This window comes from Paracoccus halophilus, from assembly GCF_000763905.1.
In the GTDB taxonomy this organism is placed as follows: Bacteria; Pseudomonadota; Alphaproteobacteria; order Rhodobacterales; family Rhodobacteraceae; genus Paracoccus; species Paracoccus halophilus.
In genome coordinates, this window is sequence record NZ_JRKN01000007.1 from 1 (window position 1) to 56510 (window position 56510).

Sequence of the window (56510 nt, forward strand, 5' to 3'; positions counted from 1 at the left end):
GGTCTGTCTTTGCCGGGGGGGGGGGGGGGTGGGGCGGATCACGTTGGCCGATGACGACCGGGTCAGCCTGTCGAACCTGCAGCGGCAGGTGATCTTTCGCAGCCGCGATGCCGGCCGGTCCAAGGCCGATGCCGCCGCCGATGCCATGGCGGCCCTGAATCCGCATATCCGCGTCACCGCGCTGAACCGCTTTATCGGGCAAGACGATGCGGCGCTGATCGCCGAACATGATCTGGTGATCGACAGCACGGACAGTTTCGCCGCCCGCGCCTCGGTGAATATGGCCTGCGTGGCGGCGGGCGTGCCGCTGGTCGCCGGTTCCATCGCGCAATGGGAAGGGCAGCTGACGGTCTGGGACCCGGCGCGCGGCGCGCCCTGCATGGCCTGCATCTTTCCGCAGGCGCCGGCGTCCGGTCTTGCCCCGGCCTGCGCCGAGGCCGGCGTGGTCGGGCCGCTGCCGGGTGTGATCGGCTCGATGATGGCGCTCGAGGCGATCAAGCTCATCGCCGGCGCGGGCGAGCCGTTGCGCGGGCGGATGCTGATCTTTGACGGGCTCTACGGCGAAAACCGGCTGATGAAAATCGCGCGACGGGCGGATTGCCCCGTCTGCGGCTCTGGACATTTCCGCGCAGGCTGAAACACTCCGGGCAACCGAAAGGATGCCCCGATGAACCCTGAACTGACCCAATGGACCGGCCCGCTGGGCCTGCCGCGTTTCGATCTGATCCGGGACGAGGATTTCGCCCCGGGTTTCGACGCCTGCCTGAAGCTGGCGGCCGACGCGGTCGAGGCCATCGCCGCCAATCCCGAGCCGCCGGATTTCGACAACACCGTCGCCGCGCTGGAAACCGCCGAGGAGCCGCTGAACCGGCTCTGCGCGATCTTTTTCACCCTGGCGGGGGTCGATTCGAACCCGGCGCGGCAGGATCTGCAGCGCCGGATCGCGCCGCGTCTGGCGGCGCATGGCAGCCGGGTCAGCATGGACCCGCGCCTGTTCGACCGGGTCGAGGCGGTTCGGCAGGACATGGACGATCTGTCGCCCGAGGATCGCCGCCTGACCGAACTGACCCTGCGCGGCCTGCGCCGCGCGGGCGCGGGGCTGACCGGCGCCGCGCGCGACCGGATGGCCGCGATCCGCGAAAGGCTGGCGGTGCTTTCGACCGATTTCACGCAGAACCTGCTGACCGATGAGCGGGACTTTACCATGGCGGTGGCGGATGACGCGCTTGCGGGCCTGCCCGACTGGCTGATCCGCGCCATGCGGGCGGCGGCGCGCGAACGCGGCCTGCCCGGCCAGATCGTGACGCTGAACCGCTCGCTCATCGTGCCGTTCCTGGAATATGCCGAGGATCGCGCCCTGCGCGAGGCCGCCTGGCGGGCATGGGCGGCACGCGGCGACGGCTCGGGCGCGGGAGGGGCGGCGACCGACAACCGCCCCATCGCGGCCGAGATATTGCAACTGCGCCATGAGCGCGCCCGGCTTCTGGGTTACCCCGACTTTGCCAGCTACAAGCTGGAGCCCGAAATGGCCGGCAATGCCGAAAATGTCGAGGCGCTGCTGATGCAGGTCTGGGCCCCCGCCAGGGCCCGCGCCGAACAGGATGCCGCGCGCTTCACCGAGATGCTGCGCGGCGACGGCGTGAATGGCGCGCTGGCGCCCTGGGACTGGCGCTTCTATGCCGAGCGCCGCCGCAAGGCCGAGCACGATCTGGATGAGACCGAGATCAAGCCCTATCTGACGCTGGATGCGATGATCGGCGCGGTGTTCGACACCGCCAACCGCCTGTTCGGGCTGGAGATGCGCGCGCTCGACGCGGAACTGTGGGCGCCCGATGTCAGGGCCTGGCGGGTCACGCGCGGCGACCGGCTGCTGGCGGTGTTTCTGGGCGATTTCCACGCCCGGCCGGGCAAACGCTCGGGGGCGTGGTGCTCGACCCTGCAATCGCAGCACAGGATCGGCGCGGGCCAGCACCCGATCGTGGTCAATGTCTGCAACTTCACCCCGCCCGAGGACAAGGGCGCGCCGGTCTATCTGTCCTGGGACGATGCGCATACGCTGTTTCACGAATTCGGCCATGCGCTGCACAATATCCTGTCGGATGTGACCTGGCCCTCGATCTCGGGGACCTCGGTCGCGCGCGATTTCGTGGAACTACCCAGCCAGTTGTTCGAGCACTGGCTGGAACAGCCCGAGGTGCTGGACCGCCATGCCCGCCACGCCGAAACCGGGGCGCCGCTGCCCGCCGCCCTGCGCGACCGCATCATCGCGGCTGGCAATGCCGATCAGGGCTTTGCCACGGTCGAATATCTGGAAAGCGCGCTGGTCGATCTGGCCTTTCACCGGGGCGAACCGCCCGCCGATCCGATGGCGCGGCAGGCCGAGGTTCTGGCCGGTCTGGGCGCGCCTGCCGCGATCCCGATGCGCCACGCCACGCCGCATTTCGCGCATGTGTTTTCGGGCGACGGCTATTCCTCGGGCTATTACAGCTACATGTGGTCCGAGGTCATGGATGCCGACGCGTTCGAGGCATTCATGGAGAAGGGCGACGCCTTTGACCCGGAAACTGCTGAAAAACTGGAACGCTGGATCCTGTCGAAAGGCGATTCTTTGCCGGCCGATGAGCTGTGGCTGAAATTTCGGGAACGGCGCCCGGGGGTTGACGCGTTGTTGCGGGGCAGAGGCCTTGTGGCCGGACCCTGAACAAACGGGAGGACGACATGACCCTATCCAAACCTCTTCTGGCGCTTGCCGCGACGGCGGTGCTGGGCCTTGCCGCATGCGAGCAGGGCAGTGCCCCGGCGGTCCCCGAGGACACCCCCGGCCCGGTCGCGCCGGAAAGCGCGTTGAACGGCACCTATAATCTGCTCGAGTCGAATTGCGGCGACGAGACCAGCGACAAGCGTCTTGTGATCGACGGCAACAAGTTCCTGTTCGCCGGCGCCAGCTGCACGGCGGTCAGTTCCGAACAGCGCGCCAACCAGACGCGGGTGACTCTAGCATGCGAAGGCGAGGCGGCCGATGGCAACCGCATCGTCGATCTGCAGACCCGGCCGGACGGCACCCTGCGCATGACCGACGATTCGCTGACGCTGACCTATTTCCAGTGCATGAGGGCGGCGGCCAGTTCAAATGTGATGGTCGATCAGACCATGTGACCGCGACGCGGCAGCAAGACCGGGGCAGGCCCTCATATGCGGGATTTGCCCCGGCGGCGGCGCGTTCCGTCCCGCCGGATACGCGGGCTTCGGGCCATGAACTGTCCAAACGGACCGGTCCAGCCCCGATCAAACCGCTTGATCGCATCGGGCCGCATGACTTACCCTGACGCGGCGGACAGTCGTTTTCCATTGCGCGTTTCAAGAGTTGGGGGAAAGATGCTTGCTGAAGTGGCGGTGCCAAAAACCGTCGGGGACATTCCGATCGACAAGATGGGCCTTGCCCATTATTTCGTGAATTATGACAAATATTTGGGCCCCATGCGTCAGCAGCCGCTGAAGTTCATGGAACTTGGAATCGCCAAAGGGGATTCGCTGAAGCATTGGGAATCCTGGCTGCCCAATGCGGAAATCACCGGGCTCGACATCAACCCCTGCGATGCGGTCTTCGCCAGCGAGCGGGTCAGGTGCTATGTCGGCGAACAGCAGGACAAGGCGCTGCTGGACCGGATCGCGGCCGAGCGCGCGCCCGAGGGCTTCGATGTCATTATCGACGATGCCGCCCATGTCGGCCAGCTGGCCCGGATCTCGTTCTGGCATCTGTTCGACAACCACCTGAAACCCGGCGGCTACTATTTTATCGAGGATTGGGGCACCGGCTACTGGAAGGACTATCCCGACGGCAGGCATTACCGGCCCGAACAGGTCGGGCTGTCATGGCATGAACGGGTGCTGGACCGGCTGCACAAATCCGACGCGGTCAAGGCCGTGACGCCGATGCGCAAGGCGGTGGGCTGGATGCGCTGGAATCTCGTGCGCAGCCGCTTTCACGGCCATGATCGCGGCATGGTCGGTTTCGTCAAGGAACTGATCGATGAATGCGGCGCCGAGGACATGACCCATAGCAGTTTCGGAACCGGCTCGCCGCGACGCTCGCGCTTTGAATGGATGCGCGTGTCGCTGGGGCATGTCGTGATCCGCAAGGCCGGCTGACCGGCCCGGCCTTGGCCTTTGGCGGCGTGACGGTTCCGCGCGGCTCAGTCGCGGATCTCGTCCGCGTCCACGCCCCAGATTGCGGTCTTGAGCACCCAGCCCTTTTCGCCGCCGCCGGAAACGCGGCACCAGTCATTGGTGCATTCATGCAGCCGCACGATGGCGCCGGCCTCGGCGCGGGCCACCACGTTCGAGCGCGGATCGGGCTTGGCCAGCAGATCCAGCATATCCTTTTGCACGATGGCGGTGCGCACGCCCGACAGCAGCGCGTAATGCACCCAGCCACCGGCACCGTCCTGATCCTCGACCCGGCGCCAATGGCCGAACTCGGCGGTGACCCGCAGCGGCATGCCGGAATGGCGAAACACCCAGTCGATGCGGTGCGACAGGCTGGGGCCACGCCGGGCATTGCCCTCGTCGCCTTTCAGGCTGACATAGCGCGGGACCGGCAGGTTGGTGACCGATCCGCGGCCCGGCTCCTGCTGGCCGTTCTGGTTGCGGCTGATCTGCGCATCGGCCGATACCGGCGGCATGTTCGCCGCATCCGGCGCCACGCCCGGGCCGGTGCCCTGCGCAAGGCCCACGCCCGCGCCGAACGCCATCGCGAACACCGTTACGGCCGCGCCCGGCCAAGCCTTTGCTGTCTTCATCTGCCCGTCCTGATCTGCCGGGGTCTTGTGCCCGCCCCTCATCGCGGGCACTTTGCCAAAACCCGCCTGTTTATGGAAGAGAGGAGCGACGATGCCTGCTGGTAACGTGACCGATCCGAACCGCTCGCGCCTTAAAGTTATCGTGACCAGACGCTTGCCCGAGGTGATCGAGGCGCGCATGGCCGAGCTGTTCGACGTCACGCTGAACCGCGAGGACATCAGGATGGAGCGCGATGAGCTGGTCGCGGCGATGCGTGGGGCCGATGTGCTGGTGCCGACCGTGACCGACCGGATCGACGCCTCGATGCTGGACGAGGCGGGCGGCCGCCTGAAGCTGATCGCGAATTACGGCGCCGGGGTCGACAATCTGGACGTCACCGCCGCCCGCCAGCGCGGCGTCCTTATCAGCAACACGCCGGGCACCGTGACCGAGGACACGGCCGACATGGTGCTGGCGCTGATCCTGGCGGTCACGCGCCGCATCCCCGAGGGCATGGCCGAAATGCAGGCCGGGCATTGGGGCGGCTGGTCGCCGACCTCGCATCTGGGCGGGCGTCTGGGCGGCAGGCTTCTGGGCATCCTTGGCATGGGGCGGATCGGGCAGGCGGTCGCGCGCCGCGCCAATGCCTTTGGCATGAAGGTGCATTACCACAACCGCCACCGCCTGCGCCCCGAGATCGAGGCCGAGCTGAAGGCGACCTGGTGGGACAGCCTGGACCAGATGATGGCGCGCGCCGATATCGTGTCCGTCAACGCGCCGCATACGCCGGCGACCTTTCACCTGCTGAACGCGCGGCGGCTGAAGCTCTTGAAACCCAGTGCCGTGGTGATCAACACCTCGCGCGGCGAGGTGATCGACGAAAACGCCCTGACCCGGATGCTGCGCGCGGGCGAGATCGCGGGCGCCGGGCTTGACGTGTTCGAGCACGGGCACGAGATCAACCCCCGTCTGCGCGCGCTGCCCAATGTCGTTCTGCTGCCGCATATGGGCTCGGCCACGATCGAGGGGCGGGTCGAGATGGGCGAAAAGGTGATCGTCAATATCCGCACATTCGCCGACGGGCTGCCGCCACCGGATCTGGTGCTGCCCTCGATGCTCTAGCAGGGTCGCGATAGGGCGAAGATCTGCGGCCGTTTCGTCGGAGATTTGCGTCATGTCGTTTTTCGACAAGAAAATGTCGCGGCCAACATGCGGGTCGTGGCATGCTCTGTCACTAATCCGACCAGAAGCCATGCGCGAAAGGAGTCGCTTGCCATGAAGACCCATGTGAAGGCCTTGATTGTGGGCGGCGGCGCCGTCGGTTGCGGTATCGCCTATCATCTGGCCAGGGCGGGCTGGGACACGATGCTGGTCGAACGCGATGAGCTGACGGCCGGCTCGACCTGGCATGCGGCCGGGCTTCTGCCGCTGTTCAACATGGGTTACGCGACCAGCCATATCCACGATTATTCGGTGAAACTCTATGCCGGGCTCGAGGCCGAGACCGGGCTGAACGCGGGCTTTACCCGCTGCGGCAACCTGCGCATGGCCCAGACCGATGCGCGCATGGACGAATACATGCTCTATTCCGCCACCGCCGAGACGGTCGGGATCGAACATGAATTCCTGACGCCCGCCCAGATCAGGGAACGCTGGCCGCTGGTCCGGACCGAGGATCTGAAGGGCGCGCTGTTCCATCCCACCGACGGCTATATCAACCCCGCCGACGTGACCCAGGCGATGGCCAAGGGCGCGCGCATGGCCGGCTGCACGATTGAGCGCAAGATCCAGGTCAATGCCTATCGCTGGACCGGCTCGGAATGGGTCGTCACCGTCGAGCGCATGGTGGAAAAGGGCGGCAACCTGATCCCCTCGGGCGAGGTGTTCGAGATCACCGCCGAACATGTCGTGACCGCCACCGGCAACCACGCGCAGCGCACCGCGCGGCTCCTGGGCATCAAGATCCCCGCGATCCCGGTCGAGCATCAGTATATCGTGACCGAACCCGACCCGGCGCTGGTCAAATGGCGCGCCGAGGGCAATCCCGAACATCCCGTGCTGCGCGACGCCGATGCCAAATGGTATGTGCGCGAGGAACGCGGCGGCTGGATCCTGGGCCCCTATGAGCGCAACGCCCCGGCGCGGTTCCATTACGACGTGCCCGAATCCTTCCGCGCCGATCTGTTCCCGCTGGATCTGGAGCGCATCGAAGAGGAATACATGTCCATGATCCACCGGATTCCGACCTCGGAAACCGTGGGGCTCAAGGACGATTTCAACGGCCCGATCTGCTACACGCCCGATGGCAACCCGCTGGTCGGTCCCGCGCCCGGCCTGCGCAACATGTGGCTGGCCGAGGGCTTCAGCTTCGGCATCACCGCCGCCGGCGGCGTCGGCCATTACCTCAGCCAGATCATGACCGCGGGCGAGGCCGAGATCGACATGGCCAGCCTTGACCCGCGCCGCTTCGGCGGCTGGATGACCACCGAATATGCGGCGAAAAAGAACGAGGAAAGCTACGAGCACGTCTTTATCCTGCATCACCCCGACGAGGAGCGCGAGGCGGCCCGGCCGCTGCGCACCGCGCCCGCCTATGACCGCCAGATCGCGGCCGGCGCGCAGATGGGGCAGGTGAATGGCTGGGAACGTCCGAACTATTACGCGCCCGCCGGTTTCGACGATCACGCAAGCCGCAGCTTCCGGCATGGCGGCTGGTGGCAATACGCCGCCGACGAGGCCCGCGCGATCCGCGAAACCGCCGGCCTGATCGATGCCAGCGCCTTTGCCAAGCATCGCGTCTCGGGTCCCGGCGCGACGGCCTTCCTGGACTGGCTGACCACCAACAAGCTGCCCAAGGTCGGCCGCATCAACCTGACCTATGCCCTGACCGCGACCGGCACCACGCATACCGAATATACCATCGTGCGGCTGGCCGAAGACGATTACTACCTGATCTCGGCCGGGGCCTGGACGGATTACGACGGCGACAACCTGCGCAAGCTGGCCGAGGACAGGACGGGTGATTTCGGCGCGATCACCGTCCAGGACATCTCGACCCAATGGGGCGTCTTTGCCATTGCCGGGCCGAACAGCCGCGCCATCCTGAACGAGATCCTGCGCGATGCCGATCCGGCAACGGTCCTGGGCAACAAGCGTTTCCCCTGGCTCTCGATGCGCAATATCGAACTGGGCATGTGCCCGGTGCGCGCCATCCGCGTCGCCTATACCGGCGAATTGGGATGGGAATTGCATCACCCGGTCGAATTCGGCCGCTACCTGTGGGACCAACTGGTCGCGGCGGGCGAAAAGCACGGCATGAAACTGGTCGGCGCGCGTGCCCAGAACTGGCTGCGTCAGGAAAAATCCTATCGCGCCTTTGGCACCGAACTGGGCCGCGACGCCACGCCGCTCGAGGCCGGGCTGGATCGTTTCGTCGATTCGGACAAGGATTTTCGCGGCAAGCAGGCGATGCTGGACAAGGGCATCCGCAGCAAATGCGTGACCCTGCTGATCGACGGCCCCGAGGGCGCCGATCCCTGGGGGCGCGAGGGGCTGTTCCTGCCCGACGGCACCCGCATCGGCCGTCTGACCTCGGGCGGCCGGTCGGTGGCCTTTGGCAAGTCGATCGGCATGGGCTATGTCCGTCCCGATCTGGCCGCGCCGGGCACGAAGCTGAAAATCCGCATGTTCCGCGAACTGTTCGATGCCGAGGTGGCCGAGGACAGCCCCTATGATCCGACCAATGCGCGCATCCGCGTGGATGGCTGATCGCGCGCCTCCCGAAAGCTGGAAATGGCCCGCGCAATGCGGGCCATTTGCTTTGGTCAGACCCGTTTCGCGGGTGCGGGCACCGTGCGCGAAATCATTCGGCGGCGACGGGATCGCGTCTTGAGCCTGTCACCGCCCGGGAAGGCAGGTCTATCCCGACATACCAGCCGGCCGCATCCCGTCCCGTGCGCGTCGGCAATTGCAGCCCCGAGCAAAGCAGATCGCGCGCGCCGGCCAGTTCCTCCTCGGTCACCGGCCGGTTCTGAAATCTGGTGCGGTCGTTATCGGTGATGATCGGATAGACCCGCAGCGAGGGACCGTGACGCATGTCCGGCTGGATGCTCAGGCTCACCGCCAGCCCCAGGGGCAGGACATCGCGCCGGTTGAACCGCCCCGGCGTGTTCCAGACGAAATTCCCGATATTGAACAGGACCGGGCAGCCGTCGATCACCTCGGCCGCCTGCGCGATATGGGCGCCGTGGCCGACGATCAGATCGACCCCCGCCGCCACCAGCGCGGCCGCGGTGTCGCGCTGCTTGGTGGTGACCTCTTCGTAATCAGTGCCCCAATGCGGGAAGGCGACGAAGATCGGGTTGGGCAGAATATCGCGCAGCGTCCGGATATGGCCGGCGACCAGTTCCGGTGAAATCATGCCGATGCCGCCGCGACAGCCATGCGCATACCAGTTGAAGCGGCGATCATAGCTGCGCCGGTACTCGAAGCCGGCAAAGACGACCAGCGCGCGCTCGGCGCCGCCGATCCGGAAGCGATGGATGAAGGGATGCCCGGCGGTTTCGGCATCCGACCCCGCGCCGAAAGCCGCGATGCCCGCCTTTTGCAGCCGCGCGAAAGTTTCGGAAATGCCTTCCTTGCCGCAATCGAGGCTGTGATTATTGGCCAATGTGACCGCGCCGATGCCGGCCTGTTTCAGCGCCGCGACGGTCTGTTCCGGGTCCGACCAGCCCAAATATTTCTTGTGCCCCTGCAGACCCGGATCGGGTCGCGCGCAGAGCGGCACCTCGAGATTGGCGATGGTCAGGCCGGAGGCGCCAAGGATGCCGTGGAGATTGGCCAGCGAATAGCCGTGGCCATGCTTGCCCAGCGTTTCCTGCAGCCCGGCCATGCGCGGGTGGTGCATGTAGCTTTCGCCGAAGCCGACATCGCCCAGGAACAGCACATTGAACGCGCCGTCCTGGGGCATTGCATGCGGCGCGGCGGGGGGGGCGTCGGTGCGCCCGGCGTCGGTGGCCAGTTGCGGGCCGCCGGTCACGCCGATCGCGGATGTCGCGGCCGCCAATGCGGCCGGGTCGCCGATCGCGATCCTGCGATCACCGGCAATCCGGTCGAGCGCGGCGAGCATCTGCCGCTCTGCGCCGGCATCGTCAGGCGCGGCGATCACGGCAAGGTCAAGCCGTTCAAGGCCAAGCCCATCGCCGATCAGCTGCGCCGGCGTGGTCTCGATCAGCGCCGCGTCGATCTCGGTTTCCCATTCCAGCGCGCTCACGCTGTGCAGAAGGTGAACCCCGGGCTCTTCGATGGGGGCTTCGGTTTCATAAGGGATCACAAGGCCCAGCCGGACCTGCGCCGCCGTCGCGGCGGCCAGGATCTGGTCGCGCAGCCCCCGCGTCTGATCGGCTTCGCCCAGCAAGGCGATGACCGGCATGCGACCGGAGCGTCCCTCGGGGAACAGCATGTCGATGATGGCGGCGGGAATCCGGTCGCCCTTGTCGCCCATGGCGTGAACATGCATGGCCATGCCGGGACGGCTGTTCACCTCGCAGATCGCGGCGCCGTTTTCCTGCCATGGCACGGATGGATCCCTGGAAATGAAGTCGATCCCGCAGACATCCAGACCGACGACGCGGGCCACGCGTTCGGCCAGCTCGCGATTGGCGGGATGCAGGCGATCCGAGGCGTCGAACCCCTCGCCACCGCGCGAGACATTGGATTCGCGGCGCAGATAGACCTTGTCGCCCTTTTCGGGCACGCTCTGCGGATCCAGCCCCTGCTCGGACAGCAGCGCCAGGGCATCATCGTCGATCTGCATCTGCTTCAAGACCGACATGCTGCCGCGCAGCCAGGCTTCGCGTTCCGGGCGCAGGTTCTCTTTGGCGACCAGTTCAGTGACCGTCGAAACCCCGTCGCCGGTGATCTGCGCGGGCTGGCGATGGACGGCGCCGGCGAATGTGCCGTTGACGACCATCAGCCGATACTCCTCGCCCTCGATCAGGCTTTCGATCACCACATGGGGCGAGATCTTCTGTGCGCGCTCAAAGGCGGCCAGCAGTTGCGTCCTGTCCTGCACGCCGACGGTGACGCCCTTGCCCATATTGCCGTCGCGCGGCTTGACGACCACGGGAAAGCCGATATCTCTTGCGAATTTCGCGGCTTTCTTGTCGCTGGTCGTCGCGAGTTGCCGGGCGACGGGCAATCCGGCCTTGCTCAGAATGCTGTGGGTCATGCTCTTGTCGCGCACCATCGCGCGGTTGATCGAGGCGGTATTGCTCGATTCCGTGCCCTTGACCACATGCGAGTTCCTGCCCAGCCCCAGCCGGACATAATGCGAGCGGTGCATCACCGACCAGGGAATGCCGCGCCTGACCGCGACCGCGGCCAGGATCAGCGCGTCGGAGGCCGGGGTTTCGGCCCCGGTGCGCTTCTGCAGCAGCGTGATCTGCTGGCCGAACAGTTCGAACAGCTCATCGGCCTGCTTGCCGTCCAGCATGGCCTGCACCAGGGAAATCGCCGCCTCGCCGGCGGCAAGACCGACCGCCTCGGCCGCGGTTTCATAAAGCGCGATGCCCAGACGCTCCAGCTCGCCCGGCGCCGTGTCCCGGGCCTTGGACGGCATCTCGCGCCAGGCGCAGAACCTGATCGGCCAGTAGCAATAGCGTTGCAGCACCAGCGCCACAACCTCGACCACGCCGGCGGCGGGGACCGGCGCCGTCGCATTGACCAGCCGTCGCCATGCCGGGCAGTCCAGCGCCCCGGGGCGGACGCGGCGGAAGCCGCGCCGCAACTGCCGGATCGCGGCATTGGACACGGTCAGGCCGGCCGCGCCTTCGATCTGCAGCCGGATGGCCCTGCGGCGGGTGTGAATATTGCCGGGCTGGAAGAGTTTGTGTTCAACGATCATCATGAAATTGGTCCTCCTTCGCGAAAGCTCGCGCCTTCAACCTTCGCGCATGGCGCGCGACATGAAACGGGTGATGGGTGACAACAGGTAATCCAGCGTGGTCCGGGCGCCGGTATGGATCATCACCTCGGCGCTCATCCCGGGCTGCATCGGAACGGTGCCCTTTTCGACCTCGGCGCGATCCAGTTCGATGCGCGCGGAATAATAGGCCGCGCCGGTCTGCGCATCGATCAGCCGGTCCGCCGAGACGGTCTGCACGATGGCCCCGATCGGGATCTGGCTGCGCCGGTTCAGCGCCGACAGCCAGACCTGCGCGTCCTGACCCTGCGACACCTGGTCGATATCCAGCGGATCGATCGTGGCCTGCACCACCAGCTTGTCGCTGACCGGGACGATATCCATCAGGGGCTGGCCGGCGGCGATGACGCCCTGCACGGTATGCACTTGCAGCCCGGTCACCACACCCGTCACCGGCGAGCGGATCTCGGTCCGGCCCATGACGTCGCTTGCCGCCGCAAGCCGCTGGTCAAGCTCATAGGCGCGGGCGCGGCTGGTGCGCAGCTGTTCGACGATCTCGGTCGCGCGGGCATTGCGCAATTCCGAGCGGCGCAGCGCGTTTTCCTCGATCTTCTGGCGGGCGGTGCCGATGGCGGCGCGATAGCTGGCGATCTCGCCCTGGAGTTCGGCCTGTTCGCGCTGCAATTGCAGCAGGCGCGGCTTGTCGGTCAGCTTGCGTTCATAAAGGCTGCGCACATCCGATATTTCCTCGTCCAGCAGCGCCAGCCGGCTTTCCGACGAGGCGATCCGTCCCTGAAGCCCCTCGATCTCGGTTTCCAGACCGGCGGTGCTGCGGCCAAAGATCGCCAGCCGGTCCGCGAGCAGGGTGCGGCGGCTTTCAAAGATGCTTTGCTGGCCGGCCATGGCGTCCTGCGCGGCCTGATCGCCGATCTTCCGGGTCAACTCCTCGGGAAAGTCGATCTCTGGCGCCTCGCGTTGTTCGGCGAGCAGCCGCGCCTCGGTCGCGCGGGCCTCGAAATACTGCGCCCGCGCCTCGTTCAGGTTCGAGGCGGGAACCGTATTGCGCAGGCGGATCAGGATCTGGCCGGTCTCGACCTTGTCGCCTTCGCGAACCAGGATCTGGTCGATGATGCCGCCCTCCAGATGCTGGACCGTGCGGACATTCGTATCGACGCTGACGATTCCGGGCGCGACCACCGCGCCCTGCAGCGGTGCGGTCGCGGCCCAGGCGTAAAAGGTGCCCAGGAAAACCGCGACAATGCCGAAACCGGCCAGCGTCAGCCCGCGCCCGAAAGGATAGCCGTCGCCGTCAGCGCCAGCGTCGTTCGTGCGGTCGGGGTCTTGATTGTTCGGGATCTCGGTCATGGTCAGGTCACGCTTCTCAGATGGTCGCGCGCGCGGATCAGCGTTTCGCGCCCGGTGTTTTCGGTGACTTCATGCGACCGCTTGCCGCCCAGAACCAGAAAGCGGTCGGCCATTCGGGCGATCTGCGCCGAATGGATGGATTGGGTGACGACGATCGAGGCGCCGCCGCGTTTCAGTTCGGCCAGGGCGTTCTCCATCAGCCGGCGCGAGGCGCTGTCCAGATTGGCCGAGGGCTCGTCCAGCACCAGGATGCGCGGCCTGCCATAAAAGGCGCGGGCCAGCGCGATGCGCTTGCGCTCGCTGCCCGACATGCCGAAACTGGTGCCGTCGATCAGCGTGTCGTAACCGTCGGACATCTGGATGATCCGGTCGTGAAAACCGACCATCCGGGCGGCATCCACCACATGGTCGAAATCGCCCTCGCCCATGCGGGCGATGTTCTCGCGCAGGGTGCCGGTGAACAGTTCGGTATGCTGCGGCAGATAGCCGACCAGCCCCGAGCGGATCTGCGCCGGCAGGCGCGCGATCTCGACATCGCCCAGCCTGATCTGGCCCTCGCGTGGCTCGAGCACGCCGACCAGCAGCCGCGACAGCGTGGTCTTGCCGGTGCCCGCCGTGCCGTTCACCACCAGTAATTCGCCGGGCGCGATCTGCAGGCTGAGGCGGTTGAAAAGATAGGATCTTTCCCCCGGATAGCGATAGCTCATCTGATCGATGATCAGGGGCGCGGCCGTGACGCCGACCTGGGCCGAGGCTTCGGCAGCGGGCTCATCCGCCAGGCGCTTCTTGACCGCGGCATAGGCGTTGCGCGTTTCGCGCAGGTTGCGATAGTTGCTGATCGCGTCATTCGCCAGCGAATAGCCGAAGCCGGCCATGATCCGGGCGGCGAAGATGCCGCCGAAGGTCAGCGATCCGATGACCACCAGCCAGACGCCCACGGCGATCATCGCGATCCGCAGGAACTGGCCGATACCGCGGCGCAGCGTCTTGAACAGGATATGGCGGTCCTCGACCTGCTGCTTTTCGTCAAGCCGCGCCGAGGCGGTCCGTCGCCAGCGTTCTGTCAGCGTGCGGGCCATTGAGAATGCGCCGACGCTTTCCTTGTTCTGGCCCGCCGCCTGCACCAGTTCGGATTGTTCGCGATAGGCATCGCCCGAGGCGCGCCGGGCATCGCGGGTCAGCGTATCGCTGAGCACCCCGACGACGGCAAGCAGGACCAGCGAGGCAAGGCCGATCACGCCCAGAAGTGGATGGATCAGGAAGATGCCCAGAAAGAACAGCGGTGCGAAGAACAGGTCCAGCCATGACACCATCGGCCCCGAGACGAAGCCGCGCAGCTTTTCGACATAGCCCAGCGAACTGCTGATCTCGGCCGTCTGATCGGCAAGGCGGCTATCCGCCAGCCCCCGGTCCACCATCGGCGGGCCAAAGCGCCGCTCGATCCAGACGCCCCATCTGACCAGCATGCGCCGCCGCAGCACATCCAGCACCATGCCGCATGCCGTGGCGATCACCACCATGATCGTCAGCATGACCAGCGTCTCGATGCTGCGGCTTGCCGGGACCCGGTCCAGCGCCTGGATCAGATAAAGCGGCATGGCGAATTTGAGCAGATTGAAACATGCGGTAAAGATCATCACTGCCGCGAGCCCGGGACGGGAAATCCGCCAGGCCGCTGCAAGCGAGGTCTCGGTTCCGGCTTTTCTTCGCTTTGCCATCAGAATGGATCACTCAAGAACATGTCGTCGTTAATCCCGCGGCTGTCAGCGGGGGCGGATCGGGCCGGGCCGGCGCGCAGAAGGCTGCCGGTCCGGCCACGGGGCACCTCATTCGGCCGCCGCGATCCGCCGACCGGCGGGATCGGCCACTGCGCCGTTCAGCCCGAACTCGAATTCGAGGGCGTCATCAAGCGCCTCATCCTCGTCCGCGAGGGCCTCGTCGCCGCTCCAGGGGGTGCGCGACCAGGACGGCGCTGGCGCTGCGTCATGGGCCGGAACGCCGTGCAGCCGCGCCGCGTTCAGCAGGTCGCGAATGTTCAGGGCCAGATCGGACAGATCCTCCTGACCGCGCCGGCCGGGCGCGAGGCTGGACAGCAATCTGGCGATGGCGGTCTCGAATTCGGCGGGGCAGGCATCGATCACGGCCTTCACTGCACCGGCGGGTGCCGAGGCCATCCCCAGGAATGGGGGCTCGTAGCCGGCATTCTTGAGCCGCGGGACACGCAATTCGATCACGCCGAAATCGGTCACCCATTGCCGCGGGCGCACGCCGTTGCGCCAGTCCCGGCGCTTCTTGTCGCGCTGACCGTAGCCGACCCCGCAGATCCGGTCGGCATCGATGTCCATCTGGTGATGCGCCGCGCAGGCCAGGATATCGCGCGCGAGCGAGGTGCCGGACAAGCCGATCCGGCGCGATTCGGTGGCGCTCATCCCGACCGGCACCATATTGCCAAGCAGGATACTGTCGGGCACGACCGATTGCGCCAGCGCCTTGAGCGTCGGCCATCGGTCGCCCTTGATCGCGCTGGCTTTGGCCGCGCGGTCCCGGATCGCGCCCATCAGCGCCCCGTCCTGCAATTCCCAGGGCGAAAAGACGCGCAGCCCGGTCGCGGCCTCCGCCTCGCGCACGCCCAGAGGCGAGCGGCCAAGCCGGCCGCTGAGCGCCAGCACGTCATGGCCGGCCTCGGTCAGGATATCAAAGCCGTATTTCGCGCCCATCGCATCATAGGCGGCGAAGACCGTGCCGATGGTGAAATCCATGATGCTGGGGCTGCGGATCAGCTGCGCGGTCTCGAGCTGCTGCAGGCCGTCGGCGATCTCGATCACCGCGACCTCGCAGCCCTGCGCGGCGGCATGGTTCATCAGGCGGTTGGTCGCGGCCTCGATCTCCGGGATGCTGACCAGATAGGTGCTGGCATGGCCTGCGTCGGTGAAATCCAGCGAAATATCAGCGCCCGCGTCACGCACGATCCACATGTCGCCGCCGGCGCCGGTGCCGGTGATCTTCAGCGCCGCCACCTTGTAGCCCATGCGCTTGAAGCCGCGCACCAGCGAGGTCGCGGTCAGGGTCTTGCCGGCATTCATCGAGGTGCCCAGCGACAGGATCGCCGGGATGGTCGGGGCGAATTCCGGCGCCTGGACACCGAATTGCATCACATTCAGGCGGTTGCCCTCGGCATCGCCCAGAATGCCCAGCGGCGTGATCCTGGTGGGCGGCTTCATCCGCTGGTGACGCGACAGTTCGATCGCCGCAAGGCCGCCCGCGGCGACCAGATCGCAGGGCAGCAGATCGGTTCCGATCTGGGCCTCGTACTGGTCGGGGGCGTACCGGTTTCCAAAGCAGACGATGATCTCGTCGCCCGGAAAAAGATGCGCGCGGCGGCCGTCGAACAATTCAAGCTTGGTTTGTTTTCCAATCTCGTCAATTCGCGCAAGAGTCAGATCTCCGGGATTGGGGGAAATATCGCCGGAGATAAGCGTCCTGTATGCTTTTTGCGGAACGCGGCGAGTGCTGAACGCTCTTTTCGCCCTAGAGATTCGGTTTCTGCCAATCGTGATGCGTTTCATGCCCTAAACCTCCTGGTACAAACCTAATTGGGAAACCCTGGCGCGACGGCCCGCCACGGCTCACACGGCCATGCTTTTATCGATTAAAATAATCTATTTGCGACAGAAGGTTTTTTCTCAGGGCTGATTCGCATCAGCTCTTGCATCCGGGAAGGCGCAAAATCGTCCTGATTGAGTTTTATTCCATTGCTGGCGGACGGCCCAGGAAAGGCGGGCGAAAATCTGCTTGTCCTGGGGTGCCGGGCTTGTCTTTTGAGTCTGGGCTTGTCCCTGCCCGGTCCGGGTTTCCGTGCCGATTCGTTCGTGAAAAAACGCGGCCTTCCAATGATTTCATATATTAATCAGACTTCTGCGGTTCAATTCCATGCCGTTTTCGGAGCTTGTTGGCAGATTGGCGGCTTCACAAGCGTCCGCGTGGCATCCGCTTTCGCTGCGCGAGGCGGCAGGTGCTTCCTTTCTTTGATAGGCTGAAAACAGCCGGCGCAAGATCCGTTACCGGCGGCTATTCGCTTATCGAAACCCCCGCGGAAGTTTCAACCTGCGGAGTTGCGATAATCGGAATTGTAAAGCGATAATAGGAACCGTTCTGCGGGTTATTTCAAACCATCAAGTTCGTTATTAAGTCGAATCGGTTCAGTTATCGCCTGGGTTGACTGGGATCGATTCTCTTCTCTTAAAATCCCAAAGCTTCGGTCATTTCTTCGGCCTGAAGCATTCCCCGGGCGCTATGGCCGACATCCCGCGCCTCGACCAGTGTCCAATTGAAACTCCATCCGCGTTCTTTTGCGATGTCCCTGGCTTTGGCAAAGGTCAGCTCGCCCCGTTCCAGCCTGTTTCTTCCCTGCCGGATGGCGGCATCGGTCATGGTCAGGTCTTCGTCTCCGGTATCGCGCTCGCCCAGATAGATGGTGATCGGCGCGGCAAGATAGTCGCGCATCCATCCGGTCGTTTCCTCGTCCTCGGCAAGCCCGCCATAGCCATAGGGCGCGTCCTCGTTCCGGGTCGGCAGGACATAGGTCGAGGGATTTGCCAGAATGACCCGGCGCACGCCGGCCGGCATGCCATAGGCCGCGACGCGCGACAGGAACTGCCCGCCCGCCGAATGGCCGAACAGGTAGCCCGGGGCATCGGGGCGGCCTTCCTGCTGCCTGGCCCATGTCAGCAGATCATCCACCATATCGACGGTCCAGTCCTCTTCCGAGCGCAGGCGGCCGTCCTCGGCCACGCCGCCGCGGTGATAGGCCCAGCTGGGAAAGCGGTCTCTGTCGAAAAGCGGAGCGTAAAGCGCGAAGCAGCCGCGATCGGCAAGCGGAATGGCGGCCTCGAGATAGGATTCCGCGGTTCTGCTGTTGCCGTGAAAGATCATCAGGATCGCCGGCGATGCGCAGCCTTTGGGGCGATAGCTGAAGACCTGCAGCCTTTGGCCGTCGACATCTGCCATCTGGCGCAGCACCTCGCCCGAATAGGCCGAGGCGGTCGCCGTGCCGATCATGCCCAGGAATGCGGCGGCGATCGATCGTTGCGTGCGGCGCAGGCGGAACAGGGGTTTCCATCGCATTGTCCGGCTCCTTGTCATGTTGTGAAGGGGCGCCCGGGTCGGGCCCCACAGCCAACAGATGACCGATGCTGCGGGTTCCCCATCCGCGATCCCGGCGGGCATGGCGGCGCGCGGTCAGCCTTGCGCCAGATCCCGCCGCGTGTCGATATCCCTTGCCTCCTGGGGGAAATCGACAGCGGGGCGCCGGTTTTCATTCGCGCGGCGCATGAACATCGTCCTGTGCCATCCGCGCCCCGATCCAGTCACGGAACACCGCCAGCGGCCGCAGCCCCGCCTTGCGCTCGGGCCAGGCCAGCCAATAGGCACCATGCCCCGGCACGGCAGGGCGCAGGATCGGGCGCAACCGGCCCTCATGGATTTCGATCTGCGCCAGATAGTCGGGCAGCAGCGCCACGCCCAGCCCCGAGATGGCGGCCTGGATCATCATCGAGAACTGGTCCATCATCATGCCCTCGGCCCCCTCGGGGCGGGCGAAGCCCTGGCCCTGGAACCAGTCCGCCCATGCGCCGGGCCGGCTTTCCAGCTGCAGCAGCTCGGCCCCGGCAAGGTCCTCGGGTCCGGCGATCGGATGGTGCGACAGGAAGGCGTCGGAGGCACAGGCGGTCCATCTTTCGTCGAACAGCTTCAGATGCAACGCGCCCGGCCAGTCGTCGCTGCCGTAATAGATGACCGCGTCGAAGGGTTCGGCGTCGAAGCTGAAGGTGGTGAAGCGGGTCGCCAGATTGACCGAGATGCCGGGGTTCTGCGACAGGAAGCCCGGCAACCTGGGCGCCAGCCAGCGAGTGGCAAAGGTGGGCAGCACGGCCAGATCCAGCGTGCCGCCATCGGGATTGGCGATCACCGACATGCTGGCGCGCTGAATGATGTCGAGCGCGCCCGAGATGTCGCGGAAATAGCGCCGGGCGGCCTCGGTCGGGGTCAGGCGCTTCTTGTGGCGGATGAACAGCTGGCGCGTCAGCTGCGCCTCAAGGCTCTGGATCAGGCGGCTGATCGTGCTTTGCGTCAGCCCCAGTTCCTGCGCCGCGCCGGTCACCGAACCGGCCCGCATCACCGCGTCGAAAGCCAGAAGCAGGCTGAGATTGGGCAGAAAGCGTCTTTGGCGCAAAACATTCACCCTATGCATCAAGTCATCAGGATTATCCATTTTGCGCGACGAATTGAAGCCTGTATTGCATAGTGACCCGATCCCGGACCCCGCAGCAGCATGAGGCATGACGTGACGAATAAATCGCATAAGGGCAGCCCCTTTTCCTGGTCCGATCCGTTCCTGCTGGAGGATCAACTGACCGAGGAAGAGCGGATGATCCGGGACAGCGCCGCCGCCTTTGCCGCCGACCGTCTGGCGCCGCGGATCGAGGCCGCCTATCTGGACGAGGCGACCGACCCCGAGATTTTCCGCGAGATGGGGCAGGCGGGTCTGCTGGGTGTCACCGTGGCCGAGGAATATGGCGGCGTCGGCGCCTCCTATGTCGCCTACGGGCTGGTCGCGCGGGAAATCGAGCGCGTGGACAGCGGCTATCGCTCGATGGCCTCGGTGCAATCCTCGCTGGTGATGTTCCCGATCGAGGCTTACGGCAGCGAGGAGCAGAAACGCAAATACCTGCCCGGGCTGGCCTCGGGCGAGCTTATCGGCTGTTTCGGCCTGACCGAGCCGGATGCCGGCTCCGACCCCGGCGGCATGAAGACGCGGGCGAAAAGGACCGAGGGCGGCTATGTGCTGAACGGGTCCAAGATGTGGATCTCGAACGCGCCGATTGCCGATGTCTTCGTGGTCTGGGCGAAATCCGAGGCGCATGGCGGCAAGGTGCGCGGCTTTGTGCTGGAGAAGGGGATGAAGGGCCTCAGCGCCCCCAGGATCGAGGGCAAGCTGAGCCTGCGCGCCTCGATCACCGGCGAGATCGTGATGGAGAATGTGGAGGTCGGCGAGGACGCGCTCCTGCCCGGCGCCGAGGGCATGGGCGGCCCCTTCGGCTGTCTGAACCGCGCGCGCTATGGCATCAGCTGGGGCGCGATGGGCGCGGCCGAGGATTGCTGGTTCCGCGCCCGCCAATACGGGCTCGACCGGCAGCAGTTCAACCGCCCGCTGGCCGCGACCCAGCTGTTCCAGAAGAAACTGGCCGATATGCAGACGGAAATCGCGCTTGGCCTGCAGGCCAGCCTGCGCGTCGGGCACCTGTTCGACGAAGGCCGTTTCGCGCCAGAGATGATTTCCATCGTCAAGCGCAACAATTGCGGCAAGGCGCTGGATATCGCCCGGGCCGCGCGCGACATGCACGGCGGCAACGGCATCCAGATCGGCTATCACGTCATGCGCCATGCGCAGAATCTGGAAACCGTGAACACCTATGAGGGTACGCATGACGTGCATGCGCTGATCCTGGGCCGGGCGCAGACCGGGATTCAGGCCTTTGGCTGAGCCGGCGCTGAAGGGGCTGCGCGTCGTCGAACTGGCGCGCATCCTTGCCGGGCCGTGGATCGGCCAGACCCTGGCCGATCTGGGCGCCGAGGTGATCAAGGTCGAGGCACCCGAGGGCGACGATACCCGCCGCTGGGGGCCGCCCTTCATCGAACGGCCCCGGGCCGATGGCGGCACGGAAACCGTTGCCGCCTATTTCCATGCCGCGAACCGGGGCAAGCGCTCGGCGATCTGCGATTTCAACGATCCGGGCGATCTGGACCGGCTGAAAACGCTGATCGACGATGCCGATGTGGTGATCGAGAATTTCAAGCTGGGCGGTCTGCGCAGGTTCGGGCTGGATTACGACAGCCTGTCGGCGCGCAATCCGGGCCTTGTCTATGCCTCGATCACCGGCTTCGGACAGGACGGGCCGCGCGCCGCGCAGCCGGGATATGATTTCCTGATCCAGGGCATGTCGGGCATCATGGACCTGACCGGCGATCCGGGCGGTGAGCCGCAGAAGGTCGGCGTCGCCTGGATCGACATCTTCACCGGGCTTTACGGCACCATCGCCGTGCAGGCGGCACTGGCCGAGCGCGCCCGGTCCGGGCTGGGGCAGCATCTGGACCTGTCGCTTCTGGATTGCGGGGTCGCGGTGCTGGCCAATCAGGCGACGAATTACCTGCTGGGCGGCGCGGTGCCGCATCGTCTGGGCAATGCGCATCCCAATATCGTGCCCTATCAGCTGTTTCCCGCCAGCGACGGGCATCTGATCATCGCATGCGGCAACGACCGGCAATTCGCGGCGCTGTGCCGGGTGCTGGAGCTGCCGGATCTGGCGCAGGATCCGGAATTCGCGACCAATCCGGCGCGCGTGGCGAATCGCGACCGGCTGGTTCCCCTGCTGGCCGGGGCGACGCGCCGCCAGGGCCGCGCCAGCCTGATCGCCGCGCTCGAGGCGGCGGGCGTGCCCGGCGGTCCGGTCAATGACGTGGCCGAGGCGCTGGCCGAGCCGCAGATCGCCGCCCGGGGGCTGAGAATCGCGCCCGAGGGGATTGCCGGCCTGCGCAGTCCGATGCGGTTCTCGCGCAGCCCGCTGGTCACGGATCGCGCCGCCCCGGCCCTGGGCGCGGGCGAATGGCGCTTTCGGGATTAGGCAGCCTCGAACGTCTGCCGTCGCCTTTTCCCGGTCTGGCAATCCGTCGCTGTCGAGCGGGCCGCATGCCGCAGGAAATGAGCCATCCGCCTTGCTATGGCCGCTGAAATCCCATAGCTAGCGCGCTGAAACACGGGGGGCGCAGGGCCGGGCGGTTGCGGCATGGTCCGGGCCAGCGTCCTGCCCCGCAGCTTGGATGGATGAAGGAAAACAGATGCAGGTCAAGGAAACCCGGAACGAAGGGCTGAAGCGCGGCTATGAATTCACGCTCCCCGCCGCCGATCTTGCGGCGCAGGTCGATGCGAAGCTGAAAGAGGCCCAGCCCGGGATCGAGATGAAGGGATTCCGCAAGGGCAAGGTGCCGATGGCTCTGCTGAAAAAGCAGTTCGGCCAGCGCGTGCTGGGCGATGCGATGCAGGAAGCCATCGACAAGGCGATGCGCGATCACCTTGAGCAAAGCGGCGACCGCCCGGCCGCCCAGCCGCAGATCGAAATGGTCGATGGCGAGACCTGGAAAGAGGGCGACGATGTGGTCGTCACCGTCGCCTATGAGGCCCTGCCGCAGATCCCCGAGGCCGACCTGTCGGGCATCGAGCTTGAGCGTCTGGTCGTCTCGGCCGCCGACGAGCAGGTGACCGAGGCGCTGCAGAACCTGGCCAAGAATGCGCAGGATTTCGAGGATCGCCGCAAGGGCTCCAAGGCCAAGGAAGGCGATCAGGTCGTGATCGACTTCAAGGGCATGGTCGATGGTGAGGCCTTCGAGGGCGGCACCGCCGAGGATTACCCGCTGGTGCTGGGCTCGAACAGCTTCATCCCCGGCTTCGAGGACCGGCTTGTCGGCGCCAAGGCCGGCGATGAGGTTCGGGTCGAGGTGAAATTCCCCGAGGAATACGGTGCCGAGCATCTGGCCGGCAAGGACGCGGTGTTCGAGACCACCGTCAAGGCGGTCAAGGCCCCGAAAGAGGCCGAGATCGACGACGAGCTGGCCAAGAAATTCGGCGCCGACGATCTGGAGGCGCTCAAGACCCAGATCCGCGAGCGGCTGGAAGCCGAATACAAGGGCGCCGCGCGTCAGGTGCTCAAGCGCGCGCTGCTGGACAAGCTGGACTCGCTGGTCAAGTTCGACCTGCCCGAGTCGCTGGTCGAGGCCGAGGCGAACCAGATCGCCCATCAGCTGTGGCACGAGGAGCACCCCGAAGAGCACGGCCATAACCATGGCACGATCGAGCCCACCGATGAGCACAAATCGCTGGCCGAGCGCCGTGTCCGTCTGGGCCTGCTGCTGGCCGAGATCGGCCAGAAGGCCGAGATCACCGTGAGCGATCAGGAAATGACCCAGGCGGTGCTGCAGCAGGCGCGTCAATATCCGGGGCAGGAGCGTGCCTTCTTCGAGTTCATCCAGAAGAACCCGCAGGCCCAGCAGCAGCTGCGCGCCCCGATCTTCGAGGATAAGGTCGTCGATCACATCGTCGAAGGCGCCAAGGTCTCCGAGAAGACCGTGACCAAGGAAGAGCTGGAAAAAGCCATCGAGGCGCTGGACGAACTCTGATCCGGCCCCGCATGACCTGGCCAAGGCCGCCCCGCTCGGGGCGGCCTTTTCCTTGCCTGCCCGGGGCCGTCGGGCATCAGGGCGAATGGGCGGCGATTGGGACATATCCGGGCGCCCGATCCGCCCCGGATTGGCGGTGGCGGGCAGGGGCCTGCCCCCGGTTCAGTGCCGGCGGCCTACAGCCGATGCAGGCGGGCATCGTCCCGCGTTTCGGGTTCGGCGGTGTCCCCGGCCGGGTCCGTCCGGGCGGTACCGGGCGGGACGGCGCGGCGATTCGCGCCGTCGGCCAGGTCGCGGATCAGATCGGCGGTATCGCCGAAATCGCGAACTATCGAACCCGCCTGAGCCGCGACCTCGCGAAAGCCCAGCAGGGCGGATGCCAGCGCGCCCATGAGGTTATCGACCCCGTTCGAGAGGCTCGCGGTATTCGTCTCGACCTCCTGCAGCAGACCGGGGCCGCCGGACCGGCGACCCGCCCGCCGCTTGCGCATCGCCTCGGCGCGCAGCCGCGCGGCCCGGCGGTCATCGTCAAGCTCGCGCGCGCGGGCGCGTTGACGTATCGCTTCGCGTTCCTCGTCGGCGAGATCGGCGAAACGCGGCGCCATGGCCCGGCGCGCGCGCGGCGGCGGGCTTTCGTCCGACAGTGCCGCCAGCAGATGGCGCCCGGCGATTACCGTGCCGGCGGTCAGCGCCGCGACGGCAAGGGCGGTGCCGCCCCAGACCAGCCATTTCGCCTGTGCCGACGGGCGCGGCCAGGTCCGGGATCCATCGGGCGAGACATCGCCATGCGGCGGGATGCGGCGCGAGTCGCCCGCGAAATCCGGTCGTGCCCGGTAGCGGGCGCCGCCATGTTCATCGGTGCGACCGCCTGTGACCGGCGGATGGTCGTCGTGATCGGGCAGGGAGGTGTCATCTGACATCGCGGGAGTTCCCTTGGCGAAATATCGCTTTGCGAACCTAACCCCCGGGCGGCCGGAATGTTCCAGCGGGCCGCCCCGCTTATGCCGGCGGCGATGAAAAAACGCGCCGGGTTGCGGCGCGTTCTTCCTGTCTTGCATGTGGCGGCGATCAGTTCGCGGCCTGGTCCTGGGCAGAAGCTGCCGGGGCCTGGTCGTCGTCGTCGTCGCGGCCAGCCGCACCGATATCGTCGAAAAGCTCGGCGATTTCGAATTCCGCGGCGGCTTCCTCTTCGGCGGCCAGTTCCTGGATCGACTTGCCCGAAGCCTGCAATTCGGCCTCTTCGGCCGAGCGGGCGACGTTCAGCTTGATCACCGCATCGACTTCGGGATGCAGGTGCACGTTCACCGTGTGCAGACCCAGCTCCTTGATCGGCGCGGCCAGGACGACCTGACGACGCTCGACCGCGAAACCTTCGGCATTGGCGGCATCGGCGGCGTCACGCGGCGTGACCGAGCCGTAAAGCGCGCCGGCATCCGAAGCCGAGCGGATGATGACGAACATCTGACCGTCCAGCTTGTCGGCCAGCTTCTGCGCCTCGGCGCGGGTTTCGTCGTTGCGCGCGGCCAGATCGGCCTTCTGCGCCTCGAATGCGGCGATATTGGCGTCCGAGGCCCGCAGCGCCTTGCCCTGCGGCAGCAGGAAGTTGCGCGCGAAGCCCTCTTTGACCTTCACGACATCGCCCATCTGGCCCAGCTTTGCCACACGTTCCAGCAGGATGACTTGCATGATCGTCTCTCCTTACTTCACGGCATAGGGCAGCAGCGCCAGGAACCGGGCGCGCTTGATGGCGCGGGCCAGTTCGCGCTGCTTCTTGGAGGAAACGGCGGTGATGCGCGACGGCACGATCTTGCCACGTTCGCTGATATAGCGCTGCAGCAGACGGGTGTCCTTGTAATCGATCGCAGGCGCATTGTCGCCCGAGAAGGGGCAGACCTTGCGGCGACGGAAGAAGGGTTTGTTGGCCATGTCTCTGGTTCCTTTCCCTTAGTTCCGGTCGTCGCGATCGCGCGAGCGGCGCTCGCCGCGCTCTTCGCGCTTCTGCATCTGGACCGAGGGGCCTTCCTTGTGCTCCTCGACCTTGATGGTCAGCACGCGCATGACATCGTCATGCAGCCGGGCCAGACGCTCCATTTCCTGCACGGCGTCCGAAGGGGCGTCCGAGCGCAGGAAGGCGTAATGACCCTTGCGGTTCTTGTTGATCTTGTAGGCAAGCGTGCGCACGCCCCAATATTCATTGTCCACGACCTTGCCGCCATTATCGGCGAGAACGGTCGAAAAATGTTCGATCAGCCCTTCGGCCTGCGTGTTAGACAGGTCCTGACGGGCGATCAGCACATGCTCGTAAAGCGGCATGCCTTCACCTTTTTTCCAGGGCGCACTTCAACGGCGGGCCATCCCTTCCGCGCCCCGCCTCGAGAGGTCGCGCCGGTTTCGCACTTGCGGAAGGATGCGGCCTTATAGCCGGGATGCCGGCAAATGCAAGGGAAAACGCCGCCGAAATCCCGACCGGCCGGGCAATCCGCATTGCGGTTTCCGCGCCGCGGCGAAACACCAAGAGCTCAGCGGGCGCGGCAATGCCTTGTTGCCATTGCCGCGCGCATCTGGGAACCACGACTGAGCCACTTCCAAACGGAGTTTGTCATGAAACCTGTTTTCGTTTCCGTCGCCATGATGGCCCTCATTGGCGCCTCCGGCGCCTTGGCGGCGCCCGTGACCTATCGGTTCGACCCCGCGCACAGTCAGGTCGTGTTCGAATATTCGCATATGGGATTTTCAAACAGCACCGGCATCATCAACGGCGTGACCGGCACGCTGGTGCTGGATCGCGATGACCTTGCCGCCTCCAGCGTCGAGGCGGTGATGCCGCTTTCGGGGCTGCGCACCGTCTCGCCCGAGTTGGACCAGCACCTCTTCGGACCGGATTTCTTCAATACCGACGTGGCCAAGGCCGAGGCCGTTTTCAGATCGACCAGGGTCGAGCCGGACGATGACGACGAGGCCCGCGTGACCGGCGATCTGACCCTGAACGGCGTTACCCGGCAGGTCGTGCTCGAGGTGGAACTGAACAAGCTGGCGCCGAACCCGATGGACGGCAGGGAAACCATCGGCTTCGACGCCGAGACCGAGATCAGGCGTTCGGATTTCAACCTGGGCCAATTCGCGCCGGCGGTCGAGGATGAGGTCGATATCGACATCACCATCGAGGCCGTGGTGGCGGAGTAACCCGCCGGACAGCCATTCAGGGAAAGGGGGCCGCCCGGTCCCCTTTCCAGTTTTATCAATCCTTTGCGCGGCAAATCTACATGGGCGCGGGAAGCGGCGTGGTATTCGTCCGCACCGGCAGGATCGGATGGTCGATCCGTGGCTGATCGCCCGTCACCGCGCCAAGGAAGACGACGATATCGTCCACCTGTTCGGGCTCCAGTTCCGTTCCCAGCTGCGACGAGGACATGATCTGCACCGCCTCCCTGAGATCCCAGACCACGCCCGAGTGGAAATAGGGGGCGGTCAGCTCGACATTGCGCAGCGGCGCGGCGCGGAAGACATATTCGTCATCCACGGTATTCGTGACCTCGAAGCGGCCGGTATCGCCCTCGGGCAGCACTTCGGCGCCGGGCTTCGCGACCAGCCCGAAGGGGTGGTAGTCCTGCCCGCCCAGGTTCACGCCATAGTGGCAACCGGTGCAGCCCGTGTCCATGAAGGCCTGCAGCCCGCGCTTCTGCTGATCGGACATGGCCGCGTCATCGCCGCCGAGAAAGCGGTCGAAAGGACTGTTCGGCGTGATCAGCGTGGCCTCGAACTGTTCGATCGCGGCGGCGAAATTGTCGAAATTCACCGGATCGTTGTCGCCGGGAAAGGCGGTGCGGAAAGCCTCGACATATTCCGGCATCGAGTTCAGCGTCTTGACCAGCTCTTCGGGGGTGTTGCTCATCTCGACGCTGGCCTGGACCGGACCCTTGGCCTGCTCGGCCAGATCGGGCGCGCGGCCGTCCCAGAACTGCGCGGCGTTGAAGATCGCGTTGAGCATGGTGGGCGCGTTGCGCGGCCCTCTCTGCCAGCCATGCCCGACCGAGGTCGGCAGGCCGTCAACCCCGCCCAGGCCCACGTTATGGCAGGTCTGGCACGAGATCAGACCCGATCGCGACATGCGCGGATCAAAGAACAGCACCTTGCCCAACTCGATCTTTTCCGGGGTCAGGGTCACGCCTTCGGGGTTTTCCTCGGTCTGTTTGATTGCGGTCATGTCCGAGGGAATCGCGTCGAACACGCCCAGGGCCTCTTCGCGCAGGGCATCGTTGTCTATGCCGGCGGTCTGCGCCAGCGCGGGCAGGGTGGACAGGGCCAGACAGCTTGCTGTCAGCAGGGGGACGAACTTCATCGTGGCTCCTTTTGGCTGCGAAGATATGCGCGTCGGCGGTGATCCTGCGCCGAAAACGGCGGGCCCGCTTTGATCTGGGTCAGATGGCCGCGCGGTTCACGCTTGCCGGTCGGCGGCGCAACGGCTAATTCCCTGTCATGTTGCCGCAGGACCGCCTTTCCCAGATTGTCGCGCGTTTCGAATATCTCGAAGCGCAGCTCAACGCAGGGCCGTCGCCGGATGAGATTGCCGCGATAAGCCGCGAATATTCCGAGCTGAAGCCGGTGGTGACCCAGATCGCGCAATGGCGCGAGGCGCAGGATGGCATCCATGAGGCGCAGGCCATGCTGGCCGATCCCGAGATGCGCGAACTGGCCGAGGATGAATTGTCGCGCCTGCGCGCCGAACTGCCCGGCCTCGAGCACGCGCTGCGCATCGCGCTGTTGCCGCGCGACGCCGCCGATGCCCGTCCCGCGATCCTCGAGATCCGCCCCGGCACCGGCGGCGAGGAAGCGGCGCTGTTCGCCGGCGATCTGCTCAACATGTACCGCCGCTTTGCCGAGGCGCAGGGCTGGCAGTTTCAACTGCTGGAACTGGCCGAATCGGATCTGGGCGGCGTGCGCGAGGCCATGGCCCGGATCGAGGGCGAGGGGGTGTTCGCGCGGCTGAAATACGAATCCGGCGTGCATCGCGTACAGCGCGTGCCTGAAACCGAATCCGGCGGCCGCATCCATACCAGCGCCGCCACCGTCGCCGTCCTGCCCGAGGCCGCGGATGTCGATATCGACATCCCCGCCAGCGATATCCGCATCGACACGATGCGCGCCAGCGGCGCCGGCGGCCAGCATGTCAACACCACCGATTCGGCGGTGCGGATCACCCATCTGCCCACCGGCATCGTGGTGACCAGCTCGGAAAAATCGCAGCATCAGAACCGCGCCAACGCCATGGCCGTGCTGCGCGCCCGGCTTTACGATATCGAGCGCCAGCGCGCCGATGCCGAGCGCGCCGCCGATCGCAAGAGCCAGGTCGGCTCGGGCGACCGGTCCGAGCGTATCCGCACCTATAATTTTCCGCAGGGCCGGATGACCGATCACCGCATCGGCCTGACGCTGTATGCGCTGGACCGCATCATGCAGGGCGATCTGGCCGAGATCCTCGATTCGCTCACTGCCCATGACCAGGCCGAGCGGCTGGCCGCGCAGGACGCCTGAGGACATGGGCGATTCGCCGAATGCGGCCGAGGCGCTGCGCCGGGCCGTCGCGCAACTGGTCGCCGCCGGGATACCCGGCGCGGTCGAGGATGGCCGGCTGCTTTTCGCCCATGCGCTGAATCTGCCGCGCCATCGCCTGACCGATGCGATGGCCCGGCCGCTCTCCGCATTGGCGCAAGAGCGGTTCGAGACGGCCGTCGCGGCGCGCCTCGCACGGCAGCCGGTGGCCCAGATCATCGGCCGCCGCGCCTTCTGGAAGCATGATTTCCGCGTCACCCGCGATACGCTGGACCCGCGTCCGGAAACGGAAACCCTGGTCGAGGCGGCGCTGCAGGCGCCCTTTACCTCGGTTCTGGATCTGGGCACCGGGACCGGGGCCATCCTGATATCGCTTCTGGCAGAGCGCCCGGAAAGTCGCGGGACAGGCACCGATATTTCCCGCCCCGCGCTTCAGGTGGCGCGAGAAAACGCAGAGATGATAGGCGTTTCGGCGAGTTTCATCGAAAGCGACTGGTTCTCGGCCGTGCAGGGTCGCTTCGATCTCATCGTGTCGAACCCGCCCTATATCGCGCTGGACGAGATGGCCGGCCTTGCGCCCGATGTGCGCGAATGGGAGCCGCGCCAGGCGCTGACGGATGAGGCCGACGGGCTGACCGCCTATCGCGCGATCGCCCGCGACGCGCCCGCGCATCTGACCCCGGGCGGGCGGTTGATGGTGGAAACAGGGTCCGGGCAGGGCGCGCAGGTGGCGGCGCTGATGCGCGCCGCCGGATTGCAAGATGTGTGCATCCTGCCGGATCTGGACGGCCGCGACCGGGTTGTTTTCGGCCGAAAACCGCGCTGATCCGGCAAGCAGTCACAAGTTTTGATGCATTTGCCAGAATTTTTTGCTTGTGCCGGCCGCTGCGGCGTGTTTATTCGCATTTGTGACGGGGGCGCAGCGCCCACGCACGGGTCAGTTACACTCAGCCTCCAACTGGTTAATGCGGGGATCGGGAGCCAAGCTCCTTGCCCGATTGAGAATAGCCGTAACATGACCCCAACCTCAGCCGGTCGCAGCCGGGAAAACTGATTAAAATAAGCTGATGAGATCATCCAAATCCCGTTCGCGCAACAAGTCGAACCGACAGCGCACACTGGGCAATGTCGTCAACCGTGTCTTCGATTCCTCGGGTCCCGAGGGCAAGGTACGTGGTACGCCCCAGCAAATCATCGAGAAATACCTGACGCTGGCCCGCGATGCGCAGCTCTCGAACGACCGTGTCGCCGAGCAGAGCTTCCTGCAGCATGCCGAGCATTACACCCGCATGCTGGGTGAAGCGCAGCGCGAGCAGGCCGAACGCCAGCAGAACCAGCAGCAGCATCAGGGCGGTCGCGACGACGACTCGCGCGATGCGGGCAATGGTCAGGGCGAAAACGGCTATGGCCAGAACGGTCATAACGGCAACAACAGCCGCCGCGACCGTGGCAGCGATCAGGCGGAGGACCGTCGCGACACCCGCCATGACGAGCAGCCGGCGGCGCAGCGCAATGACAAGCGCGCCGGGAACCGGGGCGATGCGGCAAACGGCGATGCAGGTCTGCCGCCGGTCATCGCTGACGAAGAGGAAGCCAGCGGCCCGGTCGCGACCCCGGAATCCGCGCCGGCTTCTGCCGGGCAGCCGCCGGATCGTGGCGCGGATAAGGCTGCGGATCAGGCTGGGGATCAGACCGCGGCCGAGGCGCCTGCCGCCGAGGAAGCCCCCGCAGCCGAACCGGTCGCGCCGGCACCGCGTCGCCGCACCCGCGCCACCGCTGCCGGCACCGCCGCGCCCCGCGCTCCGCGCGGCCGCAAGAAGGCCGCCGACAAGGAAGGCGCGGCCCAGCCGGACAAGGCTTCTTCGGGCGAATAGGTTTCAGCGCGGCGCGTCGGCCAGGCCGCGCGCCAGCGCACAGAACTGCGCGAGAGCGATCTCTTCGGCGCGCGCGGTGGGCGCGATGCCGGCCGCGACCAGCAGATCCTCGATCTTCGGATGCAGCCCCTTGAGAGAGGCGCGCAGCATCTTGCGCCGCTGGTTGAAGCCGGCGGCGACGACCCGGCTCAGCAGCGCCGGATCGGCGGCATGGCGCGGCGCGGGCAGGGCCGTCAGATGCACCACCGAGGAATGGACCTTGGGCGCCGGCACGAAGGCCTCGGGCGGCAGGGTCATCACGATTCTCGCATCCGTGCGCCATTGCGCCAGCACCGCCAGCCGGCCATAGGCCTTGCCGCCGGGTTGCGCCACGATCCGCTCGGCGACCTCTTTCTGGAACATCAGCGTCAAGGATTGCCAGAAGGGCGGCCAGGAGGCCGGCGTCAGCCAGCGGATCAGCAGTTCGGTGCCGACATTATAGGGCAGATTGGCGACGATGCGGATTGGTGGCGTCAGATGCGCCAGCGGATCGACCTCCAGCGCGTCGCCATGGATCACCTGCAGCCGGCCCGGATAGGCGGCGGCGATCTCGGCCAGGGCGGGCAGGGCGCGGGCGTCCTTTTCGATCGCCAGCACCTTGCGCGCGCCCTCGGCCAGCAAGCCCCGGGTCAGCCCGCCGGGGCCGGGGCCGACCTCGATCACGTCGCAGCCCGACAGGGCGCCGGCCGCGCGCGCGATCTTGGCGGTCAGGTTCAGGTCCAGCAGAAAGTTCTGTCCCAGCTGCTTTCGCGCCCTCAGATCGTGGCGCGCGATCACCTCGCGCAGTGGTGGCAACCCGTCGATCGTGCTCACCGTCGCGCCGCCATCTCATGGGCCATGCGCAGGGCGGCGATGACACTGGCGGCATCGGCGATTCCCTTGCCGGCGATATCGAAGGCGGTGCCGTGATCGGGCGAGGTCCGCACGAAGGGCAGGCCCAGCGTGACATTCACCCCGCCGGCGAAATCCAGCGTCTTGACCGGGATCAGCGCCTGATCGTGATAGGCGCAGATCGCCACGTCATAGCGCGCGCGGGCCGGGGCGTGAAACATGGTGTCGGCAGGCAGCGGCCCGGCCAGGTCGATGCCCTCGGCGCGCAGCCGCGCGAGCAGCGGCGCCATCCAGCGCGTTTCCTCGTCGCCCATGACGCCGTTTTCGCCGGCATGGGGGTTCAGCCCGGCGATTGCCAGCCGGGGCGCGCGGATGCCGAAATCCCGCTGCAGGGCATCGCGGGTAATGCGGATCGCCTGTTCCAGCGCCCCGGGCGTCAGGGCGCCGGGCACATCGCGCAGCGCGATATGGATGGTCACCGGAACCACCCGGCAGGGCGGCTCGACCGTGGTCGAGGCCAGCATCATCACCACCGGCACATCGCCGGCCAGATGCGCCAGATATTCGGTATGGCCGGGAAAGGCGAAGCCGGCGCCGCGTTTCAGCGCCTCCTTGTTGATCGGCAGGGTGCAGATGCCACCCGCCGCGCCGGAACGCGCCAGCGACACGGCCCGCGCGATGACCTCGACCACCGCCGCCGCATTCCGGGGATCGGGCCGTCCCGGCGTGGCGGGGGCGGGAAAATCGTGCCGCAGCACCGCCAGCACCCCCTCTGGCACCGTCTCGTCCGGCGTCGCGACCTCCCGCCAGGGCGTCGCATCGGGCAAATGCCCCGGGTCGCCCAGGAAAACGAAGGGCACGCCCGAGGCCAGCGCTTTCGGCGCCAGTTCCGGCCCGATGCCGGCAGGCTCGCCACAGGTCAGGATGACGGGATGCGTGATGCCCATTCTGCTATGCCCGGATCGAGGGGACCGAAGGCGAGGCGCCGCCGGCGGATGCGCCCGAGCCGCTCAAGGCCGCCGGATGACGGCATTGGCGCGCAATTCGGCCAAATAGGCGTCGGCGGCCTGACCGACCTTGCGGTTGAAGATCTGATTGCGGACTTCTTCGCGGGCGGGCAGCGCGTTGGGGTCGGGCGGCGCCGGCTCCGCGTCTGTCGCGGCGGCCTCGGTCATCGCAGGCTCGGGCAGTTCCGGCTCGGCCATCAGGGCGGGCGTGCGCTTGCAAAGCATCAGGATCTGGGCGGCGGCGCCAGAGCTGACCACGGTCGCCTCATTGTCGTCCAGCACGGCCAGGCGCACGGCCTCGCCGCTCGGGATCTGGCCCTGCGACAGGGTCTGGCGCTCGATCTGCTGGGGCGGCAATTCGCGGGCATGGACGAAAAGATCCTCGCAGCTGTCGGAAATGCCGACGATCCGCGCCGCCTCGGCCTCGCTGGCCAGGGTAAAGCGGACATAGTCCAGAACCTGCTCGCTGGCGCCCGGGCGCAGCGAGCCGCGCGTGTCGCGCAGATAGAACAGCACTACCGCGCCGGGGATGGTCAGCGGCTGGCTGACCTGTCCCGGCTGCAGCGACAGCACCAGCGGCCGCAGCGACGGGGGCAGGTTGGCCAGCGGCATCCAGGGAAGCCGCCCGCCGCGCCCGGCCGATTCCGTCGCCGAATAGCGGCGCGCGAAGGCGGCGAAATCGGCTTCCGAATTCGTGCCGGCGACGATCCGGGCAGCCTGATCCATCGCCGCGTCCTCCTGCCCCTCGGGGGCGGGGATGATCACCTCGGACAAGGCGACATGGGTGATCTGTGGCGTCTCGATGATCTTCTGCATCTCCTGATCGATCTCGGCATCGGTGATGCGGACCTGCCCGACGATGCGCTGGCGCACCACCTCGCGCCAGACCACCCCGGCCGAGATGAAGTCGCGGAATGTCTGCTGCTCGATCCCGGCACGGGCCAGCGCAGCGGTGAAATCCTCGACGCTCATATTGGCGCGTCCGGCGAATTCGACCAGACCGGCATCGATCTGCTCATCGGTCGCGGAAATTCCGAACTGGCGCGCGGCAAAGAGCCGCAGCCGGTCTTCGATCAACGCCTTTTCGGCCGCGGCGGGGCTGGATTCGGGGGCGCGCAGGAGCTGCAGGAAGCGCACACGCTGATCCAGCTCGAAACCGGTCACGGCCGCGTCGTTGACGTAAACGACCGGCTGGAACCCGCTGCCCTGCGCCTGTGCGGCCTGCGGCGCCAGGCCGGTCCCGGTCAGTATCGCGGCCATCGCCGCCCCCAGAAGAATTCGCCGCATCAGCTTCCTCACCGCTTGGTTTCGCCGGACATTAGCGCATGCAACTGCGCCGCGCCACCGTTCCCGGCCCTGACTTCTGCTGCCCGAACCCGCCCAGCCGGATGCCCAGGTCGAAGCGGGTCTCGGCATTGACCTCGTCGGTCGAGGTGAAGCGCCGCTCAAGCGACATTTCCACGGTGATGCATTCGTTTCGGTATTCCAGCCCCAGCTCGGCCTTTTGCGCCCGGTCGGCGGTAAAGTCATAGCGGGTTTCGGTCGTGGCCCACCAGCCTTCCGCCAGTTGCCAGCCGCCGCTGGTGGTCAGTTCCGAAACACTCGCGAACCGCTCCTCGCGCGGGTCCGAATCAAGCCAGAGATAGCCGGCCGAGACCTGCAGCCCGGGCTGATACCAGCCCAGCCGCAATTCGTTGCGGCTGATCGAGAAACCGTCATCGAACAGGGCCCGGTTGGCGATCGCAAGCCCGTTGGCGCCGGAATAATGCGTGGCCAGCAGCCAGTCCGAGGTGTTGCCGCTCAGCGGGCCGCTGCCCTCGAATGCGGAATCGCTGCCGCTGCGCAGCACGCGGCCGGCGGTCAGGCCGATCGACCAGCCGGCCGGATCGATCCGCGTCCAGCCCAGCCCCAGATTCGCCCGCAGGCCGGATTCCCTTGCGTCCCAGCCCGGAAAGCGGCTCAGCGAGAACAGGTTGCCCTCGTCGAATTCGACGAGATTGCTGTCCTCGTTCGGGACATCGTCGTCATAATCGCGTTCCGGCGACCAGATCACCTGGGCGATCGGCTCGACGATATGGGTGACGCCGCCGCGATGGCGCGCGAGCGGCCAGCGCAGTTCCGCGGCGATGGCCGGATCGGCGCGGGCGACCCAGTCGTCATAGACGCTGTCCTGTCTGATCCGGTAGATATCGGCATTGAGCCGGGCCTGCGCGGCCCCCATCACGCCGCCCGGCAGGATGGCGCTGCGCCGCCAGTCCAGCTGCACCGAGCCGCGCGCCATGTCGCGGCCCAGCACATCCTCGTCCGAGGACCGCCGGTGGGCATGCAGCGACCATTCCAGATCGGCGATACCGCCCAGCCGGCCGGGCGTCCAGCGCCGCCGCCACAGCGCATCCGCCACCACCGAGGGGGTCATCTCATCGGGTTCGTCGTCGCGCAGCGATTCGTAATTGCCGATCCGCGCGGTCATCATCCGGTCGCGGCGGATGCGGTCCAGGGTCACCCCGCTCCACAGCCGGTCGGCATCGGTAATGTCGTAATCCAGCAGATAGGCGCGGTTGCTGGCGGTTTGCAGCTGAAAGCCCAGCATATAGCCGCGCGGCAACTCGAACCGCGCGGCGCCGAACAGGTAGCCGCGGGTGTCGTTGTTCTTGATGTCATCGCGCGAGATGGCGCCGTTCCATTCCATCGCGCCATTGCTGAAGGCCTGGCGGTAGCGCAGCTCCAGCGTGCGCGTCTGGCTGGCCGAGATATAGGGCGTCACCGTGATGTCGGCATGATCGCCCAGGGTGATGAAATAGGGCAGCTTGATGCCGAAACCGAGGCTCGAGGTGGTGCGGAATTGCGGTTGCAGAAAGCCGGTCATGCGATCGACCGTCGGGTCCGGCGCGGTCAGCCATGGCAGCGAGAACAGCGGCGTCCCGAAGGCGCGGATCTGCGGACGGTCGAATGTCAGCTGCCGAGTGCGCGCGTCATGGGTGATCGTGCGGGCGCGGATTTCCCAGAGCGGGATCGGGTTCTCTGCGCAGATCTGGCAGCTTGAGGCGACGACATTGTCCAGCCGCGTGACATTGCCCTCCTCGCTTCGGGTCATCTGGCGGGCGGCCATCTGCATTTCGCGCGCCAGCACCAGCCGGGCGCCCTGCAGGATGCCGTCCTGCAGGTTCGGTTCAAGCTGGGCGCTGTCGGCGATGACGATGGTTTCCTGCCGGGTGCCGGCGCGGGCCGGCTCGGTCAGGTGGATCGGGCCCTCGATCACCGCGCTGCCGGTCTCGCGGTCATAGATCACGCGCGAGGCGACCAGCCGCTTGCCGCGATACCAGATCACCACCCCGCCCGAGGCGGTAAGCCGGTTGTCGGCATCCAGCGAGAGATAGTCGGCCAGCAAGGTGGCCGGGCTGCCATCGGGCGGCGTGCCGCTGTCGGTGATCCGCACCGAAGGCGGGCGCTGCGCGATCTCGGGGACATGGGCGGCCTCGGTCCCGTCGGCATAGCGGGCATTGGCGTCGGGATCCTCGGTCGGGGCCAGGGCCGGGCCGTCCGGTCCGGGCAGGAACGGCTGGTCGGCGTCATAGGCGGGCAGGGTCTGCCCCTCGCCGGTCAGGGTCTGGCCGGTGGAACTCTCTGGCAACAGCGGAAGCAGCGCCGCCATCAGGGCCATGCGGGCGGCAACCTGCCTGTGCCAGCGCTTGACCGTCTGCGCCATCATCCATCCTCCAGTTGCAACAAGGCCCCAAGGGCAAAGAGCAGCGCCACGATCGGCGGCGCCCAGCCGGCCAGCGCCGCGGGAATGCCGCCATTGTCGCCCAGAACCTGCGCCAGGTTGCGCAAAAAGAACAGCCCGATCCCGCAGATGAAGGCCGCCAGCACCAGGATGCCGGCCTTGCGGCCACGCATATGGCGCATGGTAAAGACGGCTGCGATGGCGACCATGGCGGCCATCAGCAGCGGCCGGGCCAGTTCCATCTGGAACCAGACCTTGTGGCGCAGCGCGGAAAAGCCCGCGCGCTCGAGCCCGCGGATAAAGGCCGGCAACTGCCAGACCGGGATCGCCTCGGGCTTGCCAAAACTGTCGCGGATGCGGTCGGCGGTCAGATCGGTGGGTAGCTCCAGCGTCGGCGCGGTGCGGGCCATGGCCTCGGGGTTGGGCTGGGTCAGCGGCCATTCCTTGGTGTCGGTCAACTGCCAGGCGCCCTGGGTCAGCCGCGCCTGCGCCGCGTCGATGCGCCGCGTCGGGCCGATCTCGGGGGCAAAGACCATGAAGGTCGCGTCATAAAGCGTCGTCGCATCGGGGCTGGCGCGGCTGGCGCGGATCACCACCTGCCCCGAGGCCTCGGTTCCGTCGCGGCCGCGCATCGGCAGCGCCTGGCGCATCCAGACGGCATTGTCGCCCAGGCTGACGGTCTGGCCGCCGCTGCTTTTCAGCTGTGCCACGGCATCGTCGTAGCGCTTGGAGGTGGCGGCGACCATCGGGTTCATGACCGCCACCGACAGCATGCCGAGCAGCGCCGCCGTCACCGCCGGCGCCGCCAGCACCCGGATGCCCGAGCGGCCCGCCGCCCGGATCGCCACCAGTTCCGAGCTGCGCGACAGGTTGAGAAACAGCGCGATCCCGGCCAGAACCGTCATCAGCGGCATGATCGAGTAAAAGCTGGCGGTGATGTTCAGAAGCGACAGGACCGCCGCCCCGGACAGGCCGATATTCTCGTCGGAAAAGCGTCGGATCTGTTCGACGATGTCGATCAGGAACAGGATGGCGCCGAAAATTGCCGCGATGATGATGAAGGTGCGCAGGAAACGCCGCGCGACAAAGACCGACAGGATCATGATCCGTCCCCCGCTGCGGGCGCTGCGGCCGCGCCTTTTCGCAGTCGTCGCGGTTTTGCCGCGACCCACAGGATCGTGGCGCAGATCGCCGCGCCCACCAGCGGCGGCAGATAGATCAGCGGCCAGCGCGTGGCATTCTGCGCGACCTGGCTTTCCGCCGCGGTGCCCAGAAACTGCACCAGGATCAGCGCGACGACCGCCCAGATCACCTGTTTCCAGACGCCGAAGCGGCTGTAGCCGCCGATCAGCAGCATGGCAAAGCCCAGAAGCGCCGCGACCGGCGACTGAAACGGCTTGGCCAGCCGCTGATGCGCCTCGGCGCGGGCCTTGTCGGCGGTGCTGCCGGTGGCGGCCAGCAATTCGGCATCGGCGCGCATCAGCTGCGATGTCGAATAGGCGCGCAGGTCGCGATTGCGCGACGAGCCGCCGTCCAGCAGCGTGTCCAGATCATAGGCCAGCTCGCCAAAGCGCGTGACCGACAGGCTTTGCCGGCCCCCCGTCTGGCGCAGATTCTGCACCATCCCCTGCATCATCACCAGCCGCGGCCCGTCATCGGTCCTGACCACCAGCGCCTCGGTCGCGGTATAGGTGGTCTGGTTGTTCGGATCGCGCGCATCCTCAAGAAAGAAATACAGCAGCCGCCCGTCATCGGCGACCTTGCTGATATACAGCGTGACACCCGTCACGGGATATTGGAACGCGCCCGCGCGCAAAAACTGCGCGGTAACGTTTTGCGAGATCTCGGCCTGCCGGTCGGCCAGCCGCCCGCGCGCCATCGGCACCACCGAATGCACCAGGACCGCCACCATCACCCCCACCATCACGCCAAAGGCCAGGACCGGCCGCGCCAGCCGCCAGGGCGATATGCCCGCCGCCTGCATCGCGACCAGTTCGGATTCGCTGGCCAGCCGGTTGGTGCCATAGGCGCTGGCGGCGAATGCCGCGATGGGCAGCACGATCGAGATCACCAGCGGCAGGGTCAGCGCGGTGAATTCCAGCACCACCAGCGCCGTCTGCCCGTCCGAGATCAGATTCTCGAACAGCGACACCGCCCGGTTGATCCAGTAGACCGACACCAGAACCAGCGCGAAGAACCCGAACAGCGTCAGGAACTGCGACAGGATATAGCGGTCGATGCGGGGCATGTGCGCCTCAAGGTTCTGATTGTGATTGATTAGCCGTTGCCGCGCCTTTGGGAAAGCCCCGGCTCTGGTCAAGCGGCGCGCGCCTGTCTAGTTTCTGTCCAATGATCGATGAGAAAGGCGTGACGATGACACATCCGGTCGAAATTTCTTTCGCGGCAATGGACATGACGGGGCTGGCCGGGCGCACCGGCCGCATCGCCGTTCTGGTCGCGCGGAATGGCAGGTTGCCGGTGGGGCTGCCGCGCCCGACGCGCGAGGCGGCGCTGCGCGCGCTGGACTCGCGCGCCTGGAAGGACGCGAAGCCGGGCAAGGCGCTGGAGCTGGCCTTTCCCGCCGGCCTGCAGGCCGAGGCGCTGCAACTGGTCAACCTGCCGCGCGACGCCGATGTCGCGACCGCGCGCAAGGCCGGGGCCAGCATCGGCGCGGCGCTGGACAAGTCGGACCTGCTGGTGATCGCCGACAACCATCCGCGCGCCTCGGATGTGGCCCAGGGGCTGGCGCTGCGGGCCTATGATTTCTCGGCCTACAAGTCGCGCAAGCCCGGCGAGGACGAGAATGCGCCGAAGCGCGGCCGCGTCGGCTTCATGCACAAGGATCCCGAAGGGCTGGGCCGCGCCGCCACCGACGGCGCCGCCGTGACCGAAGGGGTGTTCTTTACCCGCGATCTGGTCAACGAGCCGGCGAATGTCCTGACCACCGGCGATTTCGCCGACCGCCTGCTGGCCATGCGCGAACTGGGCCTTGAGGTCGAGGTGCTGGATGAGGACGAACTGGCGAAACTGGGCATGCGCGCGCTGCTGGGCGTCGGGCGGGGCTCGGAAAGCCCGTCCAAGGTCGTGGTGATGCGCTGGAACGGCGGCCCGAAGGACCAGGCGCCGCTGGCGCTGGTCGGCAAGGGCGTGATGTTCGACAGCGGCGGCATTTCCATCAAGCCCGCCGCCGGCATGGAAGAGATGACCATGGATATGGGCGGCGCGGGCGTCGTCGCGGGCGTCTTGCGCACGCTGGCCCTGCGCCGCGCCAAGGCCAATGTCGTGGGGCTGGTCGGGCTGGTCGAGAACATGCCCGACGGCCGCGCGCAGCGCCCCGGCGATATCGTGAAATCCATGAAGGGCGACACGATCGAGGTGATCAATACCGATGCCGAGGGGCGGCTGGTGCTGGCCGATGTGCTCTGGTACGCGCAGGACCGCTTCAAGCCGGCGGCGGTGATCGATCTGGCGACGCTGACCGGGGCGGTGATCATTGCCCTGGGGCATGAGAATGCCGGGCTGTTCGCCAATGACGACGCGCTGGCCGAGGCGGTGCTGAAGGCCGCCCAAGCCGAGGGCGAGGGCGCCTGGCGCCTGCCTCTGGGCGCGGCCTATGACAAGCAGATCGATTCGCGGCTGGCGGATGTCAAGAATACCGGCGGCCGCCCGGCCGGCTCGATCACCGCGGCGCAGTTCCTGCAGCGCTTCATCGCCGAGGGCACGCCCTGGGCGCATCTGGACATCGCCGGCGTGGCCCTGCCGCCCGCAGCCACCACATTCGCGCCGAAAGGGGCGACGGGCTGGGGCGTGATGACGCTGGACCGGCTGGTGCGCGATCGCTACGAGGCCAAGGGCTGATGGGCTCGGCCCTGTTCTATCACCTGACCCGCTCGGGGCCGGGGCAGCTTTTGCCGATGCTGATCGGCAAGAGCCTGCAGGCCGGCTGGCGGGTCGAGCTGCGGGGCAGGCACCGGGCGCGCCAGGAGGCGCTGGACGAGGCGCTTTGGCAGGGCGAGGGCTTCCTGCCCCATGGTCTGGCCGGCGGTCCGCATGACGCGCGCCAGCCGGTCCTGCTGACCAGCGAGGGGCAGGTCGCGGCCAATGCGCCGCGCTGCCTGATCGCGCTGGACGGGGCCGAGGTCGCGGGCGCGGAATGCGACGGGCTGGAGCGCGCCTGCATCGTATTCGACGGCAACGATCCCGACGCGCTGGAGCGCGCCCGCGCGCAATGGCGGGCGCTGAAGGATGCCGGCGTGGCTGCCGAATACTGGTCCGAGGCCGGCGGCCGCTGGGAACGCAGGCAATAGCCGCCTTGCCCGGCCGGATACCGGCGGCCGGACGCGGGCGCCCGGATCAGTCGTCAAGGACGAAGGTCACCATCATGTTGACGCGGTAGCGGGTGATCTGGCCGTCGCCGCAATCGACGGATTGCTCCTTGATCCAGGCACTGACGACATTGCGCAGCGTCTCGTTGGCGCGCTTGACGCCCTGCTTGACGGCATCCTCGAAGCTGACATCCGAGGCGGCGGAAATTTCGGTAACCCGGGCAATGCTCATCGTGACCTCCTGTGGTGACATGCCCGGACCAACGCGGAACCCCGGGGCCGGGGTTCCATGCCGCGATTCCGGATGGCGCGCCCGGGCGGGCGCTCAGCGTTCCAGGATCAGCACGCTGTCCTCGATGCTGACTCGGGCAAAGCGTGACAGGTAGGACATGCCCATCAGCGATTCATCCAGATCGGCACGCAGCACCATGGCCGGCACGCGCGCGTCACGAATATCGCCGATGGTGACCGATTCCAGCCGGACCGGCGCCGTCTCGACAATGCCGTTCGCGGTCCTTGCCTGGCCGATATAGGCCAGATCGTCGAGATCTATCCCCACGCGTTCGGCATCGCGGGGGCCAAGCGCGATGCTGCTGGCGCCGGTATCGACGACGAAGCGGATGGCGATGTCATTGACCCGCGCGGTCAGCCGGTAATGGCCGTCATTGCCGACCGGCACCTCGATCCGGCCGCCCGCCAGGACGCGTTCGCGCGGGGCGACGGCATTGCGGATCTCGGGCCACAGCCCGGCCAGCGCGATGGCGCCCAGAAAGATCAGCCCCCAGGCGGCCGCCATGCGCAGGGTCCGGCCCGGGCGTTCGCGCAACTCGACCAGCAGAAAGCCGCCCACCGCGACCAGCAGCAGCGCCAGATAGGCAAAGCGGGCGAACTGATCCCCCATCAGAACAGCCCCGTCCCCTTGAGACCGTCGATCACGAACTGGATCGACAGCGCGGCCAGCAGCATCCCGAACAGCCGGGTCAGCACCATGGTTCCGGTCCGGCCCAGCATGTGCGCGATCGGATCGGCCACGGCGAACAGCATCGCGACGATGCCCAGAACGCTGAACATGACCAGATGGATCATCACCGTGTGGGCGGCGCCGGCATCCTGCCCGACCAGCAGGATCATCGTGGCCAGCGCGCCGGGGCCGGCCAGCAGCGGCGTCGCCAGAGGAAAGACCGAAGGGTCGTCCTCGTCGCCGGGGGTCTGCCCCTCGCGGCGTTCGGTCCGGCGCTCGAACAGCATGTCGAGCGCGGTCAGGAACAGCAGCATGCCGCCGGCGATGCGAAAGGCCGGCAACGAGATGCCGATACCCGCGAGGATCGATTCGCCCGCCAGCCCGAACAGCGTCAGCAGCGCCGCCGCGATGGCCAGCGCCCGCCAGCCGATTCGGCGCCGCTTTTGCGGCGTCATGCCGCGGGTCAGCGCAATGAACAGCGGTGCCAGCCCGATCGGGTCGATCACGACAAAGAGCGTGACAAAGGCGCTGATGATCTGGGTGCTCTCCATGATTACGATATATCGCGCGGTTTTCCGGGGAAGAAAAGAACCGCGCCGGCCAACGGCGCCAGCTTCGCCGATGGGCGGCGGCCCGTGTTTGGCCTTTGCATTGGGCGCGGCGAATCCCTAGATAAGGCCCATCAACGCCGGTTCCGCCGGCAAGGGAGTGTAAAAGATGCTGAACAATATCGGCCTTCCCGGCCTTTTGCTGATCGCGGTGGTCGTGCTGGTGCTTTTCGGGCGCGGCAAGGTCTCGTCGCTGATGGGCGAGGTGGGCAAGGGCATCACCGCCTTCAGGAAGGGCGTGAAGGACGGCGCCGAGGAATATGACAACGCCGCCAATGAGGCGAAAAAGCCGATCGCTCAGGCCCCGGCCGAGGATGCCGCGAAGGCGCGTGATCAGGCCGACGAGGCGCTGCGCGACGTGACGCCGCGCGACGGCGACCGTTCGTAATCCGCGCGGGACGCCGAAATGCTGGATATCGGCTGGAGCGAGCTGCTGCTGATCGGCGTGGTGGCGCTGATCGTGGTCGGGCCCCGGGACCTGCCGCATCTGTTTCATTCGCTGGGCCGGATCACGGCCCGGGCGCGGGCCATGGCGCGCGAATTCTCCAGCGCCATGGAGGACGCCGCCCGCACCAGCGGCATTGACGATGCCACCAAGACGCTGCGCGATGTGAAATCCCTGACCTCGAAGAAATCGCTGGGGCTGGACGCGCTGGACCGCGCCGCCGACCGGTTCGAGAAATGGGACCCGAAGCTGCCCGCGCGCAACGACCCGGCCCCGGCCGATCCGGGGCAGGCGGGACCGCTGCCGGCGGATAGCCAGACACCCGCCAGCGCGCTGCCCGCTGGGTCGGGCGCAGAGCCGGCCGCAGAGACCGGCGCCGCCCCCTTGCCGCCGGCCCCCGAACACGAACCCGGTCAGCGCCGCCTGCATGCGGTGCGCCGGTCAGATACGAAAGACCGCTGAGTGTCCGCCAATCCCAAGCGTCCCGACGATATCGACGACAGCTCGGCCCCGTTGATCGAACATCTGGCCGAGTTGCGCACCCGGCTGATCTGGTCGGTGCTGGCCTTCGTCGTGGCGATGGTCCTGTGCTATACGGTCTGGAACCCGATCTATAATTTCCTGACCCGCCCGATCTGCACCGCGCTGGAGGGGCGCGGCCAGGAATGCGGGTTGATCCTGCTGAAGCTGCAGGAGGGGTTCTTCGTCGCCATCCAGATTTCCTTTCTGGGCGGCTTCGTCCTGGCCTTTCCGGTGATCGCCTATCAGATGTGGCGCTTTGTGGCGCCGGGGCTCTATCGCAGCGAAAAGGCCGCCTTCCTGCCCTTTCTGGTCGCCTCGCCGGCAATGATGTTTCTGGGCGCGGCATTCGCCTATTATGTCATCCTGCCCATGGCCTATGACTTTTTCCTGGGCTTCCAGCAGGGACCGATGGCGCTGCCCGGAGATCCCGGGGCAGAGGTCGAGAACAATGCGCTGGCGGGCATCGTGTTCCAGGGCTCGGTCAGCGAATATCTGACCCTGACCACCAAGTTCATCCTGGCCTTCGGCATCTCGTTCCAGCTGCCGGTGGCGCTGACACTGATGGGCAAGGCCGGGCTGGTCTCTGCCGAGGGGCTTGGCAGCGTGCGCAAATATGCGGTGCTGGTGATCCTCGTCATGGCGGCCATTGTCACGCCGCCCGATGTGATCAGCCAGGTCGTGCTGTTCACCGTGGTCTACGGGCTTTACGAGGTCTCGATCCAGCTTGTCGCGCGGATCGAGCGCAGACGCGCCCGCGAAGAACAGGAAGCCGATGTCTAGGAAGGTTCTGACCCGCATTGCCGAGGCGCTTGAGCGGATGTCGCCGCCCGCCGCGCCCGAAGCCTCGTTCTCCGAGGCAAGCGCCTATATCTGGCAGCCCGACCCGGACCGGCTGGAGCCGGTCGGCACGGTGAACCGCGTCGATCTGGTGCAGCTGATCGGCATCGACCGCTCCAAGGACACGCTGCTCGCCAATACGCTGCAATTCGCGCGCGGCCATGCGGCCAATAACGCGCTACTTTGGGGCGCGCGGGGGATGGGCAAATCCTCGCTGGTCAAGGCCGTCCATGCCGAGGCCGTGGCGCAGGGCCTGCCGCTGGTGCTGGTCGAGATCGCGCGCGAGGATCTGGGCTCGGTCGGGCGGCTGCTGGCCATTCTGGGCCGCGCCAGGGACCGGCGTTTCCTGCTGTTTTCGGACGATCTGTCCTTCAGCCATGACGATACGCAGTACAAATCGCTGAAAGCGGTGCTGGATGGCGGGATCAGCGGCCGGCCGGCGAATGTGATCCTTTATGCGACCTCGAACCGGCGCCACCTGATGCCGCGCGACATGATCGACAACGAACGCTCGACCGCGATCCATCCCGGCGAGGCGGTCGAGGAAAAGGTCTCGCTGTCTGATCGCTTCGGGCTGTGGCTGGGCTTTCACCCCTGCAGCCAGGACGAATACCTGGCCATGGTGCGCGGCTATTGCGACGCCTACGGCGTGGTAATCGGGGACGAACAACTGCGCGCCGAGGCGATCGAATGGCAGGCGACGCGCGGCGCGCGTTCCGGCCGGGTGGCCTGGCAGTTCTTTACCGATCTGGCGGGGCGCAGCGGCATCTCGGTCTGAGCCGCGGCGGGCTTCAGCGATCGCGTCTCAGGCTTTCCAGCCTGTCGCGCAGCCTTGTCAGCATGCGGCTGGACCAGGGCAGGAAGATATAGCTGATCAGCCCGACATTGACCGAAATCGTAAGCACATAGCGCAGGGCCGGCGGAAAGCTGTCAGGCAGCACGAAATCCGCTATCCGGTTCAGCACCCCGGACAGAAGGATGATCCAGAAGATCAGCACCAGCACGATCTCGATCCGGGTCACCTTCGATTGCGGATGCAGCAGAACCGAGAAATCGTCGAAGCCGGTATGTTTCGTGCTTTCATGCGGATGCCTGTCGATTTCGGCGATGAGCCGGTTTCGCAGCTCGGAGTTTTCCCAATTGTCGAGATTGGTCTGCGAATCGAAGGCAAAGACGGTGACCAGTTCGCAGTGATCCTCGACATGCGAAACGCTGTTCTGCTCGCCCAGATAGCCGGGCTGTTCGGCGGCGGCCTCCTGAAGCTGCCTGAGCGATTTCCTGATATGCTGCTCGAAATTCCTGTCGAACCGGCGAACGGCGACGGAAAGGACAGGACGCGTATCTTGCGGCATGAATGGCTCTCTTTCTGCGGGTCGGGCCCTGGTCGCTGCGATCCGGTCGGCTTGACGGGGGCAGGTATGGCGACCCGCCCCGCCGCATCGCCCGGCCTCAGCCCCGGCGCAACTGTTCCAGAAGCGCGGCGTTGGGCTCGCCCGTCACCGGCAGGCCGCGCGCGGCCTGATAGGCGCGGATCGCGGCGATGGTGTTCGAGCCGACATTGCCGTCGATCCCCTGCGTGTCGAAGCCGCGCATGGTGAGCAGGCGCTGCATCTCCTTGCGTTGCTCGATCCGCAATCCGGGGTGATCGGCGGGCCAGGGATTGGCCAGCCCCGGATAACCCTTGAGCCGGTCGGCCAGATGCGACACCGCCAGCGCATAGCTGTCGGCATTGTTGTAGCGCAGGATGGCGTGGAAATTGCGGGTGATCAGGAAGGCCGCGCCGCTGCGCCCGCCCGGCACGATCAGCTCGGCCGGGGTGCCGCCGGGGGGCAGGGGCCGGGCATTGGCCTGACGGATGCCCAGCGATTGCCAGTCCGCGACCGAGCGGCGCTTGCCCTTGCCGGCCAGCCCCATGTTGAAACCCGCGGGCAGGGTGACCTCGACCGCCGCCGGCAGGCCGCGCTGCCAGCCGGATTTCGCCAGATAATTCGCCGCCGAGGCCAGCGCGTCGCTGGGATCGTTCGACCAGATGTCGCGCCGCCCGTCGCCGGTGATATCCGCCGCATAGGCCAGATAGGTCGTCGGAATGAACTGGGTGTGCCCCATCGCCCCGGCCCATGAGCCAGTCATGCGCGCGGCATCGACATCGCCGGCCTGCAGGATTTTCAGCGCCGCCGTCAGCTGGCTGCGGAAGAAGCTGCCGCGATAATTCTCGTAGCTGAGCGTCGAAAGCGCCTCGATCACCGGCATGTCGCCGCGCCGCTCGCCATAGGTGGATTCCATGCCCCAGACGGCGGCAACCACCTCCTTGTCGACGCCGTAGGCGGCCTCGACGCGGCTCAGCACGCCGCCATATTGCGCCAGCGCCGCGCGGCCATTGGTCTGGCGCTTTTCGGAAACGGCGTTTTCCAGATATTCCCACAGCGATTTCTTGAACTCGGCCTGATTGCGGGTGCGGCTCATGACCTCGGGGTTATAGGTCACGCCGGCGAAGGCACGATCCAGCGTCGCGTCGCTGATCCCCGCCGCCCGGGCCGAGGCCCGGTAGCCCGCGATCCAGCTCTGCATGCCGGCGACCTTGGCCGGGTCGGGGTTCTGGTAGCGGCCCCATTTGATTTCCTGCGCGGTCTGCGCGACGCCGCCGGGGCTGTAACTGCCCATCGAGCACGAGGCGAGGATCATGGTCAGGGCGGTCAGCCCGGCCGTCAGTTTCAACGGAAAATGCATCAATGTCCCCTGTTGTCCGGTTCTGCCTGTTCGGGTCCTTGCGGCAACCTAGCGCGACATGGCGCGGCCCGAAAGGCGAAACCGGCGGGGCGCGCGCGGGGCTAGAGCGGCCAGACGATCAGCAGCATCGGCACGGCGACGGCGGTGACGATGATCTCGAGCGGCAGGCCCATGCGCCAATAGTCGGAAAAGCGGTAGCCGCCCGGCCCCATGACGATGGTGTTGTTCTGGTGCCCGATCGGCGTCAGGAAGGCGCAGGAGGCCCCGACCGCGATCGCCATCAGATAGGTGTCGGGATTGGTGCCGGTCTGTTCGGCCAGGCTCAGCGCCACCGGCGCGGCCAGGATCGCGGTCGCATTGTTGTTCAGCACATCCGAGATGAACATGGTCGCAACCAGAATCCCGGTCAGCGCGACCCATGGCGCCATGCCGTCGGTCATCCGCGCCAGCCAGCCGGCGATCAGGCCCGATGCGCCGGTCGTCTCCATCGCCAGGCCCAGCGGGATCAGCGCGCCCAGAAGCACGATCACCGGCCAGTCCACATGGTCATAAAGTTCCTCGGCGGTCAGCACCTCGCCCAGCACATAGCCGACCAGAACCAGCCCCAGGGCGATCGGCATGGTGATCCAGCCCAGGCTGACCGCGGCCAGCGCCGCGACGAACAGCGCGATGGCAAAGCCCACGCGGCTTTCCTTGATCACCGGTTCGGCCCCGTCCAGCGGCATCACATGCAGCCATTCGATGACCTGGGCGGCACGGGCCTCGGGGACCAGCAGCAACAGGATATCGCCGGGCTCGATCTGGGTGTCGCGCAAGCGGGCGCGGATCGTGCGGCCCTGACGGATGATGCCCAGCAGCACCGAATCGTAATCCTTACCCAGCCGCACCTGCCGCGCCGTGCGCCCGCGCAGCCGCGACTGGTTGGCGACGACGACCTCGATCATGGTCTGGCCTTCGCTGGCGATCAGCGGCGCATCGGCCTCGCGCCCGTCGGGATAGGAAAGCCCCAGTTCAAGGCGCAGTTCCTCAAGCGCCGCCGGCACCGCGTGAAACAGCAGGATATCGCCCAGTTCGGCCGTGACCCGGTCGGGCAGGCCATAGACGCGCCGGCCGCGCCGGGTGATCGCGACCAGCGTGGCATCGGATTTCTCGGCCGCCGCCTCGATCTCGGCGCGGGTCATGTCCTCGGCGCGGCTGTCCTCGCCCAGAACCAGTTCGGCCACGTATTCGCGCATCTGTTTTTCGGCCGCGCCCTCGTGCAGATCCTCGCGCCGGGGCAGCAGCCGCCAGCCGAACAGCGCCACGAAAGCCAGCCCGGCCAGCGCCACCGCACCGCCGACCGGGGTAAAGTCGAACATGCGGAAGGGCTTGCCCGTGGCCTCGGCCCGGAACCCCGAGATGATCAGGTTGGGGGGCGTGCCGATCAGCGTGACCATGCCGCCCAGGATGGTCAGGAAGGCCAGCGGCATCAGCGTCAGCGCCGCCGAGCGGCCCGCCTTGCGTGCCGTCTGCAGATCGAGCGGCATCATCAGCGCCAGCGCCGTGACATTGTTCATCACCCCCGACAGCGCCGCGCCGGCGCCGCCCAGCCGCAGCAGGTGCAGCGGCACCGGGCTTTCGGGCCGGGCCAGGTAGCGTCCCATGAGATGCACGGCGCCGGTCCGCATCAGCCCGGCCGAGACGACCAGCACCAGCGCCACCGTGATCACCGCCGGATGGCCGAAGCCGGTGAATGCCCGATCGGCGGGCACCAGCCCCAGCAGCACCGCCGCCATCAGCGCCGCGACCGCCACGATGTCATGCCGCCAGCGCCCCCAGATCAGAAGCGCGATCAGAACCGCGAAAAGGCTGAAAAGGGCGATCTGGTCCTGGGTCATCTGGCCTCGCGGGATCTGAAAGGGCTGGGCTTTGCGGTTCTGCCGTGCCGGCAGGGCGCCTGTCACCCAGAGCCAATGCCGGAAACCGGCCGGGGTTCCATTTGCGGGGTGGTGCGGATGTTGGGGGAAAGTGCAGGCTTCTGTTGCCAGGTGCCTGCGAACCCCGCCTTACGCGGCTAGGCGCAAGGGCTTAAGTTTCGGTCTTGCGAACTGCTTACGCAGCCAGCGCGACCGGAGCACGGTTGTCGTTGGCAACTGTACGTTTTGCACCGATAACGGTGGTGGCTCACCGGGACAAAGATCAGCTCGTTCACAGTCTGTCGATCCTGTTTCACCCCCATAGGCCCCCAACGAAGGGATATTTGGTGGAGGTGTCGGCTTCGCAGCCGAGTCCAGTCCAGCTAGTAAAACTGCCGTTTATGTCCATAGCCCCCGAGGGAGCAGATGAAATGTAAGGTTGCCGGGGGGCAGCGTCAAGATCCGTGCGATCCGGCGTGACGAAAGGAGGGGAACCGCCGGTTCCCCTCTTGGCCCGCGGGCGGGCCAATTCACCCCTTTGGGGATATTTGGGTGAAGAAGAAGGGGCTGGCGCTTCGGCCCCCGACATGGTTCCTCGGCGAGGTCAGAAACCGGCCTTGATCTTTTCGAACTCGGCCAGTTGCCTTTCGCGCTGGCCGGGATCGTTCGGGGTCTGCGCCAGGATCGGGGCATCGACCGGCGACAGCCCGTCCTTGACCGCCTGCTCGTCCTTGATCGTGTCCATCGCGACGGTCGAGGTATGGCCGTAGCCGATCGTGTCGAGCAGCCCCTTGGCGGCCCCGGGCGCGAGCCAGGCGTTCACGAAGTCATAGACCTTTTCCTCGTTGCCGGGCCCGTCCTTGAGGTTGATGAAGCCGCAGAAGAAGGTCGAGGAACCCTCTTTCGGGGCGCGCTGGAAGCCGACCGGGTAGCCCTCGGCCTGGAGCAGCACGACGCCGTCATTCCAGGACCAGGCCACATCCACCGCACCCGAGGCCATCAGCTGCGATTGCTGCGCCGGGTCGGCCCAATAGGCGGCGACGTTCTGATGCGCCTGGCGCAGCCAGTCGGCAGCGGCCTGGAACTGTTCGTCGGTGACCTTGGTCCAGTCGGTGACGCCGGTCGCAAGATAGGCGAGCGCCCAGACATCGTCGGCCGAATCGGGCAGCGAGGTGCGGCCCTGATATTTCGGGTCGATGAAGATGTTCAGGCTGGCGATATCCTCGGCCGGGACGGTTTCGGTGTTATAGGCGACGGCGGTCGCGCCCCAGTCGGCCGGGATATACCAGACGCCCTGGTCATCCCTGAACACTTCGGAATCGAGGAATTGCGGTGCGATCGTCTCGAAGGCCGGGATCTTCGAGACATCCCAGGGCTCGATCAGGCCGGAATCGCGGTATTTCGACACCATCTGCGAGCAGGGATGGGCGATGTCCGCCTTGAAGCCCGAGGCGAGTTTCTGGAACGCCTCGTCATCGTCGCCGTAAAGCGCGAAGGTCGGGGCGTCGCCATGCTTGTCGACATAGCCCTGCCAGATCGCCGGTTCCTCGAACCCGGCCCAGTCGAAGACGGTCAGTTCGGGATCGGCCGCGCGGGCGGGCAGGCTGGCGGCGGTGCCGGCCAGAACCAGCGCGATGGCGGAAGAACGCAGGAGTTTCATCTGGGGCCTTTCGATATGTGGCGGAATGGTGAAACGCTAGCCGGGCTATCTGCGTCCCGCAAGTCTCGTGCGGGGCGCGCGGGCTGTTCTTTTGGCAGGTGCGGTCAGGGGTCGGGTTGGCTGCGGTCGTCGAGCCGCAACTGCATGAAGGTCAGGTCCAGCCATTTGCCGAATTTCGTGCCGACCTCGTTCATCCGGCCGCAATGTACGAAGCCCAGCTTTTCGTGCAGCCGGATCGAGCGGGCATTGCCGGATTCGATCGCGGCGACCATGACATGCTTGCCGCTGTCGCGGGCGCGGCGGATCAGGGCGGTCATCATCGCCGCGCCCAGGCCCTGACCGTGACAATCCGCGCGGATATAGACCGAATGTTCGACCGTATGGCGATAGCCGTCCCAGGCGCGCCAATCCCCGAAGGAGGCATAGCCCATCACGCCCCGCTCCGGGCTGACCGCGACCAGCACCGGATAGCCGGCGCGGCGGCGGTCGTGCAGCCATGCGGCGCGGTTCGCGGCATCGACCTCGGTTTCGTTCCAGGTGGCCGTCGTGTGGCGCACTGCGTGATTGTAGATCCCGGTGATTGCCGGGATATCGCCCTCGTCGGCGTCGCGGATATCCATGTCGTTTCCCGTGAACTGTTGCATGGCATGCAGGTCCTGAAACCCGTGGCGATCCCGCCGCGCAGGGTTTCGTCGCGCCCGCGACCGGCGCGATCAGAGCCCCAGGATCTCGGGGCCGCCGCAGATTTCGGGATCCGGCGTGCCAATCAGCTGATCGTTGCGGCCGGGATAATCGATGCTGCGCAGGATGGTCTGGATCGCGGCGATCCGCGCCCGCTTCTTGTCGTCCGAGCGGATCACCGTCCAGGGCGCGATGCCGGAATGGCTGCGCGCCAGGGTATCCTGGATCGCCTCGGTATATTCGTCCCATTTCCGCAACCCGTCGACATCGATCGAGCTGAGCTTCCATTGCTTGAGCGGATCCTGTTCGCGGGCGAGAAAGCGCCTGAGCTGTTCGGCCCGGCCCACGTTCAGCCACAGCTTGACCAGGACGGTGCCGTCATCGACCAGCATGCTCTCGAACAGCGGCAACTGGCGAAAGAAGGTTTCCCGCTGGGTGTCGCTGGAAAAGCCGAACACCCTTTCGACGACGCCGCGATTGTACCAGCTGCGGTCGAACATCGCGATTTCGCCATTGGCCGGCAGCCGGTCCGCGTAGCGCTGGAAATACCACTGGTTCAACTCGCGGTCGTCGGGTTTGGGCAGGGCGACGATATAGGCCGAGCGCGGGTTCAGGTTCTCGCGCACGCGTTCGATGGTGCCGCCCTTGCCCGCCGCGTCGCGGCCCTCGAAGACGACGACCAGACGCTTGCCGGCATTGATCACGTCGCACATCATATGGACAAGCTGCACCTGCAGCGCCGCCATATGCGCGTCGTAATCCTTGCCTTTCATGTCGTCCGAATAAGGATAGGACGGGTCCAGCATATCGTTCTTGCCGGCGTTTTCGATGGCCTTGCGGATTTCCTTGGGCGCGTCCTTTTCCAGAAACTGGGTGATCGCGCCGATATAGGGCTGGTGGGGCAAGGGTATCTCGTTCTTGGCCATTCTCTCTCTCCTCGTGCTTTCCTGCACTATGGAGGGCGGTTCCGGTCCTGAAAAGAGGCTTGCTAGGTGCCGATCTTTGCCAGATCGAACTGCGTCGTCTGGTAGATCTCGTTGATCCAGTTGCCATAGAGCAGATGCGCGTGGCTGCGCCAGCGGTTGCTGGGCGGCCGCGTGGGATCGTCGTCGGGATAGTAGTTCACCGGCACGTTGATCGCCTTGCCCGCCTCGACATCGCGGTCGTATTCGTCCTTGAGCGTGGTGCTGTCATATTCGAAATGGTTGAAGACATAGAGCGCGCGATGGGCCGTGTCCTCAAGCAGGCAGGGCCCGACCTGATCCGAGGCGATCAGCGTCCTGAGCGCCGGAATCGCGTCCACCTGGTCCTGCCGCACCTCGGTCCAGCGGCTGACCGGGACCAGCACGTCATCGGAGAAGCCGCGCAGATAGGGGCTGGCGGGCGCCATGTTGTGATGCCGGAAACAGCCGAATGCCTTGTGCGCCAGCATGTGCTTGACCAGTCCGTGGAAATGCCAGGCCATCGCCATGCCGCCCCAGCACACGCCGAAGGTGGAATGGACATGGCCCTGCGTCCAGTCGAAGACGCGGCGAAGCTCCTGCCAATAGCTGACCTCCTCGAAGGGCAGGTGCTCGATCGGCGCGCCGGTGATGATCAGCCCGTCGAATTTCTCGCCCGTGGCCTCGACCTCGGAGAACTTGCGGTAAAAGGACAGCATGTGATCGGCCGCGGTGTTGCGGCTTTCATGGTCGGACATGCGGATCAGGTGAAAGTCGATCTGCAACGGCGTCGCGCCGATCAGCCGGGCGAACTGGTTTTCCGTCTGGATCTTCTTGGGCATCAGGTTCAGCAGGCCGATGCGCAGCGGGCGGATGTCCTGCGTGGCGGCACGGCCCGGCGACATCACCATGACGCCCTCGTTCGACAGGATGTCGAAGGCGGGCAGGTCGTTGGGCAGGGTAATGGGCATCAGGCGTCCTTTCTGTCGATGGCGTCGCCGATCAGATGGATCAATGCGTCGGGCGTCCGCAGGGCGGCCAGTTCCTCGGCGCGCACGGTGACACCGCGCCGGGCCATGGCCTGATAGCGGGGCTGGCGATGCGCCAGCGCGCGGGCATAGGTCCAGCGGATGAAATCGTCGGGGTTCACCTGATCCTCGCGCAGGCCCATCTCGACCCGGTAATCGGTCCAGGCGCGGTCCAGGAATTCCGGCTGGTAATACATCGGCTTGGGCGCCCGGTCGAAGCGGCGGACCAGTTCCTCGGTATGCGCCTCCGAGCCTTTCAGCCAGACCAGCAGCAGATCGCGTTCCAGCGCGTCCAGAACCGGGTCACGCTCGGCGAAAGGATCGACCACCTCGCAGACCGAGCCGCCGGAATCGCAGACGAAATTGCCGAAATTATAGATTTCCTGCGCCCGCTGGATGAAATGGCCGGTATCCAGCAGCGCCGCGATCTCGGCGCTGCGATGCTGGTTCTGGCGGCGCATGTATTCGTCGAATTCCAGCCCGCCGCGGGTCACGCTGCCGGGCTTGCCCAGATAGGTGGACAGCGGCGCCAGGTTCTCGAAGGTGATGTTCGAGGCGATATAGACCGAATCCGACAGCAGCAGGTCGCGCAGGAAGGGGTTCTTCATCGCCTCGCGCTTGAAATTATCGGCGATCAGCTCGCCCATGTAGCGGGTGCCGATGCGGTAATCGATCGAGTAGTGAAACCAGCTGCCCGTCGCTCGCAGCATCAGCGCCAGATGCGTCTTGCCCAGCCCGGACATGCCGAAAAACAGCACGCGCTTTTTCGGCGCTGTCAGCCATTCGGCTTTGGTCTTGTAAAGCATCGGCCATCCTTTCGCAGGGCTTGCAGATAGTTAGTCCGGCGCGCGGACGAAAAAAAGGGGGCCGCGCCGGGCAGGCTGGCATGGCAATCGGCGCGAAACGGTGGAATCGGCAGTAGCGCGGCGGGATTAATCGCGCTATGATTCGCCACAGACCCGGCAAACGGGCAGTATACGAGGCAGTGACGGCGGTAATCCATGACCGAGATGGTCTTTGGCACCACGCCCCTAAGGGCTGGCGACCCAATTCTTCCACGCTGGTGGCGAACGCTCGACCGCTGGTCCCTGGCCTGCGTGCTGGGCCTGTTCTCGATCGGGATCCTGCTGGGGCTCGCCGCCTCGGTGCCGCTGGCCGAGCGTAACGAACTGCCGCAGTTCTTCTATGTCTGGCGTCAGGCCATTTTCGGCGTCCTGGCGCTGCTGACCATGCTGCTCGTCTCGACCTTCCCGCCCAGGCTGGTGCGCCGGCTGGGCGTTCTGGGCTTTTTCGCCGCGCTGATCGTGCTGCTGGCGCTGCCTTTCATCGGCAGCGATTTCGGCAAGGGCGCAGTGCGGTGGCTGCGGCTGCCGGGTGGCGTGTCGGTGCAGCCCTCGGAATTCCTCAAGCCCTGTTTCGTCGCGATCTGCGCCTGGTTCATGGCCGCCAGCCAGGAGGTCGGCGGCCCGCCGGGGCGCGTCTATTCCTTTGCGCTGGCCGCCTTCAGCGTGGTGCTGCTGGCGCTGCAGCCCGATTTCGGCCAGGCCTCGCTGCTGCTGTTTTCCTGGTGCGTGATGTTCTTCATCGCGGGCGCGCCGCTGTTCTATCTGTCCGTCGTCCTCGGGCTGGCCGGGCTGGGGGGTATCTTCGCCTATGGCGCGTCCGAGCATTTCGCCCGCCGGATCAACGGCTTTCTCAGCAACGATGTCGATCCCCGCACGCAGCTGGGCTATGCCACCAATGCGATTCAGGAGGGCCGGTTCTTCGGCGTCGGCGTCGGTGAGGGCACGGTCAAGTGGTCGCTGCCCGATGCGCATACCGATTTCATCATCGCCGTCGCGGCCGAGGAATACGGGCTGATCATGGTGATCGCGATCATCCTGCTTTACGGCGCCATCGTGATACGTTCGCTGATGCGGCTGCGCGACGAGCGCGACCCCTTCATCCGGATCGCGGGCACCGGGCTCGCTGCCACTTTCGGCGTGCAGGCGCTGATCAATATGGGCGTGGCGGTGCGGCTGTTGCCGGCCAAGGGCATGACGCTGCCCTTCATCAGCTATGGCGGCTCGTCGCTGATCGCCTCGGGGATCGCGGTGGGGATGCTGCTTGCCCTGACGCGAAGCCGGCCGCAGGGCCGGATGGGCGATATCATCGGCCGGGGGCGGCGATGAGTGCCGGCGCGCCCCTGTGCCTGATCGCCGCCGGCGGCACCGGCGGGCACATGTTCCCCGCGCAGTCGCTGGCCGAGACCCTGCTGCGCCGCGGCTGGCGGGTGAAGCTTTCGACCGACGAGCGCGGCGCCCGCTATGCCGGCAATTTCCCGGCCGAGGTCGCGCGCGAGGTCGTCGCCTCGGCCACCACCGCGCGCGGCGGGCTGACGGGCAAGCTGACCGCGCCCTTCAAGATCGCCGCCGGGGTCATCGCCGCGCGCCGCGGTTTTCGCGCCGACCGGCCCTCGGTGGTGGTGGGGTTCGGCGGCTACCCGACGATTCCCGCCATGTCCGCCGCGCTGAGCATGGGCCTGCCGCGCATGATCCACGAACAGAACGGTGTCATGGGACGGGTGAACCGGCTGTTCGCCCGCCGCGTCGACAGGGTCGCCTGCGGTACCTGGCCGACCGATCTGCCCCGCGGGGTCGAGGGCGCCCATACCGGCAACCCGGTCCGCGCCTCCGTGCTGGAGCGTGCCGGCGCGCCCTATGCCCCGCCGGGCGAGGGTGCGCTGAACCTGCTGGTGATCGGCGGCAGCCAGGGCGCGCGGCTTCTTTCCGATGTCGTGCCCGCCGCGATTGGCGGCCTGCCCGAGGATCTGCGCGCGCGTCTTTCGGTCAGCCATCAGGCCCGGGCCGAGGACGCCGCGCGCGTCACCTCGGCCTATGCGGCGGCCGGCATCCGCGCCGAAGTGCAGCCCTTTTTCGACGATGTGGCGCGGCGGCTGGCGGAATGCCAGCTGGTCGTCAGCCGGGCAGGGGCCTCGTCGGTCGCCGACATTACCGTGATCGGCCGGCCCGCGATCCTGATCCCCTATGCCGCCGCGACCGGCGACCATCAGACCGCCAATGCCCTTGCCCTGACGGAAACCGGCGCGGCGGTGGTTTTCCCCGAATCCGCGCTTGACGCCGAAAGCCTCAGGCGCGAGATGCTGGGGATCCTTTCAGACAGTGCCCGCGCCAGCTCGATGGCAGCCGCCGGGCTTTCGCTGGGCCGCCCCGATGCAGCGCAGCGCCTTGCAGATCTAGTGACGGAACTGAGCCGATGAACGCAGCGACCAAACTTCCCGGCGAACTGGGGCCCATCCATTTCATCGGCATCGGCGGCATCGGCATGTCGGGCATCGCCGAGGTGCTGATGACACTGGGCTACGAGGTGCAGGGCTCGGACGCGAAACGCTCGAAGATCACCGACCGGCTGGAAAGCCTTGGCGCCACTGTCTTCGAGGGCCAGCGCGCCGAGAATATCGGCGAGGCCGGCGTGGTCGTCATCTCGACCGCGATCCGGAAGGGCAACCCGGAACTGGAGGAGGCCCGCCGCCGTGGCCTGCCCGTCGTGCGCCGCGCCGAGA

51 protein-coding genes and 1 other RNA gene (1 of these 52 running past the window's edge) are annotated in these 56510 nt (G+C 66.5%); 22 read left to right on the forward strand and 30 right to left on the reverse strand.

The genetic code is table 11. From position 1 onward, the window contains the following. The 4 genes from IT41_RS06680 to IT41_RS06695 form a co-directional block, all read left to right on the forward strand. Positions 1-637 (forward strand): HesA/MoeB/ThiF family protein (locus IT41_RS06680; protein ID WP_036740010.1); only part of this gene is annotated, 637 nt, incomplete at its 5' end. A gap of 30 nt (positions 638-667) precedes the next feature. After that, on the forward strand, positions 668-2701 hold the full coding sequence (locus IT41_RS06685; RefSeq protein WP_036739730.1) for a M3 family metallopeptidase: 2034 nt from the start codon (positions 668-670) through the stop codon (positions 2699-2701). A gap of 17 nt (positions 2702-2718) precedes the next feature. Next, positions 2719-3156, forward strand: coding sequence for a hypothetical protein (locus IT41_RS06690; RefSeq protein ID WP_036739732.1), 438 nt, complete (start codon positions 2719-2721; stop codon positions 3154-3156). A 219-nt stretch (positions 3157-3375) separates the two neighbouring features. After that, positions 3376-4149 (forward strand): class I SAM-dependent methyltransferase, encoded by a 774-nt coding sequence (locus tag IT41_RS06695; protein ID WP_036739735.1) that lies wholly within the window; start codon positions 3376-3378, stop codon positions 4147-4149. Between the two features lie 44 nt (positions 4150-4193). Here IT41_RS06695 and IT41_RS06700 read toward each other — a convergent pair whose 3' ends face one another. Next, on the reverse strand, positions 4194-4799 hold the full coding sequence (locus IT41_RS06700; protein WP_331435277.1) for an SH3 domain-containing protein: 606 nt from the start codon (positions 4797-4799) through the stop codon (positions 4194-4196). Positions 4800-4890: 91 nt separating this feature from the next. Here IT41_RS06700 and IT41_RS06705 point away from each other — a divergent pair, with 91 nt between their 5' ends. Both IT41_RS06705 and IT41_RS06710 read left to right on the forward strand, forming a co-directional pair. Next, positions 4891-5901, forward strand: coding sequence for a 2-hydroxyacid dehydrogenase (locus IT41_RS06705; protein ID WP_036739741.1), 1011 nt, complete (start codon positions 4891-4893; stop codon positions 5899-5901). Between the two features lie 153 nt (positions 5902-6054). After that, entirely contained in the window at positions 6055-8547 is a 2493-nt protein-coding gene (locus IT41_RS06710) for a GcvT family protein (protein WP_036739749.1), read from the forward strand. A 94-nt stretch (positions 8548-8641) separates the two neighbouring features. Here the strand turns inward: IT41_RS06710 and IT41_RS06715 are convergent, their stop codons facing one another. From IT41_RS06715 to IT41_RS06740, 6 genes are all read right to left on the reverse strand, one after another. After that, positions 8642-11686: a CapA family protein gene (locus tag IT41_RS06715; RefSeq protein WP_036739751.1), complete on the reverse strand. Its 3045-nt coding sequence runs from the start codon at positions 11684-11686 to the stop codon at positions 8642-8644. 33 nt (positions 11687-11719) lie between these two features. Further along, the gene (locus IT41_RS06720; RefSeq protein ID WP_052081319.1) at positions 11720-13066 is read right to left on the reverse strand and encodes an HlyD family type I secretion periplasmic adaptor subunit; all 1347 of its coding nucleotides are present in this window, start codon (positions 13064-13066) and stop codon (positions 11720-11722) included. A gap of 2 nt (positions 13067-13068) precedes the next feature. Further along, positions 13069-14784: a type I secretion system permease/ATPase gene (locus tag IT41_RS06725; protein ID WP_081967483.1), complete on the reverse strand. Its 1716-nt coding sequence runs from the start codon at positions 14782-14784 to the stop codon at positions 13069-13071. Between the two features lie 108 nt (positions 14785-14892). Next, positions 14893-16458 carry a transposase gene (locus IT41_RS19400; protein ID WP_052081320.1) on the reverse strand — a complete coding sequence of 522 codons (1566 nt, stop codon included), beginning with the start codon at positions 16456-16458 and terminating at the stop codon, positions 14893-14895. 847 nt (positions 16459-17305) lie between these two features. Continuing rightward, a complete protein-coding gene (locus IT41_RS06735; protein WP_052081321.1) occupies positions 17306-18190 on the reverse strand; it encodes an alpha/beta hydrolase in 885 nt (294 codons plus the stop codon). A gap of 190 nt (positions 18191-18380) precedes the next feature. Further along, complete coding sequence (locus tag IT41_RS06740; RefSeq protein ID WP_197055981.1) at positions 18381-19313, reverse strand: LysR family transcriptional regulator; 933 nt, start codon at positions 19311-19313, stop codon at positions 18381-18383. An 81-nt stretch (positions 19314-19394) separates the two neighbouring features. Here IT41_RS06740 and IT41_RS06745 point away from each other — a divergent pair, with 81 nt between their 5' ends. From IT41_RS06745 to tig, 3 genes are all read left to right on the forward strand, one after another. Then, positions 19395-20606: an acyl-CoA dehydrogenase gene (locus tag IT41_RS06745; RefSeq protein WP_036739757.1), complete on the forward strand. Its 1212-nt coding sequence runs from the start codon at positions 19395-19397 to the stop codon at positions 20604-20606. Next, a complete protein-coding gene (locus IT41_RS06750) occupies positions 20599-21744 on the forward strand; it encodes a CaiB/BaiF CoA transferase family protein (RefSeq protein WP_036739759.1) in 1146 nt (381 codons plus the stop codon). Before IT41_RS06745 ends, IT41_RS06750 begins: the two co-directional genes overlap by 8 nt. Positions 21745-21958: 214 nt before the next feature. Then, positions 21959-23293 carry a trigger factor gene (gene tig / locus IT41_RS06755; protein ID WP_036740016.1) on the forward strand — a complete coding sequence of 445 codons (1335 nt, stop codon included), beginning with the start codon at positions 21959-21961 and terminating at the stop codon, positions 23291-23293. A 176-nt stretch (positions 23294-23469) separates the two neighbouring features. On the opposite strand, the gene IT41_RS06760 is transcribed toward tig, so the two are convergent. From IT41_RS06760 to rpsF, 4 genes are all read right to left on the reverse strand, one after another. Beyond that, on the reverse strand, positions 23470-24213 hold the full coding sequence (locus IT41_RS06760) for a hypothetical protein (RefSeq protein ID WP_052081322.1): 744 nt from the start codon (positions 24211-24213) through the stop codon (positions 23470-23472). A 148-nt stretch (positions 24214-24361) separates the two neighbouring features. Then, on the reverse strand, positions 24362-24979 hold the full coding sequence (gene rplI, locus IT41_RS06765) for a 50S ribosomal protein L9 (RefSeq protein WP_036739760.1): 618 nt from the start codon (positions 24977-24979) through the stop codon (positions 24362-24364). Between the two features lie 12 nt (positions 24980-24991). Then, on the reverse strand, positions 24992-25219 hold the full coding sequence (gene rpsR / locus IT41_RS06770) for a 30S ribosomal protein S18 (RefSeq protein ID WP_036739763.1): 228 nt from the start codon (positions 25217-25219) through the stop codon (positions 24992-24994). 18 nt (positions 25220-25237) lie between these two features. Further along, the gene (gene rpsF, locus IT41_RS06775) at positions 25238-25606 is read right to left on the reverse strand and encodes a 30S ribosomal protein S6 (protein ID WP_036739764.1); all 369 of its coding nucleotides are present in this window, start codon (positions 25604-25606) and stop codon (positions 25238-25240) included. A 288-nt stretch (positions 25607-25894) separates the two neighbouring features. On the opposite strand from rpsF, the gene IT41_RS06780 reads away from it, so the two are divergent. Further along, complete coding sequence (locus IT41_RS06780; RefSeq protein ID WP_036739766.1) at positions 25895-26476, forward strand: YceI family protein; 582 nt, start codon at positions 25895-25897, stop codon at positions 26474-26476. 76 nt (positions 26477-26552) lie between these two features. Here the strand turns inward: IT41_RS06780 and IT41_RS06785 are convergent, their stop codons facing one another. Then, positions 26553-27632, reverse strand: a complete 1080-nt coding sequence (locus IT41_RS06785; protein ID WP_036739768.1) for a cytochrome-c peroxidase — start codon at positions 27630-27632, stop codon at positions 26553-26555. 137 nt (positions 27633-27769) lie between these two features. On the opposite strand from IT41_RS06785, the gene prfA reads away from it, so the two are divergent. From prfA to IT41_RS06800, 3 genes are all read left to right on the forward strand, one after another. Then, a complete protein-coding gene (gene prfA / locus IT41_RS06790; RefSeq protein ID WP_036739770.1) occupies positions 27770-28825 on the forward strand; it encodes a peptide chain release factor 1 in 1056 nt (351 codons plus the stop codon). Positions 28826-28829: 4 nt separating this feature from the next. Continuing rightward, positions 28830-29669, forward strand: a complete 840-nt coding sequence (gene prmC, locus IT41_RS06795) for a peptide chain release factor N(5)-glutamine methyltransferase (RefSeq protein WP_036740018.1) — start codon at positions 28830-28832, stop codon at positions 29667-29669. Between the two features lie 241 nt (positions 29670-29910). Continuing rightward, the gene (locus tag IT41_RS06800; RefSeq protein ID WP_036739772.1) at positions 29911-30717 is read left to right on the forward strand and encodes a DUF4167 domain-containing protein; all 807 of its coding nucleotides are present in this window, start codon (positions 29911-29913) and stop codon (positions 30715-30717) included. Between the two features lie 3 nt (positions 30718-30720). Here the strand turns inward: IT41_RS06800 and rsmA are convergent, their stop codons facing one another. From rsmA to lptF, 6 genes are all read right to left on the reverse strand, one after another. Continuing rightward, positions 30721-31569: a 16S rRNA (adenine(1518)-N(6)/adenine(1519)-N(6))-dimethyltransferase RsmA gene (gene rsmA, locus IT41_RS06805; RefSeq protein ID WP_036739774.1), complete on the reverse strand. Its 849-nt coding sequence runs from the start codon at positions 31567-31569 to the stop codon at positions 30721-30723. Further along, on the reverse strand, positions 31566-32534 hold the full coding sequence (gene pdxA, locus IT41_RS06810) for a 4-hydroxythreonine-4-phosphate dehydrogenase PdxA (RefSeq protein WP_036739777.1): 969 nt from the start codon (positions 32532-32534) through the stop codon (positions 31566-31568). Before pdxA ends, rsmA begins: the two co-directional genes overlap by 4 nt. Before the next feature lie 63 nt (positions 32535-32597). Further along, positions 32598-33881, reverse strand: a complete 1284-nt coding sequence (locus tag IT41_RS06815) for a peptidylprolyl isomerase (protein WP_036739778.1) — start codon at positions 33879-33881, stop codon at positions 32598-32600. Between the two features lie 31 nt (positions 33882-33912). Then, on the reverse strand, positions 33913-36300 hold the full coding sequence (locus tag IT41_RS06820) for an LPS-assembly protein LptD (RefSeq protein WP_036740019.1): 2388 nt from the start codon (positions 36298-36300) through the stop codon (positions 33913-33915). Then, positions 36300-37421, reverse strand: a complete 1122-nt coding sequence (gene lptG / locus IT41_RS06825; RefSeq protein ID WP_036739779.1) for an LPS export ABC transporter permease LptG — start codon at positions 37419-37421, stop codon at positions 36300-36302. Before lptG ends, IT41_RS06820 begins: the two co-directional genes overlap by 1 nt. Further along, positions 37418-38566: an LPS export ABC transporter permease LptF gene (gene lptF / locus IT41_RS06830; RefSeq protein WP_036739782.1), complete on the reverse strand. Its 1149-nt coding sequence runs from the start codon at positions 38564-38566 to the stop codon at positions 37418-37420. The genes lptG and lptF overlap by 4 nt, the downstream gene beginning before the upstream one ends. 125 nt (positions 38567-38691) lie before the next feature. Between lptF and IT41_RS06835 the strand changes: the two genes are divergently transcribed. Continuing rightward, entirely contained in the window at positions 38692-40176 is a 1485-nt protein-coding gene (locus IT41_RS06835; RefSeq protein ID WP_036740021.1) for a leucyl aminopeptidase, read from the forward strand. Continuing rightward, a complete protein-coding gene (locus IT41_RS06840; RefSeq protein ID WP_036739784.1) occupies positions 40176-40625 on the forward strand; it encodes a DNA polymerase III subunit chi in 450 nt (149 codons plus the stop codon). The genes IT41_RS06835 and IT41_RS06840 overlap by 1 nt, the downstream gene beginning before the upstream one ends. Positions 40626-40671: 46 nt before the next feature. On the opposite strand, the gene IT41_RS06845 is transcribed toward IT41_RS06840, so the two are convergent. The 3 genes from IT41_RS06845 to IT41_RS06855 all read right to left on the reverse strand — a co-directional run bounded on the left by IT41_RS06845 (position 40672) and on the right by IT41_RS06855 (position 42155). Continuing rightward, positions 40672-40875: a dodecin family protein gene (locus IT41_RS06845; RefSeq protein ID WP_036739785.1), complete on the reverse strand. Its 204-nt coding sequence runs from the start codon at positions 40873-40875 to the stop codon at positions 40672-40674. A gap of 93 nt (positions 40876-40968) precedes the next feature. Then, complete coding sequence (locus IT41_RS06850; protein WP_052081323.1) at positions 40969-41544, reverse strand: retropepsin-like aspartic protease family protein; 576 nt, start codon at positions 41542-41544, stop codon at positions 40969-40971. After that, positions 41544-42155 carry a MarC family protein gene (locus IT41_RS06855; protein WP_036739788.1) on the reverse strand — a complete coding sequence of 204 codons (612 nt, stop codon included), beginning with the start codon at positions 42153-42155 and terminating at the stop codon, positions 41544-41546. The genes IT41_RS06850 and IT41_RS06855 overlap by 1 nt, the downstream gene beginning before the upstream one ends. Before the next feature lie 166 nt (positions 42156-42321). Here IT41_RS06855 and IT41_RS06860 point away from each other — a divergent pair, with 166 nt between their 5' ends. Genes IT41_RS06860 through IT41_RS06875 form a run of 4 tightly spaced genes read left to right on the forward strand, consistent with a single transcriptional unit; the run spans position 42322 to position 44794 of the window. After that, positions 42322-42600, forward strand: a complete 279-nt coding sequence (locus IT41_RS06860) for a twin-arginine translocase TatA/TatE family subunit (RefSeq protein WP_036739795.1) — start codon at positions 42322-42324, stop codon at positions 42598-42600. An 18-nt stretch (positions 42601-42618) separates the two neighbouring features. Further along, positions 42619-43119 carry a Sec-independent protein translocase protein TatB gene (gene tatB, locus IT41_RS06865; RefSeq protein WP_036739798.1) on the forward strand — a complete coding sequence of 167 codons (501 nt, stop codon included), beginning with the start codon at positions 42619-42621 and terminating at the stop codon, positions 43117-43119. Then, positions 43120-43959 carry a twin-arginine translocase subunit TatC gene (tatC, locus tag IT41_RS06870; protein WP_036739801.1) on the forward strand — a complete coding sequence of 280 codons (840 nt, stop codon included), beginning with the start codon at positions 43120-43122 and terminating at the stop codon, positions 43957-43959. Next, a complete protein-coding gene (locus IT41_RS06875) occupies positions 43952-44794 on the forward strand; it encodes an ATP-binding protein (protein ID WP_036739803.1) in 843 nt (280 codons plus the stop codon). The genes tatC and IT41_RS06875 overlap by 8 nt, the downstream gene beginning before the upstream one ends. A gap of 13 nt (positions 44795-44807) precedes the next feature. Here the strand turns inward: IT41_RS06875 and IT41_RS06880 are convergent, their stop codons facing one another. The 9 genes from IT41_RS06880 to IT41_RS06915 all read right to left on the reverse strand — a co-directional run bounded on the left by IT41_RS06880 (position 44808) and on the right by IT41_RS06915 (position 53754). Further along, positions 44808-45368, reverse strand: a complete 561-nt coding sequence (locus IT41_RS06880; RefSeq protein ID WP_036739806.1) for a hypothetical protein — start codon at positions 45366-45368, stop codon at positions 44808-44810. 97 nt (positions 45369-45465) lie between these two features. Next, positions 45466-46743, reverse strand: coding sequence for a lytic murein transglycosylase (locus IT41_RS06885; RefSeq protein ID WP_036739810.1), 1278 nt, complete (start codon positions 46741-46743; stop codon positions 45466-45468). Positions 46744-46844: 101 nt separating this feature from the next. Beyond that, the gene (locus tag IT41_RS06890) at positions 46845-48620 is read right to left on the reverse strand and encodes an SLC13 family permease (protein WP_036739813.1); all 1776 of its coding nucleotides are present in this window, start codon (positions 48618-48620) and stop codon (positions 46845-46847) included. 129 nt (positions 48621-48749) lie between these two features. Then, positions 48750-49101: a transfer-messenger RNA gene (gene ssrA, locus IT41_RS19800) on the reverse strand. A gap of 141 nt (positions 49102-49242) precedes the next feature. After that, positions 49243-50298 carry an ABC transporter substrate-binding protein gene (locus IT41_RS06895; protein ID WP_036739817.1) on the reverse strand — a complete coding sequence of 352 codons (1056 nt, stop codon included), beginning with the start codon at positions 50296-50298 and terminating at the stop codon, positions 49243-49245. Positions 50299-50402: 104 nt separating this feature from the next. Further along, positions 50403-50942, reverse strand: a complete 540-nt coding sequence (locus tag IT41_RS06900) for a GNAT family N-acetyltransferase (protein ID WP_269429299.1) — start codon at positions 50940-50942, stop codon at positions 50403-50405. 69 nt (positions 50943-51011) lie between these two features. Next, entirely contained in the window at positions 51012-51905 is an 894-nt protein-coding gene (gene ppk2, locus IT41_RS06905; protein WP_036739820.1) for a polyphosphate kinase 2, read from the reverse strand. A gap of 62 nt (positions 51906-51967) precedes the next feature. Further along, on the reverse strand, positions 51968-52891 hold the full coding sequence (locus IT41_RS06910) for a homoserine O-succinyltransferase (protein WP_036739824.1): 924 nt from the start codon (positions 52889-52891) through the stop codon (positions 51968-51970). Continuing rightward, positions 52891-53754, reverse strand: coding sequence for an ATPase (locus IT41_RS06915; protein ID WP_036739827.1), 864 nt, complete (start codon positions 53752-53754; stop codon positions 52891-52893). The genes IT41_RS06910 and IT41_RS06915 overlap by 1 nt, the downstream gene beginning before the upstream one ends. A gap of 195 nt (positions 53755-53949) precedes the next feature. Here IT41_RS06915 and IT41_RS06920 point away from each other — a divergent pair, with 195 nt between their 5' ends. The 3 genes in view from IT41_RS06920 to murC are tightly spaced (each overlapping or abutting the next) and all read left to right on the forward strand, a layout consistent with a single transcriptional unit that may run on beyond the window. Beyond that, complete coding sequence (locus IT41_RS06920; protein ID WP_036739829.1) at positions 53950-55119, forward strand: FtsW/RodA/SpoVE family cell cycle protein; 1170 nt, start codon at positions 53950-53952, stop codon at positions 55117-55119. Then, positions 55116-56207: a UDP-N-acetylglucosamine--N-acetylmuramyl-(pentapeptide) pyrophosphoryl-undecaprenol N-acetylglucosamine transferase gene (locus tag IT41_RS06925; RefSeq protein WP_036739831.1), complete on the forward strand. Its 1092-nt coding sequence runs from the start codon at positions 55116-55118 to the stop codon at positions 56205-56207. The genes IT41_RS06920 and IT41_RS06925 overlap by 4 nt, the downstream gene beginning before the upstream one ends. Continuing rightward, on the forward strand, positions 56204-56510 hold the beginning of the coding sequence (gene murC, locus IT41_RS06930) for a UDP-N-acetylmuramate--L-alanine ligase (RefSeq protein ID WP_036739833.1). The gene runs 1121 nt beyond the window's last position; the window shows 307 of its 1428 coding nt (coding positions 1-307); it begins with the start codon at positions 56204-56206; its stop codon lies beyond the right edge, outside the window. The genes IT41_RS06925 and murC overlap by 4 nt, the downstream gene beginning before the upstream one ends.

What these genes read in the sequence shown, in the direction of transcription:
- IT41_RS06685 (WP_036739730.1), top strand. Translation starts at nt 668, where the DNA reads ATGAACCCTGAACTGACCCAATGGACCGGCCCGCTGGGCCTGCCGCGT.
- IT41_RS06690 (WP_036739732.1), top strand. Translation starts at nt 2,719, where the DNA reads ATGACCCTATCCAAACCTCTTCTGGCGCTTGCCGCGACGGCGGTGCTG.
- IT41_RS06695 (WP_036739735.1), top strand. Translation starts at nt 3,376, where the DNA reads ATGCTTGCTGAAGTGGCGGTGCCAAAAACCGTCGGGGACATTCCGATC.
- IT41_RS06700 (WP_331435277.1), bottom strand. Translation starts at nt 4,799, where the DNA reads ATGAAGACAGCAAAGGCTTGGCCGGGCGCGGCCGTAACGGTGTTCGCG.
- IT41_RS06705 (WP_036739741.1), top strand. Translation starts at nt 4,891, where the DNA reads ATGCCTGCTGGTAACGTGACCGATCCGAACCGCTCGCGCCTTAAAGTT.
- IT41_RS06710 (WP_036739749.1), top strand. Translation starts at nt 6,055, where the DNA reads ATGAAGACCCATGTGAAGGCCTTGATTGTGGGCGGCGGCGCCGTCGGT.
- IT41_RS06715 (WP_036739751.1), bottom strand. Translation starts at nt 11,686, where the DNA reads ATGATGATCGTTGAACACAAACTCTTCCAGCCCGGCAATATTCACACC.
- IT41_RS06720 (WP_052081319.1), bottom strand. Translation starts at nt 13,066, where the DNA reads ATGACCGAGATCCCGAACAATCAAGACCCCGACCGCACGAACGACGCT.
- IT41_RS06725 (WP_081967483.1), bottom strand. Translation starts at nt 14,784, where the DNA reads ATGGCAAAGCGAAGAAAAGCCGGAACCGAGACCTCGCTTGCAGCGGCC.
- IT41_RS06735 (WP_052081321.1), bottom strand. Translation starts at nt 18,190, where the DNA reads ATGCGATGGAAACCCCTGTTCCGCCTGCGCCGCACGCAACGATCGATC.
- IT41_RS06740 (WP_197055981.1), bottom strand. Translation starts at nt 19,313, where the DNA reads ATGCATAGGGTGAATGTTTTGCGCCAAAGACGCTTTCTGCCCAATCTC.
- IT41_RS06745 (WP_036739757.1), top strand. Translation starts at nt 19,395, where the DNA reads ATGAGGCATGACGTGACGAATAAATCGCATAAGGGCAGCCCCTTTTCC.
- tig (WP_036740016.1), top strand. Translation starts at nt 21,959, where the DNA reads ATGCAGGTCAAGGAAACCCGGAACGAAGGGCTGAAGCGCGGCTATGAA.
- IT41_RS06760 (WP_052081322.1), bottom strand. Translation starts at nt 24,213, where the DNA reads ATGTCAGATGACACCTCCCTGCCCGATCACGACGACCATCCGCCGGTC.
- rplI (WP_036739760.1), bottom strand. Translation starts at nt 24,979, where the DNA reads ATGCAAGTCATCCTGCTGGAACGTGTGGCAAAGCTGGGCCAGATGGGC.
- rpsR (WP_036739763.1), bottom strand. Translation starts at nt 25,219, where the DNA reads ATGGCCAACAAACCCTTCTTCCGTCGCCGCAAGGTCTGCCCCTTCTCG.
- rpsF (WP_036739764.1), bottom strand. Translation starts at nt 25,606, where the DNA reads ATGCCGCTTTACGAGCATGTGCTGATCGCCCGTCAGGACCTGTCTAAC.
- IT41_RS06780 (WP_036739766.1), top strand. Translation starts at nt 25,895, where the DNA reads ATGAAACCTGTTTTCGTTTCCGTCGCCATGATGGCCCTCATTGGCGCC.
- IT41_RS06785 (WP_036739768.1), bottom strand. Translation starts at nt 27,632, where the DNA reads ATGAAGTTCGTCCCCCTGCTGACAGCAAGCTGTCTGGCCCTGTCCACC.
- prfA (WP_036739770.1), top strand. Translation starts at nt 27,770, where the DNA reads ATGTTGCCGCAGGACCGCCTTTCCCAGATTGTCGCGCGTTTCGAATAT.
- prmC (WP_036740018.1), top strand. Translation starts at nt 28,830, where the DNA reads ATGGGCGATTCGCCGAATGCGGCCGAGGCGCTGCGCCGGGCCGTCGCG.
- IT41_RS06800 (WP_036739772.1), top strand. Translation starts at nt 29,911, where the DNA reads ATGAGATCATCCAAATCCCGTTCGCGCAACAAGTCGAACCGACAGCGC.
- pdxA (WP_036739777.1), bottom strand. Translation starts at nt 32,534, where the DNA reads ATGGGCATCACGCATCCCGTCATCCTGACCTGTGGCGAGCCTGCCGGC.
- IT41_RS06815 (WP_036739778.1), bottom strand. Translation starts at nt 33,881, where the DNA reads ATGCGGCGAATTCTTCTGGGGGCGGCGATGGCCGCGATACTGACCGGG.
- IT41_RS06820 (WP_036740019.1), bottom strand. Translation starts at nt 36,300, where the DNA reads ATGGCGCAGACGGTCAAGCGCTGGCACAGGCAGGTTGCCGCCCGCATG.
- lptG (WP_036739779.1), bottom strand. Translation starts at nt 37,421, where the DNA reads ATGATCCTGTCGGTCTTTGTCGCGCGGCGTTTCCTGCGCACCTTCATC.
- lptF (WP_036739782.1), bottom strand. Translation starts at nt 38,566, where the DNA reads ATGCCCCGCATCGACCGCTATATCCTGTCGCAGTTCCTGACGCTGTTC.
- IT41_RS06835 (WP_036740021.1), top strand. Translation starts at nt 38,692, where the DNA reads ATGACACATCCGGTCGAAATTTCTTTCGCGGCAATGGACATGACGGGG.
- IT41_RS06840 (WP_036739784.1), top strand. Translation starts at nt 40,176, where the DNA reads ATGGGCTCGGCCCTGTTCTATCACCTGACCCGCTCGGGGCCGGGGCAG.
- IT41_RS06845 (WP_036739785.1), bottom strand. Translation starts at nt 40,875, where the DNA reads ATGAGCATTGCCCGGGTTACCGAAATTTCCGCCGCCTCGGATGTCAGC.
- IT41_RS06850 (WP_052081323.1), bottom strand. Translation starts at nt 41,544, where the DNA reads ATGGGGGATCAGTTCGCCCGCTTTGCCTATCTGGCGCTGCTGCTGGTC.
- IT41_RS06855 (WP_036739788.1), bottom strand. Translation starts at nt 42,155, where the DNA reads ATGGAGAGCACCCAGATCATCAGCGCCTTTGTCACGCTCTTTGTCGTG.
- IT41_RS06860 (WP_036739795.1), top strand. Translation starts at nt 42,322, where the DNA reads ATGCTGAACAATATCGGCCTTCCCGGCCTTTTGCTGATCGCGGTGGTC.
- tatB (WP_036739798.1), top strand. Translation starts at nt 42,619, where the DNA reads ATGCTGGATATCGGCTGGAGCGAGCTGCTGCTGATCGGCGTGGTGGCG.
- IT41_RS06875 (WP_036739803.1), top strand. Translation starts at nt 43,952, where the DNA reads ATGTCTAGGAAGGTTCTGACCCGCATTGCCGAGGCGCTTGAGCGGATG.
- IT41_RS06880 (WP_036739806.1), bottom strand. Translation starts at nt 45,368, where the DNA reads ATGCCGCAAGATACGCGTCCTGTCCTTTCCGTCGCCGTTCGCCGGTTC.
- IT41_RS06885 (WP_036739810.1), bottom strand. Translation starts at nt 46,743, where the DNA reads ATGCATTTTCCGTTGAAACTGACGGCCGGGCTGACCGCCCTGACCATG.
- IT41_RS06890 (WP_036739813.1), bottom strand. Translation starts at nt 48,620, where the DNA reads ATGACCCAGGACCAGATCGCCCTTTTCAGCCTTTTCGCGGTTCTGATC.
- IT41_RS06895 (WP_036739817.1), bottom strand. Translation starts at nt 50,298, where the DNA reads ATGAAACTCCTGCGTTCTTCCGCCATCGCGCTGGTTCTGGCCGGCACC.
- IT41_RS06900 (WP_269429299.1), bottom strand. Translation starts at nt 50,942, where the DNA reads ATGCAACAGTTCACGGGAAACGACATGGATATCCGCGACGCCGACGAG.
- ppk2 (WP_036739820.1), bottom strand. Translation starts at nt 51,905, where the DNA reads ATGGCCAAGAACGAGATACCCTTGCCCCACCAGCCCTATATCGGCGCG.
- IT41_RS06910 (WP_036739824.1), bottom strand. Translation starts at nt 52,891, where the DNA reads ATGCCCATTACCCTGCCCAACGACCTGCCCGCCTTCGACATCCTGTCG.
- IT41_RS06915 (WP_036739827.1), bottom strand. Translation starts at nt 53,754, where the DNA reads ATGCTTTACAAGACCAAAGCCGAATGGCTGACAGCGCCGAAAAAGCGC.
- IT41_RS06920 (WP_036739829.1), top strand. Translation starts at nt 53,950, where the DNA reads ATGACCGAGATGGTCTTTGGCACCACGCCCCTAAGGGCTGGCGACCCA.
- IT41_RS06925 (WP_036739831.1), top strand. Translation starts at nt 55,116, where the DNA reads ATGAGTGCCGGCGCGCCCCTGTGCCTGATCGCCGCCGGCGGCACCGGC.